Annotated in this window: 66 protein-coding genes and 2 riboswitches (2 of these 68 running past the window's edge); of the genes, 7 read left to right on the forward strand and 59 right to left on the reverse strand. The window is 41.0% G+C overall.

Annotated features, from left to right (window positions below; genetic code table 11):
• The 12 genes from ypeB to NSQ70_RS10465 form a co-directional block, all read right to left on the reverse strand.
• Nucleotides 1-441: the start of a germination protein YpeB gene (gene ypeB / locus NSQ70_RS10410; protein WP_342502148.1), read on the reverse strand. The gene continues 909 nt to the left of window position 1, outside the view; the window shows 441 of its 1,350 coding nt (coding positions 1-441); its start codon is at nt 439-441; its stop codon lies beyond the left edge, outside the window.
• A 16-nt stretch (nt 442-457) separates the two neighbouring features.
• Nucleotides 458-1,369: a spore cortex-lytic enzyme gene (gene sleB / locus NSQ70_RS10415; protein ID WP_342502149.1), complete on the reverse strand. Its 912-nt coding sequence runs from the start codon at nt 1,367-1,369 to the stop codon at nt 458-460.
• A gap of 132 nt (nt 1,370-1,501) precedes the next feature.
• Nucleotides 1,502-2,158, reverse strand: coding sequence for a glutamic-type intramembrane protease PrsW (gene prsW, locus NSQ70_RS10420; RefSeq protein ID WP_008344507.1), 657 nt, complete (start codon nt 2,156-2,158; stop codon nt 1,502-1,504).
• 155 nt (nt 2,159-2,313) lie between these two features.
• Nucleotides 2,314-3,285 carry a YpdA family putative bacillithiol disulfide reductase gene (locus tag NSQ70_RS10425; protein WP_024718498.1) on the reverse strand — a complete coding sequence of 324 codons (972 nt, stop codon included), beginning with the start codon at nt 3,283-3,285 and terminating at the stop codon, nt 2,314-2,316.
• Between the two features lie 124 nt (nt 3,286-3,409).
• Complete coding sequence (locus NSQ70_RS10430) at nt 3,410-4,684, reverse strand: Glu/Leu/Phe/Val dehydrogenase (RefSeq protein ID WP_007500982.1); 1,275 nt, start codon at nt 4,682-4,684, stop codon at nt 3,410-3,412.
• A 196-nt stretch (nt 4,685-4,880) separates the two neighbouring features.
• The gene (locus NSQ70_RS10435; protein ID WP_007500984.1) at nt 4,881-5,459 is read right to left on the reverse strand and encodes a genetic competence negative regulator; all 579 of its coding nucleotides are present in this window, start codon (nt 5,457-5,459) and stop codon (nt 4,881-4,883) included.
• A 164-nt stretch (nt 5,460-5,623) separates the two neighbouring features.
• Nucleotides 5,624-6,412 carry a metallophosphoesterase gene (locus tag NSQ70_RS10440; protein WP_335364297.1) on the reverse strand — a complete coding sequence of 263 codons (789 nt, stop codon included), beginning with the start codon at nt 6,410-6,412 and terminating at the stop codon, nt 5,624-5,626.
• An 87-nt stretch (nt 6,413-6,499) separates the two neighbouring features.
• Nucleotides 6,500-6,952, reverse strand: coding sequence for a DUF2663 family protein (locus NSQ70_RS10445; protein WP_335364298.1), 453 nt, complete (start codon nt 6,950-6,952; stop codon nt 6,500-6,502).
• A 64-nt stretch (nt 6,953-7,016) separates the two neighbouring features.
• On the reverse strand, nt 7,017-7,781 hold the full coding sequence (locus NSQ70_RS10450; protein ID WP_342502150.1) for a LysM peptidoglycan-binding domain-containing protein: 765 nt from the start codon (nt 7,779-7,781) through the stop codon (nt 7,017-7,019).
• On the reverse strand, nt 7,726-8,367 hold the full coding sequence (locus NSQ70_RS10455) for a CPBP family intramembrane glutamic endopeptidase (RefSeq protein ID WP_017359770.1): 642 nt from the start codon (nt 8,365-8,367) through the stop codon (nt 7,726-7,728). Before NSQ70_RS10455 ends, NSQ70_RS10450 begins: the two co-directional genes overlap by 56 nt.
• Nucleotides 8,364-9,872, reverse strand: coding sequence for an ATP-dependent DNA helicase RecQ (locus NSQ70_RS10460; RefSeq protein ID WP_342502151.1), 1,509 nt, complete (start codon nt 9,870-9,872; stop codon nt 8,364-8,366). The genes NSQ70_RS10455 and NSQ70_RS10460 overlap by 4 nt, the downstream gene beginning before the upstream one ends.
• Nucleotides 9,865-10,917 carry a helix-turn-helix domain-containing protein gene (locus tag NSQ70_RS10465; protein WP_096881582.1) on the reverse strand — a complete coding sequence of 351 codons (1,053 nt, stop codon included), beginning with the start codon at nt 10,915-10,917 and terminating at the stop codon, nt 9,865-9,867. The genes NSQ70_RS10460 and NSQ70_RS10465 overlap by 8 nt, the downstream gene beginning before the upstream one ends.
• Before the next feature lie 268 nt (nt 10,918-11,185).
• Here NSQ70_RS10465 and NSQ70_RS10470 point away from each other — a divergent pair, with 268 nt between their 5' ends.
• Both NSQ70_RS10470 and NSQ70_RS10475 read left to right on the forward strand, forming a co-directional pair.
• A complete protein-coding gene (locus tag NSQ70_RS10470; RefSeq protein ID WP_008344492.1) occupies nt 11,186-11,434 on the forward strand; it encodes a ferredoxin in 249 nt (82 codons plus the stop codon).
• 97 nt (nt 11,435-11,531) lie between these two features.
• Nucleotides 11,532-12,887 (forward strand): IS1182 family transposase, encoded by a 1,356-nt coding sequence (locus tag NSQ70_RS10475; RefSeq protein WP_047947312.1) that lies wholly within the window; start codon nt 11,532-11,534, stop codon nt 12,885-12,887.
• A 107-nt stretch (nt 12,888-12,994) separates the two neighbouring features.
• Here NSQ70_RS10475 and NSQ70_RS10480 read toward each other — a convergent pair whose 3' ends face one another.
• Complete coding sequence (locus tag NSQ70_RS10480) at nt 12,995-13,576, reverse strand: ECF transporter S component (RefSeq protein WP_008344490.1); 582 nt, start codon at nt 13,574-13,576, stop codon at nt 12,995-12,997.
• A 149-nt stretch (nt 13,577-13,725) separates the two neighbouring features.
• Nucleotides 13,726-13,858: riboswitch (FMN riboswitch) on the reverse strand.
• A gap of 287 nt (nt 13,859-14,145) precedes the next feature.
• Here NSQ70_RS10480 and serA point away from each other — a divergent pair.
• Nucleotides 14,146-15,720 (forward strand): phosphoglycerate dehydrogenase, encoded by a 1,575-nt coding sequence (gene serA, locus NSQ70_RS10485; RefSeq protein ID WP_017359773.1) that lies wholly within the window; start codon nt 14,146-14,148, stop codon nt 15,718-15,720.
• A gap of 33 nt (nt 15,721-15,753) precedes the next feature.
• On the opposite strand, the gene NSQ70_RS10490 is transcribed toward serA, so the two are convergent.
• The 15 genes from NSQ70_RS10490 to NSQ70_RS10560 all read right to left on the reverse strand — a co-directional run bounded on the left by NSQ70_RS10490 (nt 15,754) and on the right by NSQ70_RS10560 (nt 29,564).
• Entirely contained in the window at nt 15,754-16,401 is a 648-nt protein-coding gene (locus tag NSQ70_RS10490) for a M23 family metallopeptidase (RefSeq protein WP_024718917.1), read from the reverse strand.
• Between the two features lie 101 nt (nt 16,402-16,502).
• Complete coding sequence (locus NSQ70_RS10495; RefSeq protein WP_342502152.1) at nt 16,503-17,609, reverse strand: sigma X negative regulator; 1,107 nt, start codon at nt 17,607-17,609, stop codon at nt 16,503-16,505.
• A complete protein-coding gene (sigX, locus tag NSQ70_RS10500; RefSeq protein WP_007501006.1) occupies nt 17,569-18,129 on the reverse strand; it encodes an RNA polymerase sigma factor SigX in 561 nt (186 codons plus the stop codon). Before sigX ends, NSQ70_RS10495 begins: the two co-directional genes overlap by 41 nt.
• Before the next feature lie 202 nt (nt 18,130-18,331).
• Nucleotides 18,332-20,113 carry an ATP-binding protein gene (locus NSQ70_RS10505; RefSeq protein WP_024718919.1) on the reverse strand — a complete coding sequence of 594 codons (1,782 nt, stop codon included), beginning with the start codon at nt 20,111-20,113 and terminating at the stop codon, nt 18,332-18,334.
• A complete protein-coding gene (locus NSQ70_RS10510) occupies nt 20,110-20,832 on the reverse strand; it encodes a response regulator transcription factor (protein WP_003215596.1) in 723 nt (240 codons plus the stop codon). The genes NSQ70_RS10505 and NSQ70_RS10510 overlap by 4 nt, the downstream gene beginning before the upstream one ends.
• A gap of 86 nt (nt 20,833-20,918) precedes the next feature.
• The gene (gene ccsB / locus NSQ70_RS10515) at nt 20,919-22,097 is read right to left on the reverse strand and encodes a c-type cytochrome biogenesis protein CcsB (protein WP_144679400.1); all 1,179 of its coding nucleotides are present in this window, start codon (nt 22,095-22,097) and stop codon (nt 20,919-20,921) included.
• Complete coding sequence (locus tag NSQ70_RS10520) at nt 22,081-23,760, reverse strand: cytochrome c biogenesis protein ResB (protein ID WP_342502153.1); 1,680 nt, start codon at nt 23,758-23,760, stop codon at nt 22,081-22,083. Before NSQ70_RS10520 ends, ccsB begins: the two co-directional genes overlap by 17 nt.
• A 1-nt stretch (nt 23,761) precedes the next feature.
• Nucleotides 23,762-24,292 (reverse strand): thiol-disulfide oxidoreductase ResA, encoded by a 531-nt coding sequence (locus NSQ70_RS10525; protein ID WP_342502154.1) that lies wholly within the window; start codon nt 24,290-24,292, stop codon nt 23,762-23,764.
• Between the two features lie 90 nt (nt 24,293-24,382).
• On the reverse strand, nt 24,383-25,117 hold the full coding sequence (gene rluB / locus NSQ70_RS10530; protein WP_007501012.1) for a 23S rRNA pseudouridine(2605) synthase RluB: 735 nt from the start codon (nt 25,115-25,117) through the stop codon (nt 24,383-24,385).
• Nucleotides 25,118-25,251: 134 nt separating this feature from the next.
• Nucleotides 25,252-25,788 (reverse strand): spore maturation protein, encoded by a 537-nt coding sequence (locus NSQ70_RS10535; RefSeq protein ID WP_039165799.1) that lies wholly within the window; start codon nt 25,786-25,788, stop codon nt 25,252-25,254.
• Nucleotides 25,789-25,792: 4 nt separating this feature from the next.
• Nucleotides 25,793-26,380, reverse strand: coding sequence for a nucleoside recognition domain-containing protein (locus NSQ70_RS10540; protein ID WP_008344468.1), 588 nt, complete (start codon nt 26,378-26,380; stop codon nt 25,793-25,795).
• Nucleotides 26,368-27,519 carry a D-alanyl-D-alanine carboxypeptidase family protein gene (locus NSQ70_RS10545; protein WP_017367523.1) on the reverse strand — a complete coding sequence of 384 codons (1,152 nt, stop codon included), beginning with the start codon at nt 27,517-27,519 and terminating at the stop codon, nt 26,368-26,370. The genes NSQ70_RS10540 and NSQ70_RS10545 overlap by 13 nt, the downstream gene beginning before the upstream one ends.
• Nucleotides 27,520-27,629: 110 nt before the next feature.
• The gene (locus NSQ70_RS10550) at nt 27,630-28,109 is read right to left on the reverse strand and encodes a YpuI family protein (protein WP_024718922.1); all 480 of its coding nucleotides are present in this window, start codon (nt 28,107-28,109) and stop codon (nt 27,630-27,632) included.
• Between the two features lie 113 nt (nt 28,110-28,222).
• Nucleotides 28,223-28,816 (reverse strand): SMC-Scp complex subunit ScpB, encoded by a 594-nt coding sequence (gene scpB, locus NSQ70_RS10555; RefSeq protein ID WP_008344462.1) that lies wholly within the window; start codon nt 28,814-28,816, stop codon nt 28,223-28,225.
• The gene (locus tag NSQ70_RS10560) at nt 28,806-29,564 is read right to left on the reverse strand and encodes a segregation/condensation protein A (RefSeq protein WP_007501021.1); all 759 of its coding nucleotides are present in this window, start codon (nt 29,562-29,564) and stop codon (nt 28,806-28,808) included. The genes scpB and NSQ70_RS10560 overlap by 11 nt, the downstream gene beginning before the upstream one ends.
• 210 nt (nt 29,565-29,774) lie before the next feature.
• Between NSQ70_RS10560 and NSQ70_RS10565 the strand changes: the two genes are divergently transcribed.
• The gene (locus NSQ70_RS10565) at nt 29,775-29,867 is read left to right on the forward strand and encodes a YjcZ family sporulation protein (RefSeq protein WP_008359694.1); all 93 of its coding nucleotides are present in this window, start codon (nt 29,775-29,777) and stop codon (nt 29,865-29,867) included.
• An 88-nt stretch (nt 29,868-29,955) separates the two neighbouring features.
• A complete protein-coding gene (locus NSQ70_RS10570) occupies nt 29,956-30,480 on the forward strand; it encodes a DUF309 domain-containing protein (RefSeq protein ID WP_072367786.1) in 525 nt (174 codons plus the stop codon).
• Between the two features lie 225 nt (nt 30,481-30,705).
• Here NSQ70_RS10570 and NSQ70_RS10575 read toward each other — a convergent pair whose 3' ends face one another.
• From NSQ70_RS10575 to NSQ70_RS10605, 7 genes are all read right to left on the reverse strand, one after another.
• The gene (locus tag NSQ70_RS10575) at nt 30,706-31,059 is read right to left on the reverse strand and encodes a GNAT family N-acetyltransferase (RefSeq protein WP_017359785.1); all 354 of its coding nucleotides are present in this window, start codon (nt 31,057-31,059) and stop codon (nt 30,706-30,708) included.
• Nucleotides 31,060-31,172: 113 nt separating this feature from the next.
• Nucleotides 31,173-31,637 (reverse strand): 6,7-dimethyl-8-ribityllumazine synthase, encoded by a 465-nt coding sequence (ribE, locus tag NSQ70_RS10580; RefSeq protein ID WP_041507130.1) that lies wholly within the window; start codon nt 31,635-31,637, stop codon nt 31,173-31,175.
• 26 nt (nt 31,638-31,663) lie between these two features.
• The gene (gene ribB, locus NSQ70_RS10585; RefSeq protein WP_017359786.1) at nt 31,664-32,287 is read right to left on the reverse strand and encodes a 3,4-dihydroxy-2-butanone-4-phosphate synthase; all 624 of its coding nucleotides are present in this window, start codon (nt 32,285-32,287) and stop codon (nt 31,664-31,666) included.
• An 11-nt stretch (nt 32,288-32,298) separates the two neighbouring features.
• On the reverse strand, nt 32,299-32,949 hold the full coding sequence (gene ribE / locus NSQ70_RS10590; protein ID WP_026050106.1) for a riboflavin synthase: 651 nt from the start codon (nt 32,947-32,949) through the stop codon (nt 32,299-32,301).
• Between the two features lie 252 nt (nt 32,950-33,201).
• Nucleotides 33,202-33,343: riboswitch (FMN riboswitch) on the reverse strand.
• 112 nt (nt 33,344-33,455) lie between these two features.
• On the reverse strand, nt 33,456-33,800 hold the full coding sequence (locus NSQ70_RS10595) for a hypothetical protein (RefSeq protein ID WP_008344451.1): 345 nt from the start codon (nt 33,798-33,800) through the stop codon (nt 33,456-33,458).
• A 234-nt stretch (nt 33,801-34,034) separates the two neighbouring features.
• Nucleotides 34,035-34,271 carry a DUF2164 domain-containing protein gene (locus NSQ70_RS10600; RefSeq protein WP_017359788.1) on the reverse strand — a complete coding sequence of 79 codons (237 nt, stop codon included), beginning with the start codon at nt 34,269-34,271 and terminating at the stop codon, nt 34,035-34,037.
• 199 nt (nt 34,272-34,470) lie between these two features.
• Complete coding sequence (locus NSQ70_RS10605) at nt 34,471-35,052, reverse strand: TetR/AcrR family transcriptional regulator (protein WP_017367527.1); 582 nt, start codon at nt 35,050-35,052, stop codon at nt 34,471-34,473.
• A 250-nt stretch (nt 35,053-35,302) separates the two neighbouring features.
• Here NSQ70_RS10605 and NSQ70_RS10610 point away from each other — a divergent pair, with 250 nt between their 5' ends.
• Nucleotides 35,303-36,565 (forward strand): MFS transporter, encoded by a 1,263-nt coding sequence (locus tag NSQ70_RS10610; RefSeq protein ID WP_342502591.1) that lies wholly within the window; start codon nt 35,303-35,305, stop codon nt 36,563-36,565.
• Between the two features lie 31 nt (nt 36,566-36,596).
• Here NSQ70_RS10610 and NSQ70_RS10615 read toward each other — a convergent pair whose 3' ends face one another.
• Entirely contained in the window at nt 36,597-37,034 is a 438-nt protein-coding gene (locus NSQ70_RS10615; RefSeq protein WP_007501040.1) for a peptidylprolyl isomerase, read from the reverse strand.
• A gap of 321 nt (nt 37,035-37,355) precedes the next feature.
• Here NSQ70_RS10615 and NSQ70_RS10620 point away from each other — a divergent pair, with 321 nt between their 5' ends.
• The gene (locus tag NSQ70_RS10620; RefSeq protein ID WP_008344446.1) at nt 37,356-38,240 is read left to right on the forward strand and encodes a DUF1002 domain-containing protein; all 885 of its coding nucleotides are present in this window, start codon (nt 37,356-37,358) and stop codon (nt 38,238-38,240) included.
• Between the two features lie 40 nt (nt 38,241-38,280).
• Here NSQ70_RS10620 and lysA read toward each other — a convergent pair whose 3' ends face one another.
• The 23 genes from lysA to NSQ70_RS10735 all read right to left on the reverse strand — a co-directional run.
• Nucleotides 38,281-39,606, reverse strand: a complete 1,326-nt coding sequence (gene lysA / locus NSQ70_RS10625; RefSeq protein WP_342502592.1) for a diaminopimelate decarboxylase — start codon at nt 39,604-39,606, stop codon at nt 38,281-38,283.
• A gap of 115 nt (nt 39,607-39,721) precedes the next feature.
• The gene (locus NSQ70_RS10630; protein ID WP_342502155.1) at nt 39,722-41,194 is read right to left on the reverse strand and encodes a spore germination protein; all 1,473 of its coding nucleotides are present in this window, start codon (nt 41,192-41,194) and stop codon (nt 39,722-39,724) included.
• The gene (locus NSQ70_RS10635) at nt 41,148-41,756 is read right to left on the reverse strand and encodes a stage V sporulation protein AE (protein WP_007501044.1); all 609 of its coding nucleotides are present in this window, start codon (nt 41,754-41,756) and stop codon (nt 41,148-41,150) included. Before NSQ70_RS10635 ends, NSQ70_RS10630 begins: the two co-directional genes overlap by 47 nt.
• A 6-nt stretch (nt 41,757-41,762) precedes the next feature.
• Nucleotides 41,763-42,113, reverse strand: coding sequence for a stage V sporulation protein AE (gene spoVAE / locus NSQ70_RS10640; protein WP_007501045.1), 351 nt, complete (start codon nt 42,111-42,113; stop codon nt 41,763-41,765).
• Nucleotides 42,113-43,129: a stage V sporulation protein AD gene (gene spoVAD / locus NSQ70_RS10645; protein ID WP_008344437.1), complete on the reverse strand. Its 1,017-nt coding sequence runs from the start codon at nt 43,127-43,129 to the stop codon at nt 42,113-42,115. Before spoVAD ends, spoVAE begins: the two co-directional genes overlap by 1 nt.
• Nucleotides 43,130-43,141: 12 nt before the next feature.
• Complete coding sequence (gene spoVAC, locus NSQ70_RS10650) at nt 43,142-43,594, reverse strand: stage V sporulation protein AC (RefSeq protein ID WP_024718929.1); 453 nt, start codon at nt 43,592-43,594, stop codon at nt 43,142-43,144.
• A 21-nt stretch (nt 43,595-43,615) separates the two neighbouring features.
• Entirely contained in the window at nt 43,616-44,032 is a 417-nt protein-coding gene (locus NSQ70_RS10655; RefSeq protein ID WP_007501049.1) for a stage V sporulation protein AB, read from the reverse strand.
• Entirely contained in the window at nt 44,022-44,642 is a 621-nt protein-coding gene (locus tag NSQ70_RS10660) for a stage V sporulation protein AA (protein ID WP_342502156.1), read from the reverse strand. The genes NSQ70_RS10655 and NSQ70_RS10660 overlap by 11 nt, the downstream gene beginning before the upstream one ends.
• A gap of 114 nt (nt 44,643-44,756) precedes the next feature.
• Nucleotides 44,757-45,524, reverse strand: a complete 768-nt coding sequence (gene sigF / locus NSQ70_RS10665; protein WP_203143422.1) for an RNA polymerase sporulation sigma factor SigF — start codon at nt 45,522-45,524, stop codon at nt 44,757-44,759.
• A gap of 12 nt (nt 45,525-45,536) precedes the next feature.
• On the reverse strand, nt 45,537-45,977 hold the full coding sequence (spoIIAB, locus tag NSQ70_RS10670) for an anti-sigma F factor (RefSeq protein WP_007501052.1): 441 nt from the start codon (nt 45,975-45,977) through the stop codon (nt 45,537-45,539).
• On the reverse strand, nt 45,974-46,327 hold the full coding sequence (spoIIAA, locus tag NSQ70_RS10675) for an anti-sigma F factor antagonist (protein WP_008344431.1): 354 nt from the start codon (nt 46,325-46,327) through the stop codon (nt 45,974-45,976). Before spoIIAA ends, spoIIAB begins: the two co-directional genes overlap by 4 nt.
• A 157-nt stretch (nt 46,328-46,484) precedes the next feature.
• Complete coding sequence (locus NSQ70_RS10680) at nt 46,485-47,687, reverse strand: D-alanyl-D-alanine carboxypeptidase family protein (protein ID WP_007501054.1); 1,203 nt, start codon at nt 47,685-47,687, stop codon at nt 46,485-46,487.
• A gap of 111 nt (nt 47,688-47,798) precedes the next feature.
• Nucleotides 47,799-48,611: a purine-nucleoside phosphorylase gene (locus tag NSQ70_RS10685; protein ID WP_019743098.1), complete on the reverse strand. Its 813-nt coding sequence runs from the start codon at nt 48,609-48,611 to the stop codon at nt 47,799-47,801.
• An 11-nt stretch (nt 48,612-48,622) separates the two neighbouring features.
• On the reverse strand, nt 48,623-49,807 hold the full coding sequence (gene deoB, locus NSQ70_RS10690) for a phosphopentomutase (protein WP_025207568.1): 1,185 nt from the start codon (nt 49,805-49,807) through the stop codon (nt 48,623-48,625).
• A gap of 153 nt (nt 49,808-49,960) precedes the next feature.
• Nucleotides 49,961-50,851 carry a site-specific tyrosine recombinase XerD gene (xerD, locus tag NSQ70_RS10695; RefSeq protein ID WP_007501057.1) on the reverse strand — a complete coding sequence of 297 codons (891 nt, stop codon included), beginning with the start codon at nt 50,849-50,851 and terminating at the stop codon, nt 49,961-49,963.
• A gap of 6 nt (nt 50,852-50,857) precedes the next feature.
• Nucleotides 50,858-51,085 carry a YqzK family protein gene (locus tag NSQ70_RS10700; RefSeq protein ID WP_024718934.1) on the reverse strand — a complete coding sequence of 76 codons (228 nt, stop codon included), beginning with the start codon at nt 51,083-51,085 and terminating at the stop codon, nt 50,858-50,860.
• A 117-nt stretch (nt 51,086-51,202) separates the two neighbouring features.
• A complete protein-coding gene (gene fur, locus NSQ70_RS10705) occupies nt 51,203-51,655 on the reverse strand; it encodes a ferric iron uptake transcriptional regulator (RefSeq protein ID WP_003215577.1) in 453 nt (150 codons plus the stop codon).
• Nucleotides 51,656-51,776: 121 nt separating this feature from the next.
• Nucleotides 51,777-52,421, reverse strand: coding sequence for a stage II sporulation protein M (spoIIM, locus tag NSQ70_RS10710; RefSeq protein WP_073414845.1), 645 nt, complete (start codon nt 52,419-52,421; stop codon nt 51,777-51,779).
• A gap of 115 nt (nt 52,422-52,536) precedes the next feature.
• Entirely contained in the window at nt 52,537-53,667 is a 1,131-nt protein-coding gene (locus NSQ70_RS10715; RefSeq protein ID WP_024718936.1) for a S8 family peptidase, read from the reverse strand.
• Nucleotides 53,668-53,778: 111 nt separating this feature from the next.
• The gene (locus NSQ70_RS10720; protein ID WP_024718937.1) at nt 53,779-54,000 is read right to left on the reverse strand and encodes a hypothetical protein; all 222 of its coding nucleotides are present in this window, start codon (nt 53,998-54,000) and stop codon (nt 53,779-53,781) included.
• Between the two features lie 266 nt (nt 54,001-54,266).
• A complete protein-coding gene (locus NSQ70_RS10725; RefSeq protein WP_135009209.1) occupies nt 54,267-54,719 on the reverse strand; it encodes a GNAT family N-acetyltransferase in 453 nt (150 codons plus the stop codon).
• On the reverse strand, nt 54,706-55,887 hold the full coding sequence (locus tag NSQ70_RS10730; protein ID WP_203143424.1) for a TIGR00375 family protein: 1,182 nt from the start codon (nt 55,885-55,887) through the stop codon (nt 54,706-54,708). The genes NSQ70_RS10725 and NSQ70_RS10730 overlap by 14 nt, the downstream gene beginning before the upstream one ends.
• Nucleotides 55,884-56,394: the 3' portion of an NUDIX hydrolase gene (locus NSQ70_RS10735; RefSeq protein ID WP_203143426.1), read on the reverse strand. The gene runs 47 nt beyond the window's last position; only the last 511 of its 558 coding nucleotides appear in the window; its start codon lies off the right edge, out of view; it ends in the stop codon at nt 55,884-55,886. Before NSQ70_RS10735 ends, NSQ70_RS10730 begins: the two co-directional genes overlap by 4 nt.

Below are 56,394 nucleotides of genomic sequence, written 5' to 3' on the forward strand. Positions count from 1 at the left end.
TCTAAGTTCGTTTTGAATATCTGCCGCTTGATCATATAAAGTGGTAATGGTTTTGTGTGTATCTTTGTTTAATGGTTCATCTGATAAAGATTTAAGTGACGATTTGTAGCTAAAGTCACCGACATTCGCTAGAAACTCTTCTGTTTTGTTAAAAGGCATCAATGTGAGCGGAAGCTGACTGACATTGTTATGCGCTTCTGATGACATTCTCCATACATCTGCCAGTGCTGGAGATATAGATGTTTGGCTATTCATCGCAAGTGTTGCGCCAAGTTTATCGTGCAGCTGATCGACTTGATACGTTAAATCATGGAAGGCTCTTTGATAGTTGTTCTCTGCATGAAGCAGCACTGCATCTTTTTCTTGATGCTCTTTATAGCCCCAGTATCCTGTTGAGATGACAGCAATTCCTAAAATAGCAATCAATATTCCTCTGATCATTTATTTACACCTCTTTTTATTCACAGAAAATATGTTTCCCGATTCGTTTAATTTGTGGTCTTCCCCAAATCCATGGGCTTGTTGCTGTATCAGGATTAAAGTAATAAACGGCGCTTTCAGATGGGTCCCAGCCATTAATGGCATCAAATACTGCCTTTTTAGCGGTTTCATTTGGTGCCATATAAAATTGTCCATCTGCTACAGCAGTAAACGCAAGCGGTTCAAAAATGACACCAGCAATCGTGTTTGGAAAGGTCGGGTTGTTTAAACGGTTTAAGATGACGGCTGCGATCGCTACCTGTCCTTCATAAGGTTCACCTCTCGCTTCACTATAAACAGCTTGTGAAAGAAGCTGAATGTCATTGCTTGAAAAACCACCTGGCATGTTGGCTGCTGTTTGTTTCGGCGTTTGATTTGCTTGACCATTTCCTGACTGCTTTCCAGACGAGCTGTTTCCTCCGCTTTGACTTTTTTGATTCTCTTTTGCACCTTGTGCTGTCTTTTTTTGCGTGTTTCTTTGCGCAGGAGCCTTTGTTTGCTGATCAAGAGGTCTCCCGCCATAATGCGTAAACTGATTTCCTTTTTGCAGCTGCTGCTGCACAAACTCTTTATAGTATTTCGTCTTTTGAACTAATAGGCTTTTTGTTTTTTCCCCTACGAGTCCATCGACTTTCTTTACACCAAACTGGCTTTGAAAATTGCGCACGGCCCAGTAAGTTCCCCAGCCATACACCCCGTCTATTTTTCCATTGTAAAAACCATTGTATTGGAGCCTTGCCTGGAGCTCGACGACATCTTCTCCTGTAGCTCCTCGCTGAATCACTTGATTCGTGAAAGCTTCACTTTTTTCAGCTGTCATCAATGAAGACGCGAGCAGAACAATTGAGAAGATAAGGACGATTTGTTTCATGAAACGAGCTTTGTCCATATTTGATCCTCCTGTACTTTTGATGTTTGAATATATGTTTCTTCCGATCCCTATTTTTATACATTCATCACAGGAGGGAATTGGATGGAAAAGACAAAAAACGCCCTAAAGACGTATAGGACGTTTTCCAATTTAAATTTGTACCATCTTCACCGCACGGGCTTTTTTGGCTTTCCGCAGACCAAACCACCATAAAAAAATCATGAACGGCAACATAATATATCCCCAATTTTTCATGCCAAGAAGAATGAAATCATATAAGCCATGAAAAAGGATAGGAAGTATTAAAGAGAGAATCAGCCATTTTCGCTGCTCTTTTTTATCAGAGAAGCGAGCTTTACCTATATAAAATCCCATCACCACACCAAATAAAGCGTGGCTTGATACAGGCAGCAAGGCACGTGTAAACGCGTACTCTACCCCATGACCCACTAAGTACAGAATATTTTCAAGTGTCGCAAATCCAAGCGAGACACTTGTTCCATAGACAATCCCGTCATAGTGTTCATCAAACTGTACGTGCGCATAGACACTGACCATTAAAATAAACCACTTTAATGATTCTTCTAAAAAACCCGATGTCACAAATGAAATCACGATAGGATTCGTAGCGATATTTTCCTCTTGGAGGACATACTGAATAAACATGGTTGGAAACACAAGTATGACACCTAGCATAAAAGATCTGATGACCATATGAACCGGCTCATTGTCGTATTGATCTTTCAAATAAAAATAACTTAAAAGTGCGATGCCGGGAGCTAAACCTGCTGAAATGATTGCGATCATAATCAGACCTCTTTCCCTACATTATCCTTTATTATCGTACCACGAATCACCCCTTTTTTATATGACTCGAGCCCATTTTCCCAAAAATAATCTTCTATATAATCCCAATTTACATAAAAAAGAACTGAATCCCTTAGAAGGACCCAGTTCTTTTTTTACCCGTTGATTCTTTTGTTGATTTCTTCTGCAATTAACCCGCCATGAAATCTTCCATTTTCAATGAAAATTTCGTTGGCGTTGTTACCAGCTGCAATGACCCCTGCAATGAAAATACCTTCTACATTTGTTTCCATTGTTTGTTCATCAAATGCTGGGCGGCCTGATTCTGGATCGATTGTTACACCCATTTTTTCTAAAAATGAATGATCAGGATGATAACCTGTCATCGCAAACACATAATCACTTTTCACTCGATCCGTTTGGCCCTGCTGGTTTGTAAAGACAATATCCTGTTCTGTGATTTCCTTCACCTCTGCACCGAACTCCATTCGAATGGTGCCATTTCGAACAAGCGCTTCAAACTCTGGTAAAATCCAAGGTTTGATGCTGGATGAATATTCAGTTCCTCTATATAAAACCGTCACCCTGCTTCCGCATTTCACAAGTTCCAGGGCAGCATCAACACTAGAGTTCTTCCCGCCGATCACCGTCACATCTTTATCAAAGTAGGGGTGTCCTTCTTTAAAATAATGATACACATGAGGAAGGTCTTCCCCTTTTACATTCATATAGTTAGGATGATCATAGTAGCCAGTCGCAATCACAACATAGTCACATGTATAGTCGTCTTTTGATGTATTTACCGTAAAACGGCCATCTTTTTTCGTCACAGCGTTTACCTTTTCAAAAGCATTCACACGAAGGCTTTTTCGTCTGACCACCTCTCGGTAATAGGAAAGCGCCTGAATACGAACGGGTTTCCGATTTTCAGTGATAAAAGCGACGTCACCGATCTCAAGCTTTTCACTTGTACTGAAGAAGGTTTGGTGTGTAGGGTAATGATAAATACTGTTGACCACATTGCCCTTTTCAATCACAAGTGCATCAATCCCAATTTGCTTGAATGCAATGGCAGCTGATAGACCGCACGGGCCGCCTCCTATTATGATCGCTTTTTCTTGTTTCATTTGTTCCACTCCTGTCGTTTCACTGCAATAACAATTGCTGGGCTGTTTGATTCTTTGCATGATTCCATAAAAAAATCTCCTATTTAAGGATAGGAGATTTTAAGGCGCGATGCAAATAAGTCGCTTAAATCCAGCCTCTGAATCGAGAAGCTTCAGCCATTTTACGTACACCGACCATATATGCTGCTAGTCGCATATCAATACGGCGGTTTTGCGCCATTTCATAAATATTATTAAATGATTTCACCATCATATCTTCTAAACGAGTTTCTACTTCTTCTTCTGTCCAGTAGAACCCTTGGTTATTCTGAACCCATTCAAAGTAAGAAACAGTCACTCCACCCGCACTTGCAAGTACGTCTGGAACAAGCAGTACACCACGATCTGAAAGAATTTTTGTCCCTTCCAATGTCGTTGGTCCATTTGCTGCTTCTACGACAATTTTGGCTTTAATGTTCGCCGCATTATCTTCTGTAATTTGATTTTCAATGGCTGCAGGTACTAAGATATCACAATCTAGCTCAAGCAGCTCTTGGTTTGTAATTGTATCATTAAATAATTTAGTGACGGTTCCAAAGCTGTCACGTCGGTCAAGCAAGTAGTCAATATCGAGACCATCTTCATCATACAAACCGCCGTAAGCATCTGAAATTCCTACGATTTTCGCTCCGGCATCATACATAAATTTAGCCAAGTAACTTCCTGCATTTCCGAATCCCTGAACGACAACACGAGCCCCATTGATGTCAATTCCTTTTTTCTTCGCCGCTTCTTTGATACAGATCGTTACACCTTTTGCCGTTGCAGTATCACGTCCATGTGAGCCTCCAAGAACAATTGGTTTTCCTGTAATAAATCCTGGCGAGTTAAATTCATCAATTCTAGAATACTCATCCATCATCCATGCCATGATTTGAGAGTTTGTAAACACATCTGGTGCTGGAACATCTTTTGTTGGTCCAACGATTTGACTAATTGCGCGTACATAGCCGCGGCTTAGTTTTTCAAGCTCCCTAAATGACATTTCTCTTGGATCACAGATAATACCGCCTTTTCCTCCGCCATAAGGAAGATCCACAATACCACATTTTAAACTCATCCAAATTGAAAGCGCTTTTACTTCTTTTTCAGTAACGTTCGGGTGGAATCGAATTCCGCCTTTTGTTGGACCGACAGCATCATTATGCTGCGCACGATAACCAGTGAAAATTTTCACCGATCCATCATCCATACGTACTGGAATTTTGACCGTTAATAGGCGAATTGGCTCCTTCAGCAATTCATACACTTCTTGCGGATAGCCCAATTTATCAAGCGCTTTATGTATGACGGTTTGAGTTGACTTTAAAACATCTAGCTTATCTTCTGCGTTATGAGCGGCGTTTTGATCGGCTGCCATTAAAATAAACCCCCTAGAAATCTTTCATGATCTACTGCTCCCTTTCAAGCAATAGTATACACCTTCGTACTGGTAAAGCAAAGGTAAAAAGCGTTTTTTATCAAAATAAAATATCAGCGTTTATAAATATAAAAATGGATATAAAAAAATACTGTTGTTTCATCACAACAGTATTAAATATAATAGAAAAAAGTGATTAAAAATACAGTTGAATCGTTTTCACTGCATCTTCCTGCATGATCACTTTTCCGTATTCTTTTAACCGGTGAATGGTTAATGTCGTCGGTGAACCGAACTCCGCTAAAATAGAAATGACCGTATCTGCAGACAGTTCTTCGAAATCATCTAGGCTGAGAAAATATTGACCTTCATAATGGTAAACTGTACCCCCTAAAAGTCCAATACGACTTAAACTATGGGACAGTTGAATCACATCTTCAAACGAGGCAAATTGATAGAGCACATGCTTGCTCTCGTCGAGCTTGACTTGCATCTCAATGTAATCTTCATCAAACTCATCATCAGCATCTTCCTGCTGACTCTTTGTCACAATGACGACCATCCCCTGCGCCTGAAGAGAAAATACTTCAACAGCAATCGGTCCATTCGCTTCAAAACCGAGCTCCTGATTCGCTTCGTTCATCATGTCTTTAAACAGCTGATGAACTTTGAACGAATCTTTCCAAAGGTCTTCTTTCGTAAGACCTCGGTCTGTCAGATCATCTAGTGTGAGAAAAATTTTGATTTTATTATAATTCAGACGCTCTAGCCGCATAACGTTCCCTCCTGCCTCTTCTAACACACATCATACTGTAGTATATGAGATGATGAGTCATAGGTTCTTAATTTTGTATTCAGTTTACACTGTGTCAAGACGGAAGACAAGCATGAAGCTATGCTTACGGTGACTTTTATGGAAAATATTGATGGGGCATCAACTTAGCGCGTTTTTAGCGGCATTAAATAGATCAGATGGGTTTCTGGTTCTGCTCCAAGACGCATCGGAATCTTTGTTGTTCCGTAACCATTACTAATCAGAAAGAAAGCACCTTTGACTTGGCCTGTTCTTCCTTTTTCATACGGACCAAATTTCCCAATACGAATTTGACCCCCATGGGTATGACCGCTCAAAACGAGATCAATTCCCTCTTCTTCACTCATCAAGTGATGCACATCTGGGTTGTGTGATAAAAGGATATTCACGTCTTCTTTGACAAACTCCGGCCGTATCGCTTCATAATCTGCTTTTTCAAGCCGGATATCATCGATTCCGCCTATTTTAATGGGCTGTCCTTCAAAATCCCACACAGCCATCTCATTTTGCAATGTCGTCACCTGATAGGTATGGAGGAGGTCTTTGAGTTTTTGCTGATGCAGCTCATGGTCGTTATTCCCCCACACAAAGTACACCGGGGCAATCCTTGCTAAACGTTTCACATTTTCTTCGACTCTAGCATAAGGGACTCCCTTTTCAGCTAAGTCCCCGCCGATCATAATGACATCAGGCTGCTGCTCTTCCACTTCCGCTAATAAAGTATCACTAATTAGACGGCGATGGGTATCAGAAATAAAGAAAATGACTGCAGGTCGATCTGACTGAAGTCCTTCTATTGTAAAGTAATGCTTTTTGATGTTGTTTTGTTTTGCCGTTTTCACCATTTTCGCTGTTACACACACACCTGTTGTCACAGCCGCTATGGCAGCAGTAAATCCGATGGCATATTTCATTATGAATGACTCCCTTGTATCAGCTTTCTTTTATAGGACGCTTGAATGAAAAAAGACGTTTCAACTGTTTAAACGTCTTTTGCTCATTTATTTACTTTCATAATAGAGGTTGATGTCATATTGCGTCTGCATGAAGTGAAAAACGGCCTCGCGCTCTTTCCACTGATTTGATTGAGGCCATAAATCTGTGCTTTTCTGTATAATTTCACATCTGAGCTTATGATATTCATCCTCAGCCTTTTCTTCTTTTTTCTTATAATAATACGATGCGTAAAAAGCAAACACTTCAGCCATGATCCAAAACAGAAACACCTCACGGCCAAGCAATGTGGCAATCATCGCTTCCGGCTGCAGGGAGCCCCCGCTATTAGCTGTTATCACAAAATAAAACAGAAGAATCGCAAGTGATAAAAGGGCTGTCCATTGCCACCTTTTGCATTGTTTTGCAAATCCCTCGTATTTGCGTTTCCTTTTGATCAATGTTTCAATCATTTTCTGTGTCGGCTGATCCATATAGCGGCTGATTGCGTGCAAAGTCATCACATACACCCTTGTCCCTTTTTTCTACATATGTATGTGCTTTGCGATTCATTCATGTCAAATATTAATTTTCTAATGGGATATTCAATACTTGCCCGCTGTACACGCTATTTCCTTTTAAATGATTGTAAGCTCGAATTTTCTCTTCCCCTGATCGGTTTTGATAATACTTCATGGAAATTCGATACAAGTTTTCCTCTGGTCCAACAGTATGCTGCACGACACGAACAGGCTTTTCTTCCTGCTTCTTCTTCTCTTCTGCTTCTTTTCGCTTTTTCTCTTCCTGCTGTTTTTGAAGAGCGAGCTGTTGCTGCTCACGCTTTTTTGCAGCTTTGGCCTTTTCACGCTCAGCCTTCTCTTTAGCGGCTTGTTCTTTTTTCTTTTGCTCTGCTTTTTCTTTTGAACGCTGCTTTTCTTTATCAGCATCTTTCTTTTTCTTCTCATCATCAGACGCATCCGCTTTGTCAGCGCTTGAATCATTTTTTGTTTCAACAAGTGCTGACGGGACTGGATCTGTGTCAGCACTCGATGTTTTATCAATATAAACACCTTGATTGTTGTTATCGTTAATTTCCTTTGATGTGTAATAAATCAACAGGAAGAAAACCGTGACGACAATAATAGGAAAGATAATAGCCAGTGTCGTAAACAATGGATTACGCACCTTTTTGGTTCGCTGCTTTTTATATTCATGAAAATCTTCTCGTGTAGGAAAGTGAGAGTCATCTGAAGGATGCACTTTTTCTTCTTCAAGATTTTCCTCTACATCATCATCATGGATGTTTGTCAGCTGCTGCTTTTTTCTCTTCATTCTCGACATTTCTTCCATGTTCATCCCTCCCCCAATATTTAAAACGAATTTGACATGCAAAGACTAGGTCAATGACAAAGTGTGTCATGACAGGAACGAATAAATTCCCTGTCCACTCGTATAAAAGTCCTAAAAAAATACTAATAGAAACCACAAGGATAAACAAGAGTATTTTTGACAAATAGCGAAAGTGAAGAAGTGCAAACACAATGCTTGCAATCTCCAGTCCAAATTGCTGCTGAACGATCCCGCGAAATAAAATTTCTTCTGAAAAGGCAATGAGCAGCGTTAACCAAACAATATGCAGAATGCTGCGGTTTTTGAACATTTTTTCATTTAATCCGCCATCATCATACATATGAGCCGGAAACACCTTCATGACAATAGCGTCGACAATAATCACAAGCAAAGCGCCGCCAATTCCGTAAGTCAGGATACGCATATCTCGGATCTGCCATAAGGCTGTAAAATCAGTCCAATGATCAAACATAAACATCCCTAGTAAAAAAGAGACAATCAGCATGAGCAACTGTGTGAAATACAACTGTTCTACTACTTGTCGATCGGTTAATTTTTCAATAATACGGCGATGTTGTTCAATCAATGCTGCGCCTCTTTTGTCAGGTGAAACAGACGATCCAGCTCGGTCTTCCAGTGTTTCATTTCATTCAGCTCCAATGGTTGATCTTTTTTTTCGTAATCAGACAGGTCAAGTCCGCATGAAGAGCAGCAGTTGCCAGAGGAAGACCCCTCCGTTAGATCAAGCTGCTCATCAAAGTATGATAACAGAGATTGCCTAAAGCAGCGATGGCCAGTGATATGCTCTTTAAACTGCCACACTTTTTTTAGCTTTTCTGTTTGTCTATCCTGCAGCTTTTCTTTCAGCTTCTTCATGAGCAAACGGGGCTGTTCAGTTTGGTACATCGTGTAATAATGCGAGAGCATTCGCGCGCGCGTCTCCTGGAGCCCTGCTTCCATCAATTGTTCACGTAATTTCTTTTCATCATTTATCGGCATTTGTGATAATCGGGCTAAGAAAAAATCAATTTCTGAATCATCAAAACCTTCTGCTTGAATCAAATGACTTTGAATATCCGCATCCTCTTCTGTATATAAAAGAACGCTCACACTATTTTTCCCGTCCCGTCCAGCTCTTCCAATTTCCTGCATAAATGCTTCAATTGACTGAGGAGGACTCATATGAATCACAAAGCGTATATTTGCTTTATCAATTCCCATTCCAAAAGCACTTGTACAGCAAATGAGATCAATTTGACCACTGATAAATTGCTGCTGGATCAGCATGCGGTCTCCTGACTCCATTCCACCATGATAAAACTCTACACGTTGATGCGTTTTTTGTTTCACCAAACGTGAAATATCTTCTGTCATTTGCCGGGTCGGACAATAAATCAGCCCAGGCCCTTGAAGGGTTTCCACAAGCTCCAGTGCTCGTTTCTCTTTTGCTTCTTTCGTTTCATGCGCCTCTTTTAATAGTGCAATATTCGGCCGGTTGACTGAATGAATATGAACATCTGGATGCTCTAGCCGCAACGTTTGCACAGTATCTTTTAAGGTTTGTTTCGTCGCAGTTGCCGTTAGTGCTAAGGCGACAGGATTGCCGAGCGCTTCCCTCCATTCCCCAAGCTTGGAGTATTCCGGGCGGAAATCATGTCCCCATTCCGATATACAGTGAGCTTCATCTACAACGAATAGACCCACATGCATCGCTTTGAGCTGCTCTAACAATACCTCTGACATAAGCGCCTCAGGTGCGACAAATAAAAATTTATATGATGGCAAATGCCGAATAATATGTCTTCTTTCTTGAAAAGACAGTGTACTGTTAAGCGCAGCCACTCGCTTTTCACCGCGCATTTTCATGCGTTCCACTTGATCTTCCATGAGTGATAAAAGAGGTGAAATGATCAGCACTAACCCGTCTGTCAAATAGCCCGGAATTTGATAACAAAGTGACTTCCCGCCACCAGTAGGAAGCATGGCAACCGTATCTTTTTGTTGAAGTACACTTCGAATAATGTCCTCCTGACCTGTTTTGAAGGCATCATAACCAAAGTATCGCATCAGCGTCTGATGAAGCTTATCCACTTGCTTTCACCATCCTTGTCAATGCCAATCGTATTTGAAAATAAGTAAATGAATGCTCGAGACTTTCTTTGATCAGCTTCATCTTGTTGGTTTGGAGCTGACCGGCTACCTCATGTATCGCCTTTTGAGCTTCACTGCTGACATATGGTTCGATCGAGAAGCTCGGCTCATGTATCGAGAGCTCCACAATATGATCTTCAATTGTCGCTTTTTTTAATGAACGAATATGAGCAATTTGATCAATACTGAACCCTTTTTGTACAAGCTCAAGCGTTTTATGGGTAGAGCTGGTCAGCACACGTTTGAATTGAAGATCATCTATCATTCGCTGGATGATCGGTGCCTCACCTTTTTGTGCACATTGAATAAAATAATGGAGCACATTCCAAAAAAGCAAGTAAACATACCATACATCTTCTTTCATCCATTCCGCCATTTGCTGGTACGTCCGTCCGATTCTTTCATTGGAAGTCAATGAATAAACAAAAAGCAGTGCCTCTTGATCAGTTAAATGAGCAAGAAGTGTTTCAAGCTCATGATGGATATCTTCAGAAAGCTTTTTCTTCTGGTGATATTGAGAGAAGAAGGATTTCGTCCAGTTTTGAACCGATATATCTCTTTGAATCGGCACATAGTGTTGTGACCGCGCTGCATGATGTGAAAGGACCTGCACAAGTAAAGACAGCCTCATCCATAATATTTTTGCTTTATCATGATACTTGGCACCATCAAAATAAACTGGCATCGGTTTTTCAGCAAAACGCTGACTTAGCATACTTATTCCTTCATCTGTGGCAATGAATGTATCCTCTGTCTTTCTGATTAAGTGCTGCTCTAGCAGCCTTTTTACAGAGCGATTCAGCTGATCCCTCGTAAAAGCTGGATAGCAGCCGAAGTAGCTAGAGAGCTGAAACAAACTTGCATCCTGTATCGTTTGTGATGATTTTTTCCCTTTAAAAAGATGGTAGACAGCACTAATGGAGCGTTCGCCGTTCAATTTATGTACGCTGTCCATCAACATGACATCCAAGTAATGAATCGTCATTGACCAAAGCACCTGTCTTCCTGACAAAATTCGAATATTTTCTCCCTTTATTTTAACAGATTTCATTGAAGAAGAAATGTTTAAACTCAATTAATGGGGGAAAGTTATGAACAAACCCTTATGTGATAAGCATTCTCAATCACTTTACAGTTGAAATGTGAATTTAAAATCATTACAATAAGGTTTGAGGAAATTGGTTTTTTATCGGTGAAACTAAAAAGGTTAAACCATTTGTTCCATCGAACAATCTGGGAGGTATTTTTTTAACATGGCAAAATATACAATTGTAGACAAAGACACATGTATTGCTTGCGGCGCATGCGGTGCAGCTGCTCCAGACATTTATGATTATGATGATGAAGGCATTGCATTTGTCACGCTTGATGACAATCAGGGGACTGTAGAAGTTCCAGAAGTACTTGAAGAAGATATGCTTGATGCATTTGAAGGTTGCCCAACTGACTCAATTAAAGTTGCGGACGAAACTTTCGATGGTGATCCACTTAAGCATGAATAGGATAAAAGCCCCTTTAAAAGGGGCTTCAGCGTGTAGACAAAGTCTACACGCTTTTTTGTATAATAAGGGCAATAACACATTTCTGTGGGGGATGAACATGTTATCGAAACGTGAAGAAGAAAGAAGAAATCAATTAGAAGTCGTGGCCTTAGATGAATTAGTGCCTGAAGATCATCTTGTACGAAAAATTGATCAAGCGATCGATTTTGATTTTGTTTATGATCTTGTCAAAGATCATTATAGTTCTGATAACGGTAGACCAAGTGTGGATCCCGTTGTTCTTATTAAAATGGTTTTGATCCAATATCTATTTGGCATTCGTTCTATGCGTCAAACCATTAAAGAAATTGAAACCAATGTTGCTTATCGTTGGTTTATTGGGTATGGGTTTTCAGAGAAAATTCCGCACTTTTCTACCTTCGGTAAGAACTACGTGAGACGCTTTCATGATACAGATTTATTCGAACAAATTTTTTATCGAATCTTAAGAGAAGCGATGAAAAAAGGTCTCGTTGATCCATCTATCGCTTTCATTGACTCAACTCATGTAAAAGCGAACGCCAATAAGAAAAAACTTGAAAAGAAAATTGTTCGAGTAGAAACGAGAAGTTATCAAAATCAGCTTCATGAGGAGATCAATGTTGATCGTGAGGAACATGGAAAAAAGCCGTTACCCCTACAGAATAAAGAAGAGAAAAAAGAAATCAAGGTCAGTACAACTGACCCAGAGAGTGGCTACTATGTAAAGGATGAACGTGAAAAGTTATTTGCTTATTCATTTCATACGGCTTGTGATTCAAAAGGATTTATTTTAGGAACACTGGTCACTGGTGGAAATGTTCATGATAGTCGTATGTTAGATTCACTTGTATCAAAGGTGACAAAGAAAGTCGGAAAACCCAATGTAGTCGCAGTGGATGCTGGATATAAAACACCTTATATCGCCAAGTTTTTAATGGATCAAGAGATAAGACCTGTCATGCCTTACACTCGCCCGAAAACAAAAGCTGGTTACTTGAAAAAGAATGAATACGTATATGACGCACATGTTGATTGTTACATTTGCCCAAACGGGCAAATTCTTTCTTATCGTACAACGACTAGAGAGGGATATAAGCAATATGCGTCCGATTCAGAGGTATGTAAATCCTGCTCGTTTCTAGATAACTGTACACAAAGTCAAAATCACACCAAACAGATTCACCGACATATTTGGCAGGACTACCTAGACGAAGCAGACCATCTGAGACTCACTGAAATGAATAAGAACATCTATGCAAAACGGAAAGAAACGATTGAACGCGTTTTTGCGGATGCAAAAGAAAAGCATGGAATGCGATGGACGAAACTTCGAGGATTGAAAAAAGTTTCGATGCAGGCGATGCTTACTTTCGCTGCCATGAATCTTAAGAAATTAGCAAACTGGACATGGAAAGAGCCATGTCCAGCGTAAAGCGACTGATCAATTTTATCAAAATAAGTGAAAACCCCACTTTTACTTGAAGTAAAGGTGGGGTTTGTCTACGGTCTGAAGCCCCTTTAAAAGGGGCTTTTTTTATATTAACTATTTTGAAGTCGGCGTTTATTTTCAAACCATGGACGCATTTTGACAAAAATGAAACTAAAGACGATGGTGATGATGATTCCTTTAATTAGGTTAAAAGGCAAGATCCCTGCTGTAATGGTTGCCTTTAGCACATGATCTGACAGGACGGGTGCATTCAAAAACCATGTATAAGCAGGAAGGAACAAGAAATAGTTTAAGATGCTCATCATGACTGTCATGAGTAATGTTCCGAGAATCATGGACCACGCTAACCCTCTTGCTGATTTAATCTTTTTAAAAATAAAAGCCACCGGTAAGATGAATAGTACACCTGCTGTAAAATTCGCTACTTGATCCACAGGAACACCGGACATGCTACCATGAATGAGGTAGTGCAGTAGATTCTTTAAAGCTTCAACAGCAATCCCAGCACCTGGCCCATAAATTAAAATCGCAATAATCGCAGGAATGTCACTAAAATCAATTTTTAAATACCCAGGAAGCCCAGGGAAAGGGAAATTCAATAACATTAATACAAATGCGATACTGCTAAGCATGCTGATGACGACTAAACGTTTTACTTTACTTTGATTCAATATTCTCTCTCCTTTTCGATCAAATCTTTCGAAAAGAGGATTGTTCAATTTTAGCCACAAAAAAACCGCTCTGAATACATACACAGGAGCGGGAAATTTAGGCTACACAAATAAACGTATAAACAGACATGTTTTCAACGTTTACGAACCTCCATCTTCTCCCATCCAGACTATACTGTCGGCTTCGGAATCACACCGAATCCTGCCAAAAAAGGCTCGCGGGCTTAGAGACTATGCCTCATCACCGCCGGTAGGGAATTACACCCTGCCCCGAAGATTGATCATTATTCAATTCGACATCATTATATATGATATATGAGCATTTGTACAGATAAAAATCCTGAGCAAATTCATCAGTTTTAAGAAATCGTAAAAAACCTAAAATTTATAATGACAAATGCGTAAAAATTGGTTATCTTTTGTTTAAAGGTGTCCATTCTTGATCAAGACACTAAAAAATGTTCGTGTTTTCTTTTTCGCTTTACTGCTTTAATTTGATTGACACAGTGAAAAGGAATATGGTAAATTATCAGATATTTATGACGTTTATTTTAGGAGGAAATCTTACGATGTTTCGAGTATTAGTCTCAGATAAGATGAGCAATGATGGTCTTTTACCACTATTAGAATCAGATTTTGTTGAAATTGTTCAAAAAAATGTAACAGAAGCAGAAGATGAATTACACACGTTTGATGCCTTACTTGTCAGAAGTGCCACAAAAGTGACAAAAGAACTTTATGAAAAAATGACTTCATTAAAAATTGTTGGCCGTGCCGGTGTGGGAGTCGACAACATTGACATTGATGAAGCGACAAAACACGGTGTGATTGTCATCAATGCACCAAATGGGAATACGATTTCAACGGCAGAGCATACGTTTGCGATGATCTCATCTCTCATGCGTCATATTCCTCAAGCCAATATTTCTGTGAAATCAAAAGAATGGAACAGAGGCGCATATGTCGGTGCTGAGCTTTACGGAAAATCTCTTGGGATTGTTGGCTTAGGCAGAATTGGAAGTGAAATCGCCCAGCGTGCAAGAGCATTTGGCATGACGGTCAACGTATTTGACCCTTTCCTCACAAAAGAACGTGCCGAAAAAATTGGTGTTAATGCAAAATCACTTGATGAAGTGCTTGAAGTATCAGATATTATTACGGTACATACACCTTTAACAAAAGAAACTAGAGGACTTCTCAATAAAGAAACAATCGCAAAAACGAAAAAAGGTGTTCGTCTAGTGAACTGTGCACGCGGCGGCATCATTGACGAACGAGACCTTCTTGAAGCACTTGAAAATGGTCATGTCGCAGGGGCTGCACTCGATGTATTTGAAGTAGAACCACCTACTGAGAATCCACTTGTGGATCATCCAAACGTCATTGCCACTCCGCATCTTGGTGCATCTACAAAAGAAGCACAATTAAATGTGGCGGCACAAGTCTCTGAAGAAGTTCTTCAATTTGCAAAAGGACTCCCGGTTATGTCATCTATTAATCTACCAGCGATGACAAAAGACGAGTTCAAAAAAATCCAGCCTTATCATCAATTTGCGGGAAAACTTGGACGTCTTGTTTCTCAATCGATGAGAGAACCTGTAAAAGAAGTCAGCATTTCATATGAAGGATCTATCGCAAAACTCGAAACATCATTTATTACAAAAAGTCTGCTTTCTGGCTTTTTGAAAGAGCGCGTCGATTCGACTGTAAATGAAGTCAATGCAGGTATGGTGGCAAAAGAACGCGGCATTAGCTTTAGCGAGAAAATTTCTTCAAGCGAATCTGGCTATGAGAACAGCATTTCCATTGAAGTCAAAGGTGACCTTTCCACCTTTACATTAAAAGCAACGTATATCCCGCATCTAGGTGAACGTGTCGTTTCTATTAATGGTTTCAATATTGACTTTTACCCAGATGGACACCTTGTCTATATTCAGCATACTGACGCACCTGGTGTGATCGGTCAAGTTGGAAAGATTTTAGGCGACCACGATGTGAACATTGCGACAATGCAAGTAGGCCGTAAAGAAAAAGGCGGCGAAGCCATCATGATGCTTTCTTTTGACAAGCACCTTGAAGATGAAATTGTCCAAACGTTAACTGAAGTAAGCGATATTCTTTCTGTACGTCTGATTGACCTATAAAAAAATGGTAAACCTCATGCAAAAGCATGAGGTTTATTTTGTTGAAACGATTAAACGTTCACCTGTACGTATGAGATGCGTTGTCAGTGCATTGATTTTCTTCAATTGATCAACGGTCATTTGATGTGCTTTAGCAATGGACCAGAGCGTGTCCCCTTGTTGTATGACATATGTATGTTTCTCATATCCATCTACATGAAGGGCTGGCTCTTGGAAACGATCTCTTGCAATGATTGTGAGCGGATCTACTGCATCTTCTTTACTAACTGACCAATGACCCCTGTGCACCTCAAAATGCAAATGAGTGCCCCTAGAAGCGCCTGTGTTGCCTATGATGCCGATCGGCTGTCCTGTTTGTACATGGTCACCATTCTTCACAAAACGCGCATTTAAATGCGCATAGACGGTTTCATATCCATTTGGATGCCGAATAAATACAACTTCACCATATGTAGCAGATACATAGGAACGAGTGACCACACCTTCGCTAGCAGCTAAAATGGATTCTCCTTCCGGTGCAGCAATGTCTAACCCCTTATGCGAACCACCTCTTGTCCCAAACAAATCAGTGACTTCACCTCTGATTGGTTCCACCCACTCGGTTGTTTTCTCTGCACGGGCAAACGGTGATAAGGTCAAGAACAAGAAACAGCTAGCACATATGTAGCAATACCTTTTCATCAGTGACTTCCCTTCTTTGAAGTTCTTTTCATGACAGCTTAGTATACCTCAAGGAAGCCCTTTTCTATACATGAAAAAAAGAACGCAATAAGTTGCGTCCTTTAGCGTTCTTTGATAACAACTGGGTTTGGCAGTGCCGGTACCTCTAGCGGTTCTTTTAATTCATATGGGCCTACTTGATCTGTTCCTGCATTTTGTATCGTGACATCTGTAAAACCGAAATCTTTCGCTGTGAGCAGCAGTCCTTCAATAAGTAGAATATGATCAATTGAGTCCGTTAATTGTGCTGATGCTCCAAACGTGATGGTTGCATGTTTTCCTTTTGATGTCACCTTTTGAATAGGCTCTTCTTTAATGAGTGGATCGAGTCCTGCATCATTCGCCCGCTTCATCGCCTCTACCGCATCTTTATAAGAAGGATAATCATCTTTTGACGGCACCAAAAATGTCCCGCTCTTATTTTCTAAAACGTAGTAAGCGTGCTTTGTTTGTTTATTAATTGAAATGGTACCAAGACGGCCATTCGTCCCTAATTGAAGGTGCGAGCCATTGACAGACTTGACCTGTACTTGTTTATATTGGCTCCATTTTAACGTTTCTTTGACCATGTCTTTAAAACGGTTGGCTTCTTTTAATGTATCAAGAGACAAATCATTTTTCAGCTGAAAAATCAGTGTGTCCCCTTTTTCACTCACATCCACCATATCCATATAGGCTTGAAGAGGTTTTGTCATTTCAGGCAGCTCCAGTTTTTCATATGTATCAAGAAGCGCCTGCACATCATCATGCTTATTTTCTTTTTGAATACTGATTGGGACAACTTGAGAAGTCGATTCATCTATGTATGAAATCGTCATATACTTTTCTTTGTCAGATGCGTAAGCAACATGTGAAAGATCATTTGTGTTTTTTACTGCCTCTAATGTAGCATTCACCTGTCCTTTTTCAGCACTCGAGTCCATTTTCACTTTCTTTATATCTTGAGCAGCCGGCTGAAATAAATGAGGAGAAATCAAAAACGCCATAAATAAGACCACAACGGTTGCGACCGCTGGACCGATCCATCTGGCACTTTTCTTTTTCTTCCCGCTTGCCATCAGCATTTGCTGGTAAATCTGCTTAGATGAACGGTTGTCCTCCACCTTTGGAAGCTGACTGAGTAATACTTTAATTCGTTCTTCGCTCCAATTGGACCTGTTCGTTTTCATTCACTAGCTCCTCCTTCAAAAGCTCCATATGTTTTCGGAGCACTTTCAGGCCTCGGTGCTGCGTTGTTTTGACTTTGCTTTCCGAGAACTTTAGCGCCTTGGCCGTCTCCATGATTGAGTAGCCTTGGATAAACCTTAAAATGATGACGGCTCGTTGATCAATGGTGCAATGATCAAGCGCGGCATAAATTTCTTTGATATTTTCATCCTGTACAGCCAATTCATCTGGGAGCAGGTCTGGATCTTTTACATCCTGTTTATCCCAATCAAACGTGCCGAGTACCCGTTGTCTGATGGTTTGCTGTTTGCGAAACCAGTCAATTGCCACATGCCTTGCAATTGAAAACAGCCATGTTTTCTCGCTGCTTCTTCCTTCAAAAGTTTTATATGAGTGAAGTACCCGAATGTAAACCTCCTGCACGAGATCCTCTGCCTGATTTTTATCTTTTACCATATAAAATAAAAATTGGTACAAATCTTGATGGTACGAATCATATATTTTTTGAAAGGTTTCATGCATAGGAAACCCCTCCGTTCACTTATTTTTGTCGAGTGACTCTCGCAAAACGTTACATTACAACTTTATGACAAATATATTACAAGATCGACAATTTGGAAAGGGCTTTTAGTTTAACTTCTCCTTAAAAATATGAAAATAGAAAAAACACTTCATTTTCTTTCGAAAAGAAGTGTTTCTCATGTAACAAGATTCTTCGTCAAGATTAGACGAGTTCCTGCTTTTTTTTCGGAATATAGAAAGTGAAGTGAGTACCTGTTCCAGCTTTACTATGTGCATGAATGGAGCCTTGATGCGCTTCTACGATGTTCTTCACAATCGCAAGGCCCAGCCCCGTACCGGAACGTCCTCTTGTTCTTGCTTTATCTGCTTTATAGAACCGTTCAAAAATAAACGGGAGATCCTCTTCAGGAATGCCGCTTCCCGAATCTTTCACATCCATCTTGAGCCCATTTTCCACCGATTGAACTGAGAAGTGAACTTCTCCGCCTTCTGGTGTATGACGAATGGCATTATCGATGAGATTTGTAAAAACCTGTTCTATTTTATCTGGATCAAATACAAAATACGGTTCTTCTACTTGAATTTCATACGTCAGGTTGATTTGTTTTTCTTTCGCAATTCCAAGGAATTTACGGTAGATTTTTTCAGTCAGCTCTTCTGTATCAGTTGATTCAAGATTCAGTGTAATATGACCAGCTTCCATACGTGCGAGATCGAGAAGATCATTCACAAGACGACCCATTCGAAGTGATTCATCATAGATAATTTGGGCAATCTCTTTCTTTTCCTCTTCTGATCCGGCAATGTCATCGACAATCGCTTCACTATAGCCCTGAAGCATAGCAATAGGTGTACGGAGTTCATGACTGACATTTGCAATGAAGTCTTTTCTTAGCTTATCCAGTCTTCTCTCTTCTGTCATATCGCGAAGTACCGCTACCGCCCCTCTGACATCTTGCTGGTTATAAAGCGGAGACATGAGAAGAACCCAAGTACGCCCTTGCAGCGTGACTTCGATCATTTGCTCTTTTTCCGTACTGACGGCAGTATGAAACAATTCACGCGCTTCTGGCGGCAGTTCATCCCCATCTTTGATCTTCATATTTTGCTCGTAATACCAAGCCTGCAAGAATCTTTCTGCAGGAGGGTTTGTCATGAGGATCGTTCCATCAATATTGATCGTGATGACACCGTCTGCCATACTGCTGAGAATGTTGGACAAATGTTCTTTTTCTTGATTTAAAGCGGTTATATGAAATTTAAGCTGCTTACCCATTTGATTAAAGGCGATCGCCAGTTCCCCAATTTCATCTTGCGTTAAAATAGGAATCTTTGTATCAAATTTCCCTTTCGCCAAATCTTGTGCTCCCTCTCTCATCTTTCTGAGAGGATAGGTGACACGAGTGGATAAGAAGAAAGCGAAAATCGTGGTGAGCACAATCGCAATTCCGGCTGCGAGGAAGATATAACGCGTCGTATGTTTTGTTGTCTGCTCTACTGCGAGGAGGGATTGAGAAAGAAAGACCATCCCTTTCTTTCCGTTCGCCTCGTAAGGAACACCTACTACAATGCGCTCATCCTTCTGATTGCCTGTATCAGATTCAGCTCGTTTACTGATTTTTTTTCGTTCTGTCAGTGCCCTGTTCAAATCTTTGTCTGCTTCAATTTGTTCTTTTGTGATCGCAGGAAGCTTCCCGCCTTTTTCAGACGAATACCATTCTAGTCCATCCTCTTGAACAATCGCGATACTTGTCAATTTATCAGCTAGTTCTGATGTAATCGATCTTGCAAGTGATTGATCCTCATGGCTTTCTAAAATGACTGCTACTTTGTTGGCCATTTGTGTTAAATCAGACTTTGCTTCTTCCACATGGTAATTCTCAATGAACTCTAAAAGAAGCACAGTTAAAATCGATAAAACAATGAGCACGAGGAAAAGAATGGTTAACCATAGCTTTCCTACGACACTTTTCCACAGCTTCATTCAGCGCCGACCTCAAATTTGTACCCGACACCCCATACTGTCACGATTTTTTTCGCTGCTTCTGGTGACACTTTATTCAGTTTTTCGCGAAGCCTTTTGACGTGGGTATCCACTGTTCTCAGATCCCCAAAGAATTCATACTGCCACACTTCTTTGAGAAGCTTTTCCCTGTCATAGACCTTATCCGGCGTTTTTGCCAAGAAATACAAAAGTTCGTATTCTTTCGGCGTGAGGCTGACTTCTTTTCCATCTGCTGTGACCCGGTGTGCATCATGATCAATGGATAGATGAGAAAACACGAGAACATCTTTTGTGGTTGTTCCAGTATTAAGGTATGACGTTTGAGACGATCTTCTTAGCAGTGCTTTCACACGAAGAACCACTTCACGCGGGCTGAAAGGTTTGACGATATAATCATCCGTTCCTGCCTCAAAGCCTTGCACACGGTTAGCTTCCTCACCTTTTGCTGTCAGCATAATAATTGGGGTGGCTTTTTTATCTCGGATTTGATTACACACTTCAATCCCATCTGTCCCAGGCATCATTAAATCAAGCAAAATGAGGTCATAATCGGTTTGAAGTCCTTTTTGAATGGCTTCATCCCCATTTTCCGCTTCATCAATTTCATAATTTTCCCGTTCTAAATACATTTTTAAAAGGCGACGAATTCTTGCCTCATCATCGACGACTAATATTTTCGTTTGAGTTGTGTGTTCCATTAGACAATCCTCCTGCTTTCTCCGTTGTTACATACATTTTAACAAAAAGCCGAATCGAATCATAAAAGTTGGCCTTTTTCATGCGATTACGCGTAAGAATGAAGCCCCGCAATCACTAGGTTGACAAAGATGAGGTTAAACATAATGATCGCAAATCCGATTACAGCAAGCCAAGCGGACTTTTCACCATGCCAGCCTCGTGATAACCGAAGGTGGAGATAGGCGGCGTAAAATAAAAATGTAATTAAAGCCCATACTTCCTTCGGGTCCCATCCCCAGAATCTCGTCCATGCAATTTGTGCCCAGATCATCGCAAAAATAAGACCGCCTAACGCAAATACAGGGAATCCTATGGAAACAGCCCTGTACCCAATTTCATCGACTAAATCGAGATTCACCTGTCTTACGAGCGGCTGAAGCAGCGCACTTAGTCGTTTGCGAATGATCAATCTTAGCAGTCCATAAATAATCAGCCCAACGCCAAATGACCACAGCACTGTATTCACCTTTCTACCTGAAAAAACAGGCGGCAGATCAACCGCAGGCTCTAAACGATCTTTTGTGATAAGTTCTCCTTTATGAGGTCCTACTAAAGCAGGCAGCTCATAGACCATGACGCTCTCTTCTTTATTTTTATCTACCCAATTAAATTTCGCTTCATACCCTGTCATTCTAAAAATGGACGTGACTGCGATAAATGCAAGGGTGACCACAATCATAAACATGACCAGCTCTAAGCCAAAGGTTTTCTTCCCCGGTTTTGTTTGATCGACATGCTTCAAAAGAAAAATCACACCTGCCACAAAACTGATCGCCAAAATGGCTTGACCAAGCGCTGCTGTCGTGACGTGAATATATAGCCAATTACTTTGAAGTGAAGGAATCAGCGGTGAAATATCCGATGGAAACATGCTTGCATAAGCAATGATTAATAAAGCGATTGGAAGTGTGAATAAACCTAGCACAGACACTTGATAGACAAAATATAAAATAATAAATGCGAGCACCAGCATCATGCCAAAGGCTGTGGTGAATTCAAACAGATTACTGACTGGTGCGTGACCAGACGCGATCCATCTTGAAATAAAATAGCCAAATTGACTCAAAAAACCGATGATGGTGAGCGTTATGCCGATAAGTGCCGCCTTGTTTTTGCGCGGACCCTCTTCTTTCTTTTTTCCTTTAATGGCTCCTCCAAAAAAAGGAACTGCCGCTAAATACAATAGAAAAGCTGCAAATAACAGGTTTTCACTGACTGCCGCCATCTAATCCTTCCCCCTTGCTTTTGCTGATACTTGTTGTATCAGGCAGTTCTTTTTGATCCACTGGCTGTTTGATGCCACTGCCGTGCAGTAACACCTTGAGATCAGACTTTAAGCCGAACCAGTTTTTGTTTGTATGTCCTGCCACAAACACTTTTCCATCCTTTGTCGACAGCCAGATTCTTCTATGCTGCCAGTACATCCCTTGTACGACACCAATCATAAAGATCATTCCGCCAACAATAAGTACCCAGAGTGTTAAGTCTTTTCGAACCGTTAACCCTGTCACGTTTTTTGTTTCAACCCGGTCAAATTTCATTTTATAAAGATTGTTATCAGAACCCTCTACTGTCTCTTGAATCGCGACAAAACTTTTTTCACCTTTTGGTTTTTCAGGAGAGATCATTTCAAATACGAACGCAGGATTATTCGGATTCCTCGTTTTCGTACTAGGTGTGCCATCTTCGTCAAAATAAAAATCAGGCAAATAACTCATCACCTTGACTTTGTAACCGCTACCAAGATCATATTCTGACTTAGGCTCCAGCAGATTAATCTTCACTGTTCCGAAAGATTTCTCAGTATCTTTTCGAATCAGCTGAAAGACCATTTGATCGAGTTCATTTTGTTTAAAATCCACTTGATATAATGAGAAATTGTCAAACTTAAGCGGTTCATTCACTTTAATATCGTGTTCTGTTACCTGCTTCAGCTTTGGCTTTTCACCAAAAACAACTTCCCCTTCACGTTTGTATAAAACGGCATCGGTTTTATAACTTTTGACGACTTGACCATCGCCAGCCTTTTCAATAGCATTTTCAAAGACTTCTTTTTCTTTTTCAGATTCATAGCGGTCAATTGAAAACGCATTATTCTTTAAGAAGTATTGGCCTCCCGTCCCTGGGATTGGTGCCGTTTCGCCTTCTCTTACCCATAATGTTTCATCCACGTACATTCCCGGGACAAACCGAAGCATGGATCCAATGAGAAATATAATTAATCCAATATGATTGACGTAAGGTCCCCAGCGGGAAAAGCGGCCTTTTTCAGCTAAAATATGTCCATCTTCTTCTCTTACGCGGTAACGCTTTTGTTTCATCTTACTAACGATGCCTTCATATGTATGTTGATCTAATGTTTGATTTGTTTCGCTGAAAAGACGCTGCCTTCTCATAAAGCCTTCTTTTTTGACAACCCCTTGATTTTTGAGTGCACGATAAAGTGGAATCACTCGATCAAGGCTGCAAATCACAAGGGAAATTCCGATAGATGCGACAAGGGCTAAAAACCACCAAGAATTATAAAGATCATGGAATCCAAGGATGTAATATAACTTGCCAAACGACCCATATTGCTCCTCATAATAAGTGGAAGCTGATGCACCTGGCGGAATAAACCGCTCCTGCGGAAAAATAGTTCCTAGCGAAGAAGCTAACAGTGTGATGACAATGAGCCACACACCCACTTTTACGGAAGAAAAAAAGTTCCATACTTTATCAACAATCGTTTTGTTGTATGTTTGCGAGCGTCTTGCACTGCCGTCATATCTCATATCAAGCAGTTTTGATGAATTTTTCTCTTTTACTGAAATGGGATTCCCGCATGATTCACATAGAACAGTACCGATTGGATTAATATGTCCACACTCGCACTTTACCTCTTTCATTCTATGACCCCTTTGGTTTAATCAAATTCATATATTCATAGACATTACGTTCTGTCATCGTCCCCTTTATGACTTTGATTACTTTGCCTTCAGGATTAATTAAAAATGTGGTTGGCAGCGGCGTAATATCATATGCCTCTGTCACTTGACGATCTTTGTCCATGGCAACAGGAAAATTCACGCCATAAGCATCCATAAAATTCTTCACAGCAATATTGGATTCCCCCACATTCACGGCAACAATTTCGACACCGCGACCCTTGAACACTTCATACTGATTTGCCATATAAGGGAATTCCTGCTTACATGGACCGCACCATGTACCCCAAAAATTGAGAAAGACGCCTTTGCCTTTTAAGTCCTTTAATTCAATCCGTTCCCCATCTACCGATTGAAGGACAAAGTTCGGCGCAATAGATCCTTCTTTGATTTGATCCTGTTTGGCAAATACTGAGTTATACATCGTATAACACAGTGCAGCAAGCATCACGAGGAGAATGCCCGTCCGTATGAAAAATCGTCTTTTCTTCATCTGAAGTACCCCTTCCCCATAGACATTCAGGTAAATTATAGCATTCTCCTTCTTTTGATGCTTCTTCATTTTTTGAAGTTTATGTGAAAATTAAAAAGCGCTTTTCCCATGATCCGCAATCGCTCTTAGGCGTTTTACTTCATGCGGCGTCAATTCTCTGCGATCTCCTGGTCTCATGCCTTCAATATGAAGGAAAGCATATTGCTCTCTTTTGAGTTTTAAAACGTCGTGACCGATTGCTTCAAACATACGGCGAACCTGTCTATTTCTGCCTTCATGAATGGTTAATTGCACAATACATGTTTGCTTTCGTTTATCAATCGAGAGCATTTTGGCACGGGCAGGTGCTGTTTTTTTATGGTCTAACATGATTCCTTTTTCTAACTTTCTAAGCAATTCTTTTGAAGGGATGCCTTTTAGTTTCGCTGCATACGTTTTATCAATTTCATATTTCGGATGCATGAGCTTATGGGCAAATTCGCCATCATTTGTAATCAAAATTAAACCGCTCGTATCATAATCCAACCGGCCGATTGGATACAGACGCTGCGGAACATCATCAAAGAAGTCTGTCACGACTTTGCGTCCTTTATCATCCTCGGCAGCTGAAATGACGCCGCGCGGTTTATAAAGCATAAAGTAAACCGGTTCTTCTCTTTCAAGCTTTAAGCCATTGACTTCAATTTTATCTGAAGAGCCCACCTTTACTCCGAGCTCTGTCACTGTTTCACCATTAACGGTAACTCGTCCTTCTTTAATTAATTCTTCAGCCTTTCGTCTAGAAGCGACGCCGGCATGGGCAATTACTTTCTGTAAACGTTCCATTTGTCTTTCACCTCATGTACTATCTTACTTGCTTGGCTTGAAACAAACAAGCATTCGTGGAAAAATAAGCGTTTCATCTGTCTAATTTCAACAAAAAAGCTGTTTTCCATCCACGAAATAAAAAAAGCGCCTGATTAGGCGCCGCTAAATAACAAACTGACGATAATAATCGATGCAATGATCCCAATCAGGTCTGCAAGCAGCCCCACTTTCAGTGCATCTCCCATTTTTTTAATACCAACTGCTCCGAAATAGACGGTTAAAACATAAAGGGTCGTATCCGTTGACCCTTGCATAACGGCGGCAAGCTTGCCGATAAAAGAGTCTGGACCATAAGTCGCAATTAAGTCTGATGTCATACCAAGCGCCGCTGTTCCTGATATAGGACGAATAAGCGCAAGCGGCACCACTTCTGTAGGAACACCAATCGCTGTAAACACAGGTTTTAATAACTCCATGACAAAGTCAAGTGCCCCTGATGCACGGAAAATCGTAATGGCGACAAGCATACCGACTAAATATGGAATGATTGAAAAGGCAATTTGAATGCCTTCTTTCCCGCCTTCTACAAATGTTTCGTACGTCGGTACTTTTTTAATCGTCCCTGCAATCAATATTCCTGCGATGATCAGTGGAATCAAAGCAAGTGACAGCCAGTTAATAAATGCCACAAGATCACCCCCGCCTGCTTCTGCGATAGTGGAAATAGCGATCAATCATAATCGCACCGATACCTGAAATAAGTGTCGCCAAAATGGTTGGGCCTACAATATCTGTTGGCTGATCTGCGCCATAGGTCATACGAATGGCAATGACAGTCGTTGGCACAAGTGTGATAGAAGATGTATTGACTGCTAAAAAAGTGATCATAGATCGGCTCGCCTCATTTTTTCCGCCATTTAATACTTTCATCTGCTCCATCGCCTTAATCCCAAGTGGTGTAGCGGCGTTCCCAAGGCCAAAGAAATTTGCCATGAGATTGGACAGAATATACCCCATCGCTGGATGATTCGCAGGAATCTCAGGAAATAGTTTTGAGATAAAGGGCCGGCATAATTTACTAAAGAAATGTAACAACCCCGCTTCTTCTGCGATCTTCATCAATCCTAGCCAGAATACAAGAACACTAATCAACCCAATTGAAATGGTGACCGCTTCTTTTGATCCTTTAAAGACCGCTTCATTCACTTCATGCATCGTTCCGTTAAACATTGCATAGACAAGACCGATGACCGTGAGGAATACCCAAATCAGATTGACCATGAAGATCCGCCTATCGATGTCTGAAAGACAGACTTAAACATTTCTTGAAAGCTTTTTTGGGGCATTCGGTTGCGTTTGTTTTCATAAAAAATGGGGACTTGCTCAATTACCTGACCATCCAGTAAGAACGTCATTTTCCCTACTACATCTGGGATCGCTTCTTTGTTTTTCTCCCATTTCTTTTCAGGCGTCAGCATTTCCGTTTCGATTTCCACTAGTTTTTTCTCATCCTCATTTAGTAAATAGTCCACATCCCGCTTAATAAACGCTTTTTTTTCGTAAAAAGTCCCTTTTAACGAAGCGAGCCTGCCTTTTTCAGCAAGTACATACGTTTTATAGTGATCAAATGCATACTCAAACATTGAGATATGATCCTTCCAGTCATCCGGTGCATTAATCGTCACAGCAATGAGCGCAGCATCTCCTTTTGCAGCTGTGGAGACAAGTGTGCGTTTTGCAAGTTTTGTATATCCTGTCTTCCCTCCAGTCGAATATTGATACAAACCCGTGAGCAGCTTGTTTTTATTTTTCCAATAACCCTCGATTGTTTTTGCTTTATAAAAGGTGGTACCGGCAATTTTTTGATATTGCTGATGTTTCATGGCGTACTTCGTTAAGATCGCCATATCATAAGCTGATGAATAATGGTTTTTATGATCATCGAGTCCATGCGGATTTTGAAAATTCGTATTCTCCATTCCTAGTTCAGAGGCCTTTTGGTTCATCATAAAAATAAAGCCTTCTAAGCTGCCGCCAACATGTTCTGCAATGGCAACAGCTGCATCATTTCCAGAGCGCAGCATGAGCCCGTATGTCAAGTCTTCTAAACTCACCTTCTGTCCTTCCTTTAAATAAATCGAAGAACCTTCCGCTTGAATCGCACGTTTTGACACTTTGACCATGTCGTTCATTTTTCCTGATTCAATGGCTAATACAGCCGTCATAATTTTTGTGATACTGGCGATTCTTCTTTTTTCGTGCTCGTCCTTTCCAAATAGGACTCTGCCTGACTGTCCATCTATTAAAATGGCGCTTCTCGCACTCACCGATAATGAGACGTCTGCTTGAGCGTGTGAGGAAAAAGGCAGTAAGAGTGTCAATAGAAGAAGGACTGCTGTTCCAATTTTTAAATAGGGCATGTTCATTCACGTCCTTGTCCGTTTTGTACAAGTGTATGCGCGGCTGAAAAAGTTATGATGCCTCGTCCATAAAAAAAAGCAACTCTCATATGAGAGTTGCCTTGTCTTCTTTATACCATTTTCATTTGCTGATGAGATGTTGTATATTCCAGCTCTTCTCTCATCGTTAAAAAATCCTTTTCTAATGAAGAAAACAAACGTTTGACCTCAGCCGATACTTCATGATGGAAAACAATGCAGCTTTTTCCTGTGTAGGCTGAACGGCTATTTTCATACCATGTATCCTTTTTTGGTGTAAAAAATTCTTCAATACATTGATGATAAATACGATGAAGCGTCTGCTGTGCGGCTTGCTGCGGGAATGTCTGTTGCTGCCTGATTTTCCTACAAACCGCCGCGGCATCCTCGCTATAAACTGCAAGCTTCCGCAATGTACTTAATATGTCACAATAATAGGCTTCCGCTTCCGGGTTTAATCGTTTCAAGCTTGATAAGGTGGCTTCGTTCAGAAAATCATTCACTTCAACTGCAACCTTTGATAAAAAAACGCCTGCTTGATCAACTTGAGCCTTTACATTCATATGTGCCATTTGTTTCGTGTTTACCTTCCCCTCATGGCTTTGTCACCATTTTATCTTTCAAATGAAGATTTTAGACCTAAAATCTTTTTTATATTTTATCATACATTTTTCCTTATTTTGAACTATTTTATCTCTTCAAATGTTTGATTGAAGTTTTCAAAAAAGAGATCAGCCTCTTCTTGTACCCCATCTGCTTCCACATTCTCTGGAAGTGGCGGTAATTCATCTAAGGCTTTTAAACCAAATTGCTCTAAAAAGGTAGGTGTTGTCCCATAAAGGATCGCTCGTCCCGGTCCATCGGCACGTCCTACTTCACAGAGCAGTGCTTTGGCAACTAAACTATGCAGCACTCGTTCTGATTTCACGCCTCTGATCTCCTCGACTTCGCTGCGTGTAATCGGTTGTTTATACGAGACAATGGCGAGCACTTCTAGCGCTGCCTGTGACAAACCTTTCGATGGTGTCTCTACTAATTTTTTTAAATATACGCTGTATTCTTTTTTCGTCAGCAGCATGTATGAATCTGCATATTCAATGAGCTCAATTCCTCGTTCTTGTTTTTGATATTCTTCCTTTACGGCAGACATAATATCAAGCAACGCTGCCTCATCAACTTCAAGAACAGACATGAGCTGTTTTCTTGTTAAGCCTTCGTCACCTGCTGCATATAGCAGCGCTTCTAAGATGGCTTTCCAATTCACGATATCAAGCGTCATGAATCGTTTCACTCCCTATGATATAAATATCTTCAAAGTTTCCTTCCTGCTCCAGCATGATTTGATGGCTCTTCATCAATTCGAGAACAGCAAGAAACGTCACGACAAGGTGTTCCTTTTGATCATGTTGAAATAAAGTCATGAAATTGGTTCGCTTTTTTGTTTTTCTTAAATGGTTCATAATCTCATTCATTTTGTCTTCAATCGGGATTTCTTGTCTTGTAATCTTTGATGGTGCTGGTTTTGTTATTTTTTTGCGGTTCAATACCTTTTGGAACGCACCTAACATATCATACACCGTGACGTGTAAGTTTGTGTCCTTCGCTTCTGCTTCTTTTGCAAATTCACTTAAATCACTTGGTGGTTTTGTGAAGGCGTTTTGCCGCTCTTCTTCACGTTCCTTCAGTTCTTGCGCTGCATTTTTATACTTGCGGTATTCAATTAATTTGCCAATCAGCTCATCACGAGGGTCCTCTTCTTCTTCCATCAGGTCTTCATCAAACAGCTCTTCCTCTTGTTTTGGAAGAAGCATTCTGCTTTTAATGCTGAGGAGAGTTGCAGCCATCACCAAATACTCACTTGCAACATCCAGTTCAAGCTCCCTCATCGTGTGGACATATAATAAATACTGCTCCGTAATTTTAGCGACGGGAATATCATAAATATCAATTTCCAAACGGTTAATTAAATGTAAAAGCAAGTCCAAAGGACCCTCAAACGAATCTATTTTCACCTGATATTCCAGCATTCTTTTCTCACCATTTCTACTGTCTTCTAAGTACCGTTTTCATCGGCTAACCTTTAGTATAAGACACGATAAAGCTCTCGTCCAATATAATTTCGACCATGAGGCAGCAGGCAAAAAAAGAAAAACAGTGGATTCGCCCATACCAATGAGGGCATTTATACATAGAATACCATTGTAATCAGAACTGATGAAAAAGGAGGCCGTAACATTATGGGAGATGGTTATTACTTCGGCGGAGGATTTGCGCTTATTGTTGTGCTGTTCATCTTGCTGATCATCGTTGGCGCGGCTTGGGTTTATTAAAGAAACAGAGCGTCCTTTCATAAAGGGGCGCTCTTTCTTCTTTTCTTTTCGGTATGTTAGACTGATAGTGGAAAAGGAGATGACCGCTGTGTATCCTAAAGCGTACGTGGCTTTTTTACATGAATTTCATACGACAAGAGATTATTTTGAGTGTCATGAAATTCTTGAAGAATTTTGGAAAGAAGATCCTCCTCATCAGCGCAAAAAGTACTGGGTGGGTCTCATTCAGCTTGCTGTTGCTTTGTATCATCAAAGACGAGGAAATGGAAAAGGAGCAAAACGGCTGATTTCAAACAGCCTTCATATATTAGATTCGGACCGGAACGTACTAACAGAATTAGGTCTTGATGAAGAGGCATTTCTTTTGCTGCTGAGAACACTGAAAAAGAAAATCGATGAAGACATGCCCTACGAAAGTGTGATGCTGCCAATCCGAGATGAAACGCTTCTTTCTTTATGCCAAGAGATGGCGGAAAAAGAAGGCTTAACCTTCGGACAGGAGAGCAACTTATCCCATACATTCTTAATTGAAAAGCATAGACTGCGTGATCGGACGGACGTATTGCTTGAACGTGAAAAGCAGATGGAACGTAAAAAAAGCAGAGGCATATAACCTCTGCTCTAGCGTGTAGACAAACCCTCGCATTCGGTGTCAGTCCTGCGTGCCGGTGCTCACGAATATCGAATTCGCTCCGCTCCAGTACTCGTCCTTCCTAGACTGCAAAGGTTTTCTATCACGCTGAAAAGGAAGACAAAGGGCTAAAATAAAGTTCATTTTAGCCCTTTGTCAACAATCTAAAGCAGAGGCATATAACCTCTGCTTTTACATGTGTGATATTTAGTTTGTTTCATTGTGACACTTATGAAAGAAGCCTTGCGTTAATTCATTTGGAATGAGTGTTTTCGTTTTGAATACTTCTTCCACGGCTAATACCATTTCCTTGCCGATGCCTTGGTCACGATGGGACGGATTGACACTAATATGTTCGATTTGTACTTGGTCGTCTGTTTTCAGCACACCAATCGCACCGACGATATCCTCGCCATCTTTCCAAAGGAACAGCTGCCGATCTTCATCCATTTCATACGACTTTATCGTCTGCTGAAGCTGTTTGACGTCTTTCTCACCCGGCATAAAGGACAGGAGTCCCATGGCAATTTTTTCAAAAGACCTCTTGTAACGAATTAACATATATACCCCTCAATATTAAAATTATCCTATTTTACAGCAAATGTCTTATGAATCACTTGCTCATCACACATTATAAACACTTTTAGGTTGTTTTTAAACTCTTTTTCATCAAATTAACGAAACGTTCGATTTAGGTTGGCCATTTCAATAGCAGCTGCAGCCGATTCACTGCCTTTATTTCCAGCCTTTGTACCGGCTCTTTCAATGGCTTGTTCAATAGATTCTGTTGTCAGTACACCAAAGATAATCGGCACCCCTGTCGAGATGGCACTTTGTGCGATTCCTTTAGCCGCTTCATTACAAACATAATCGTAATGTGATGTTGCCCCGCGAATCACGGTTCCAAGTGTAATGATTGCATCATATTTTTTTGTTTCTGCTAGTTTTTTTGCCATATACGGAATTTCAAAAGCCCCTGGCACCCACACGACATCAATATCGTCACCGTTTGCTCCGTGTCTGAGCAATGTATCTTCTGCCCCATCTAGCAGTTTGCTTGTAATAAAATCATTAAATCTAGCGACGACGATTCCAAACTTTAATCCTTCTGCTACTACATTACCTTGTATTGTATTCATATGTTCATCATCCTTTTTTGTGATTTTTATTTTGTTTTCATTGTCGTTGTTTGCTTGTTTATATATGCCTGCAATGCTTCAATCGTCAGCATCTTTAAATCGTGTTCTTTTTGAATTTTTTGTAGTTCGGGTACGCGGGCCATGGTTCCATCTGCATTCATAATTTCACATATGACACCCGCTGGCACTGAACCCGCAAGTTTAGCAAGATCAACGGCCGCTTCTGTATGACCTGGTCTTTCTACTACGCCTCCCTCTTTTGCAATAAGAGGGAAAACATGACCTGGGCGGGCAAAATCTTCTGGTTTTGACTCTTTATTTAACATGGCCAAAATGGTCGTTGAGCGCTCAAAAGCACTTATACCAGTTGTCGTTGACGTATGGTCGATGCTCACTGTAAATGCTGTATGATGTGCATCCGTATTTCGCTCGACCATGGGATGCAGATCCAAGTGTTTCGCAATCGAGGCATGAACTGGTGTGCAAATAAGACCTCTTCCATGTAAAGCCATGAAGTTAATGACTTCCGGCGTTGCATGCTCAGCAAGTGCCACAAAGTCTCCTTCATTTTCTCTGTCTTCATCATCTACTACGATAATGATTTCTCCTCGTTTCAGGGCATTTACTGCCTCATCAACTGAATGATACATACAATCGCCTCCTAGAATCCGTGCTCTTTTAAAAATGATGGGGTTAATCGTGATGGCTGCTTTTCGTTTTGCTCTTTTGTTAAAAAGCGATAAATGTATTTACCGATCATGTCACATTCAATATTTACTACATCCCCCATAGATTTAGTCGGGAAAATAGTTCCTTCAAGCGTATGTGGAATGATAGAAACTGTCACATGAGCATCTCGCAAATCGAAAATAGTCAAGCTGACGCCGTCTATTGCGATCGATCCCTTTTTTGTGAGCATATCTGTGAGGGTCTTGTCCATTTTCAAATCATAGTAAATGGCATTACTCTTCTTTTCTACACGGGTAATCACAGCCGTTCCATCAACATGACCTGAAACAAAATGACCGCCGAATCGTCCATTTGATGACATCGCTCGCTCTAAATTCACTTGGCTACCTGGCGCAAGCTGATCAAGTGATGTCGCTTTGACCGTCTCAGGCATCACATCTGCCGCAAACTGTTCTTTTGTGAAGCTTGTGACAGTGAGACAAACGCCATTGATGGCGATACTATCGCCTAGGTGAACATCTTCTAGTACACGACTGCACTTGATGATAATTTCCATGGCATCTGCGGATCTTTTGCTTAATGACTGGACTGTACCCACTTCTTCAATAATCCCCGTAAACATGTGATCCTCCCTTTCTCTTTCTTTTGTATTTCTCACTTTTTGAAAAAGCGATGTTTGGGACATGTGATCGATTGAACACCTTCGTCGCTTTTTATGGTCCATACAAGGTAAATGAGGGATCACCTAATAAACACTGCATGTGATGACTATATTGACATACAGAAAGCCCCGGAAAAATTCCGGGGCTGTGGTTTTTTTGCATTAGAAATAAAACTATGATCAACACATATTTTTTGTTCATACATAGCTTTCGTTATCCTTCTCCCATCCAGACTTTCACTGTCGGCTTCAGCTTCTCACTGAATCAACCGTTAATAAATTAACGGGTCACGGGCTGTAAAGCATTTGCTTTATTACCGTCGGTCGGGATTTTCACCCTGCCCCGAAGGATACAATCGATATTTAGCTGTCCTTAGGGGCTATTATAGCGATCCTTGTGGTCAAATGCAACAATCAAGATTTATCACCTGTTCATAAAAAAGCCTCCCTATAGGAAAGGAGACTTGTTAATTGACGACTTTTACCACTTTTATAAGACCGTCTATTCTTTTTTCATTACTAAAGTACGCTTTAATACGATCGCCTTTTTTCAGATCGGCCACATCATCTTCAAATTTCTTTCCGTTAAAAATGATTTTCGTGCCATTTTTGGCTTGACCGTAATACTCATCACCATCAATTTTTGTAATGGTATATTCATAGATGGTGTAATCTTTATCATTATTCGTTAAACTTTCGCCAATGGCTGTTGGCACATCTTCAATTTTCATGCCATTCATGTATAAATAACCTGCGCCTAAACAAAGCAGTAAAACAAATAAGATTGCGATTTTCAATTTGATTTTCCCCATATTTAGAACCTCCATCATCTGCACTTCGCCTATTTGTATGTTCTATTCCTTCTTTTGATGAAATAAAACCAAAAAAGCTGATTTTCATTAATGGTTACTTATATAACGATTCAAGTGGACTTTTGGTTCCACCTTTTCATCATTACATATGATACGAATATGCGTTCTTTATTAAGGGGGTCTTTTTTCCTCTTTATCTGTTAGCAGGGTAAACAAGAAAGACGAGCTTTTTGATTATATTCTTTTCTCTAATGCGAATAGATCTTCCTCTAACAATTGAGATCTTTGAACAGCGATATTTCGGCTGTCACGAACCCCTTGATTATAATAGTAGCTTCCAAGATGTTTTGTGATAAATTCTAATATATTGATGGCTGCTAATTCACCAATCTCCTCTTCTCGTTCTTCGGCAAAGTAACGCTGAATGGCAATCATCATCTGGTTTTTTTCTTCTTTTGTTAATGGTTTCAAAGTATCTCCTGCTTTCTTTCAGCATGATCACACGCTTTTTAGATGTGCACTTTTACTTATTTTTAGAGCTTCTATGGTGACACTTACGAATACGAATGTTTGTTCTCTTATCATATCACAAAAACGTGTCCATAACACCCTAAAAGAAAAAGCGTGCTTTAATCAATTGATCAAAATACGCTTTCTTTATATAGACTATTTATTTCAATATGGATAGGATCGTCGCTACAGAATGATCTACAAATGAACGCTCTGGGCGAGATTTCATGAGGACTGTAAGTCCAATAAAAGAAACAACCAGCGCCTGTGCTAAGGCTTTGGCATTCAGACTGCTTTCGAGCTCACCCGAGCGAATACCTTGTACAATTTTTTCTTCAAAAATGACCGAAAGATACATCTGATGCTCTCTTGTGAGAATTTCAAATTTCTCTTCGTGTGGGGCAAGCTCGACTATTGTATTGATGCAGAAGCACCCTTTACTCGGCCCATGTCCATATTCCTCTTCTACTAATTCAGCAAATAATGTATGAAATGCTTCCTTTGCAGATAGATTGTTTTGAAGTTTGGTTCGAATGTGGGCAGCATGCTGAGTTGTATATTTGCGTAATGCCGCTTCAAACAATTCCTCTTTATCACCGAACGCTGAGTATAAGCTTGGCCGCTGTATTCCCATTTTTGCAGTTAAGTCGCTTAATGTAGTCGCTCTGTACCCCTTCTCCCAAAAAAGCAACAAGGCCTCATCCAACGCTTTTTCTTCATCAAATTCCCGTTGTCGAACCATTATCAACCCTCATTTCTATCATAAAAATCTCTTCACTAAATCAATCATCTATTTCTTATAAGGATTTTTTACTAACCGGTATATTATCATTCTATTTTATTGACGTATCATTGTCAAACCGACTGCCCCTCTCAAGATCTTCACTACATCATCTTGACTTTAAAACGTTTCTCTGGTTATCCTTAACAGGAATCATTTTATACCAAACAGTATATTATACTATTTAGTACAAAAGGAGAGGATGACATGCATGAAAAAAGAAAAAATGAATGCCGTTGAACATTCTAATCTGGAAACGACTCATTTACAAATAAACACCCGATCAACGATGACTCGCAATATGGCTCTACTGTTTTCGACAGCCTCAGGGATGGCAGTTGCAAACATATACTTTGCACAGCCATTATTAGACTCCCTCGCATCCGAGTTTGGTATCAGCTATTCATCCGTTGGTATGGTCATTACGATTACTCAGCTTTGTTATGCGCTAGGACTGCTACTGATCGTACCACTTGGTGATCTGTTCAACCAACGGCGGCTCATCGTAGCTCAAATGCTAGTATCCGTGTTATCTCTCATTCTAGTCGGTATCGCCCCTACCGCCACCGTCCTGTTCATAGGACTAGCTGCGGTGGGACTGCTCGCTGTAGTCACTCAGGTACTCGTAGCATTCGCAGCGACATGGGCCGCTCCTGAAGAACGTGGCCGCATAGTGGGCTTGGTTCAAAGTGGAATTGTGATTGGTATTCTTCTCGCACGAACGTTTGCTGGTGTACTAACCGATCTCGCCGGCTGGAGATCAGTCTATCTCGTTTCCGGCGTGATGATGCTGATCATAACTGGCGTGTTGTACCGGTATCTTCCGCGTGCTGACAGCAAGAGAGCCTCCATATCCTATGTGAACTTGCTCGCTTCAATGTTTATATTGTTCAGACAAGAACGAATTCTACGTATTCGTGGCGTACTGGGTTTTCTGATCTTTGTTGTGTTTGGCACGCTGTGGACTTCACTTGTGCTGCCTCTCAGCACTACGCCATACAATCTGTCACATACGGCAATTGGTGCATTTGGCCTTGCTGGAGTTGCCGGAGCATTAGGTGCCGCTCGAGCTGGAAGCCTTGCTGATCGAGGCTTAGGACAGTTAACAACGTGCATCGCCCTTGTCCTATTACTCTTTTCATGGTGTTTTATTTTTTTCAATGAATATTCCCTCATTTTATTAATCGTTGGTATAGTCATTCTTGACCTATCTGTGCAGGCCGTTCATGTGACCAATCAAAGTATGATTTTCATGGTCCGGCCTGAGGCGAGAAGCCGGCTGACTGCTGCTTATATGATTTTTTATTCACTTGGCAGTGCGCTCGGTTCTATTGTATCAACTAACATATACGCAAACGCTGGCTGGAATGGGGTATGTCTATTTGGAGCCTCTATCAGCGCCTTAGCCCTTTTATATTGGATGATCACCTACCGCTTCACGGCACAGATCACAGGAACATCAGATGTAAAATAAAAAAAACACCGCAATTAAGCGGTGTTTTGGATTAAGCATCGATCACTTCGACTTTTTCCATGCCTTGTCCTTGTTCCATATCAAGAACAGCTTCGATACCAGATGTTACTTTGCCAAAAACAGTGTGAACACCGTTTAAGTGCGGCTGTGGGTCATGTACGATAAAGAATTGGCTGCCGCCAGTGTCTTTACCAGCGTGTGCCATTGATAATGAACCTCTCTCGTGCTGATGAGGGTTTCCTTCTGTTTCACATTTAATTGTGTAACCAGGTCCTCCAGTTCCATTACCGTTTGGATCGCCGCCTTGGCTTACGAACCCTGGGATCACGCGGTGGAATTTCAATCCATCGTAGAAGCCTTCATTCGCTAATTTTTCAAAGTTTGCTACTGTACCTGGAGCAGCCTCTGGGTAAAGTTCAAACTCAATTTTCTTTCCATTCGTTAATTGTATGTATCCTTTTTTCGCCATTTTTCACATTCTCCTTTCAGGTTAAACAACGCTCATTATAGCACATTTTCGGTGATGTTAAACATCCCCTGCTTGTCGAATGTGATTTACCTCTTTTGCCATCATTGATAAAATAAAAGAGCTTGATCCTTTTCTCCTAAGGAAATGATCACAGACTGAGCAAATCACTTCATCATATTGGAGGTTTCAAACATCTTTAAAAGAAAATTGAAACGTCAGACTGATTTGTTACGTCTATATGATGGAGTACGATTCAAATCATGTACTCAAAAGATGAGTTTCTCACCATCGAGAAACGCTTTCGACTTGAAGGAGGTCAACATGTTTAAAAAAACAATGCTTGGTATGATGGCAGCGCTCCTTTTACTGATTGGTGCGCCAAAAGTCAGCTTAGCGGATGCAGCTGTCGGCGATGTCATCGTCACACTCGGGCAAGACTTAACACCGGCTGATCGCCAGAAGGTGCTTGACGAGTTGAATCCACCTGAAAATGCGACAAAAATTGAAGTAACCAATAAAGAAGAGCACGAATATTTAGGAAAGTATATCCCTCGTTCTTCTATCGGGACGAGAGCATTATCATCTTCATCCATCACCATTGAAAAATCAGGTACGGGTCTGACCGTGGATACACATAACATTAAGACCATTACAGATGAGATGTATTTAAATGCTTTAATGACCGCAGGCGTGAAAGATGCAAAGGTTGTCGTGACGGCGCCGTTTGAAGTATCTGGTACAGCAGCACTGACAGGTCTATTAAAAGCCTATGAAGTGTCAAGCGACAAAGCCATTCCTGAAGATGTGAAACAGGTGGCAAACGAAGAGCTTGTAACAACATCTAAACTGGGAGACTCTATTGGAAAAGACAATGCTTCTGCCCTGATTGCAAAAATCAAAGATGACATTGCCAAAAATGGAGTTCCTAAAACAACAAAAGAAGTGGAAGAAAAAGTAGATCAAGCCGCTTCTGATTTGAACTTAAATCTAACGCAAGACCAAAAAGATCAACTTGTCTCTCTCTTTGATAAGATGAAAAATATCAATATCGATTGGAAACAAGTCGGATCTCAAATTGATAAAGCAAAAGACAAGATTACAAAATTCATAGAATCAGATGAAGGGAAAAACCTTCTACAGAAGATTTGGGATTTCTTTGTCTCTATTTGGAACGCGATCGTCTCTGTATTTACTGGTGGAAAATAAATGTCATAGAAAAAGCTGCCTGATGATCAGGCAGCTTTTTTTAAGTCGATGATTTCACTTTTGATTGATAAGGTAAATCCAATTTGACAATGTCCTCATATGTCTCACGCTCAACGACAAGCTGCGCTTCCCCATCTTCTACAAATACTACAGCCGGGCGCGGGATGCGGTTATAGTTGTTTGACATGCTGTAGCCATAAGCTCCTGTACAAAAGACAGCTAACAAGTCTCCCTGTGATAACTCTGGCAGATCAATATCCCAAATGAGCATATCTCCACTTTCACAGCATTTGCCTGCAATGGACACAGTTTGATCATGCGTTTGACTCATTTTATTGGCGCTCGCTGCTTCATATTTTGCTTGATATAAAGCAGGTCGAATGTTATCACTCATTCCGCCGTCAATGGCTACATAATCGCGAATGCCAGGTACATGTTTTGATGAGCCGATCGTATAAAGAGTGGTTCCAGCATCTCCAACAAGGGAGCGGCCTGGCTCAATCCAAATTTCAGGCATCTCAAATTCATAGCGGGCTACATTTTCTTTCACCGCTTGAATAATTTTCTCCACGTATTCAGTTGCTGGAAGTGGTTCGTCCTCTTCTGTATAACGGATGCCAAAGCCTCCGCCTAAGTTTAGCACTGTGGAAATAAATCCAAATGATTCTCTCCATTCATCTAGCTTCAAGAAAATCTTATCTGCCGCAAGGACAAAACCAGCTGTATCAAAGATTTGAGAGCCGATATGACAGTGGACACCTAAAAGCTCGATCACTTCTGATTCAAGTACTTGTTTGACCGCTTCGTCTGCTTGTCCATTATGAAGATCAAAACCGAATTTTGAATCTTCTTGACCTGTTGTAATATAGTCATGCGTATGTGCTTCAACGCCCGGCGTGATGCGGAGGAGTACTTTCACCTGTTTTGATAGCTCTTGCCCAAGCTGTTCAATGAGGTTGATTTCATAGAAATTATCAACAACAATACAGCCGATTCCATACGCTAATGCCATCTTTAATTCTTCTCTGCTTTTGTTGTTACCATGGAAATGAATTTTTTCTACTGGAAACCCGGCACAAATGGCTGTGTGCAGCTCCCCGCCTGAAACGACATCAAGTGATAAGCCTTCTTCTTTTGCCAGCTGGAACATGGCAATAGAAGAAAACGCCTTACTCGCATATGCCACCTGAGCCTTTAGTTCTTCTTCAATAAATGCTTTCTGAAAGCTTTTTGCACGCTCCCGTATTAAAGCCACATCATATACATAAAGTGGTGTCCCATACGTTTCAGCTAAAGAAACGGCATCAACACCACCAATTTCTAAATGTCCGAGTTCATTTTGTCTGCAAGTGCCGTGTAAATACAATGTCATTCCCTCTTTCTCCGCCTCGGCTGAAAAAAGACAGCTGCACAAGCTGCCTTTTGCCGTTTCTCAAAGTTAAAAATACAATATCACAATCTTCAGCCACTTTCAACGAGCGTTAAGAATTTGGCGGAATTTTTGATCTGTTCTGAGGGTGAACGATGCTTGGCCTTACTTTTGAGCCAGGAACAGACGTCCGAATGAGCACTTGCCATAAAGCCTTTCCATTAAAAGGAATGAACGGCCACATATAAGGCGTCTGTAAGGAACGAATGGATGTTAAGTAAATAAGTAACAGCGTAAAACCGATGATCAGTCCATTCAGCTTAAAGATCGCTACTAGTGCTAATATGATCAGTCGGATGATTTTATTAGCGACACTCAGTTCATAACTTGGAGTGGTGAATGTACCGATGGCTGCTAGCGAGACGTATAATATGACCTCTGGTGTAAATAAACCGACATCAATTGCAATTTGTCCAATTAATACGGCTGCAATCAAACCCATAGCAGTCGACAAGGCGGTCGGCGTATGAATCGCCGCCATTCGTAAAAATTCCACCCCAAAATCAGCAAGGAATACTTGGAGAATGACAGGGATATGAGAAGGTTTGTTAAATCCAATATAGCTTAGATTGTCTGGCAGAAGATTCGGTTCTAGAATAAAAAGAAACCAGATCGGCAAAAGAAAAGTAGAACATAAGATGCCTAAAAAACGCACCCATCTTAAAAAAGTCCCAACTGCTGGCGCCTGGCGGTATTCTTCAGCATGTTGAACGTGATGAAAAATAGTGGTTGGTGTAATGATGACACTAGGAGATGTATCCGTAATGATGATGACATGCCCTTCTAATATATGGTTAGCGGCTACATCTGGGCGCTCGGTGTATCGCACAAGCGGGAAGGGATTATATCCTTGCTTAATGATAAATTCTTCTATTGTTTTATCAGACATCGTCAGTCCGTCAACTTTAATCCCAGACACTTCTTTTTCGATAATATCAACAAGATCAGGGTCAGCTATGTCTTCAATATAACAAACACAGACGTCCGCTTTAGAACGCTCGCCTACTTTAAGCATTTTGTATCGCAGTTTTTCATCCCGCACTCTTCTGCGAATGAGTGCTGTGTTCACAATGATGTTTTCAACAAAGCCGTCTCTTGCACCTCTGACAACCTTTTCTGTATCCGGTTCCTCCGGCATTCTGCCAGGGTAACTCCTGACGTCAATAATAAATGAGTAATTTTCACCTTCGACAACGACTGCCACAAGTCCAGACAACACTTGATCCACTGCTTCATCAAGCGTTTCAACTTTTGAGACTTGCTGATTGACAAGACGGTTTTCTACCACACGTGCAAGATCATCTGATTCAGGTTCGTTGTCATTGATTTCAATCAATTCTTTTAATAAATAGATCACATATTGTGTATCACATAATCCATTTACATAGTAAAGCTGGATTTCCTGATCATGGACATAAATTTTCCGAACGCCAAGGTCAAAGCTGAGACCCATCCCGACATTGTCTTTGAAAAAATCTTCATTTTTCTTCGGATCTCGGTACACGTGCACCTTGTCTTTCTTCATGGAAACCGCTCCTTTCTAAAATTAATTCGACTGCCTTCATTGTGATGGGGGACCCTTTGCTTAGATCATCTTTCCGTCCCATCTTGCCAATATCTCCAATGCCGACAACAATCGGAAGCTGTAGTGAATCGAGACAATACACTGTATCTCCACTCATTTTGTGTGGTTCCATTTCTGGAAGTCCATGTTTGTCAACGCCGTATTCTGTCAGTTCACCTTCCCGGTCAATGGAGACATGTACCTTTGTCCATTCCGCTTGATGGGTTTTAGATGCCACTGCAATGGCGCCAATCACTTCAATTTCAGGGTGACGTGCTACGTGCTTCATAGCCGTCTCCCCTGTTCCTTCACCTGTTAAGCCAGAATCATCAAACATGACAAACACTGGGTCATACGGCGTTTTTAAAATCATCTGGACCAGTTCTGGTCCTGTTCGTTTGCTCGGATTCCCTTTTGAGCTGGAAATACATCTTCCGCCGACTTTCTTTGCGACAAGCTCAATCGTTTTGGCAGCATATATATCTCCGTCTGTCACTAAAATGACTTTGCGTCTTTGCCCCATATTAGGTTATCCTTTCGGTTTAAAGATAAGTGCAATGATAAATGAAAATAAAATTGCAGCTGATATTCCAGCAGAGGTTAACTCAAAAATCCCAATTCCGATTCCAATAAATCCGTGGACATCGGCCTGATGCATCGCCCCATGAAGCAAGCTATGACCAAAGCTTACGATAGGAACGGTAGCACCCGCTCCTGCAAATTCAATAAATTTATCATAAATACCAAACCCGTCTAAAATCGTCCCCGCCACAACAAAGGTCGTCATGACATGTGCCGGTGTGAGTTTCAGTACATCAAGTAAAAGCTGGCCGATCACGCAAATCAGTCCGCCTGCAACAAAAGCAATCAAATAATCCATTAGCTTTCTCCTCCTGCACGCTCAAATACCACTCCGTGCGCAATGGTTGGAATGGTCTCTTTTTGCTGAACCATCATTGGGCTGAGAAGCGCCCCGGTTGCTACAACCAATACTCTTTGCAAATTCCCTGCTTTCATTTCTTGAAAGATGTGACTGAATGTCACGACAGCTGAGCAGGCACAGCCGCTGCCTCCAGCGAATACATTTTGATCAGGTGTGTATATGATTAATCCGCAATCATCATGCTTCCGCCCAAGCTGAATGCCATCTTCTTTCAGAAGATCCTTTAAAATAGGCGATCCAATTCCAGATAGATCTCCTGTTAAGATAAGATCATAATCATCTACTGTTCTTCCTAAGTCTTCTAAATGTTGTTTGATTGTGTCTGCCGCTGCAGGCGCCATAGCCGAACCCATATCAAATGGATCTGTAATCCCAAGATCCATCACCCGTCCGACGGTAGCACTTGTAATTTGAATTTGGGAAGGTTCTTGGCTGATGACGACAGCACCGCTCCCTGTCACTGTACTTGTGGCTGTATCTGGTTTTTGCCCGCCATATTCTGTTGGATTACGAAATTGCCGCTCTGCCGTCGCATTGTGACTGCTTGTCGCAGCAAGTGCTCTATTGGCAAACCCTCCATCTACTAACGCTGAGGCAATGGCGACTGATTCCATAGATGTGGAGCAGGCACCAAATAAACAAAGAAACGGGATTTTGAGTTCTCTTGCCACATAGTTGGCTGTCACGTTTTGGTTTAGTAAATCTCCTGCCAGCAAAAGGTCAATATCACTTTTTTGCAAATTCGCTTTTGATAAGGCCATTGATATGGCATCATCCATGAGCTGCCTTTCAGCCATTTCCCAGTTCTTTTGATAACAGTGCATTTCATCATAGGTTTTATCAATGAGATGACCGATTGGGCCTTCTTTTTCTTTCGGTCCTGCAGCTGTTCCTTCCGCATTCACATAAAGCTTGTGTTCAAATACCCAAGATTGCTTACCTGTTAGTTTCACGTTTTATTCCTCCTACGAAAACATCTTTTCCAAGACGTATCGAATAATCCCTACGACATATGCCGAGACGACACCAAACACAATGACGTTCCCAGCCAGTTTAAACATGTTGGTCGCTACACCTAACACAAGCCCTTCACTTTTATGCTCAAGAGCCGCACTTGTCATGCTGTTTGCAAATCCTGTCACCGGGACAGCTGATCCCGCTCCAGCAAACTGGCCGATTTTATCGTAAATACCAATACCAGTTAAAATAGAAGAAATTAAAATAAGGGTCGCCACCGTTGGATTCCCTGCTGTCTTCTCATTAAAATCAAAAAAAGTAATATAGAAATTTTGCAATCCCTCGCCTATCGCACAAATCAAACCGCCGACAAGAAAAGCCTTGATGCAGTTCAGTACATAAGGAGGTTTCGGCTGATACGTTTTCACTTTAGATGGATAATTCTCTTTTAAACTTGACACGTGTTGTTCCCTCCACATTTTTTAAATATAAATAAGCCAATGAAATAGCGAGCCAAACACCTTTCCTAAGACGATGGCCATGAGCAGCAGCACAATTTTCCCGTCCATTCCAATTCTTTTCGTTAAGATAGGAAGTACATTTAACACTTCAGTGAGTGCGGCAGCAAGCATGCCGACAAAAATGCCAGATAAAAGACCGATCGGTAGCGCCAGCCATTTGGATAAATGCAAATGGACTTGACTTAAAGTAGCCCAGCCGCCAACGACCGCTCCACTTATCACGGCAGCCTCATATCCTTGAATAAAACGCTGCGTTTTCGTTAATTGCATTAATCGAGGGATAATACCAAGCACTGTGAGAAACGCCACAAATCCTGCCCCTACCGTTAAACCGCCGCCGAGCCCAACAAGCACCACAAAAAGCCATTTACCGATCATGGATATCTTTCAATGTTTCTTTGTTTTCATTGAGTGCGACATAATGATCAAGATCGAGCTGATATTTAAACATTTCCACTTCAAGCGGGCTTGGCTCTTCGTTTAAACGCTTTTTAAACACATGATTGAAAAATAAAATCATGCCAAAACCGAGTCCAAAGCTATATGGAATTTGTAATAAATACGGATGCTCAACCGTGTTTCCAGTAATCATCTCGTAAAGGCGGATATGAACAAGCCGCATACTAACATCCTCATGGAAATTCATGATGGCAAGGGCCGCTCCGACAAATAAGAGGAGCCATACAAACACGAATAATACGGGGGACAGTTGGCGTTTGCCTGTTTCAATTTCAACAATGGCCTCTGACCCTCCAACCGTTTGAATGTCGATGTCAGGCCATGTTTTTTTGATCGTTTTGACCACATGCATGATATCTAACACAACGATGTGACGATCCTTTTTGCTGACATGGTATATCGGCATTTTGCTCAGCTTTTGCACAGCACTGTCATCTCCAGTGATTTGGGCGATATCCTCTAAATAAATAAGCTGATCATTACCAGTCTTAATCCGATGACGCAGCCGAATAAAGATTTGTCCGTCCATCCAAGTCACTTCCTATACGATGGGTTAAAAATAGTATGTGGTGAAAAATGGTTCTCATACTGAAAGAACTTGATTTACCGGTAATTACCACACAAAAAAAGCCAGCCGAATTGGCTAGCTGTCTTTTTGATCCATTTGCATTTGGATTTGTTTTAAAATCTTCTTTTCAAGCCGTGAGACTTGCACTTGGGAAATTCCGAGTCTTTCTGCTACTTCTGATTGTGTTTGGTCTTTATAATACCTTAAATAGACAATCAGTTTCTCACGCTCTTCTAATTCTTTAATCGCCTCTTTTAGCGCAATTTTATCAAACCATCTTTCTTCGGAATGATCGGCAATTTGATCGAGCAACGTAATCGGATCGCCGTCATTTTCATACACGGTTTCATGAATAGATGATGGTGAGCGGACCGCTTCTTGAGCAAGGACGACATCCTCAGGTGTGATGTCCAGATATTCAGCGATTTCCTGAACAGTCGGCATTCTGCCATGAGATTTAGACAATTCGTCCCTTGCCCGCCTGATTTTATTTCCAATTTCCTTTAAAGACCTGCTGACTTTGACGGTTCCATCATCACGAATGAAACGCTGAATTTCACCAATGATCATTGGAACGGCATACGTCGAAAACTTCACATCATAAGACAAATCAAATTTATCAACAGATTTCAGCAGGCCAATACAGCCTATTTGGAACAGATCATCTGGTTCATATCCTCTATTTAAAAAGCGCTGAACAACGGACCAAACAAGACGCATGTTTTTTTCTACGAGGAGGTCTCTTGCTTGTTGATCTCCGTCTTGGCTTTTTTTGATGAGCTGTTTCACTTCATCATTAGACAGCTGTGCTTTTTTTGCTTGCTTTTTTACCTCCACATCCATATGAGCAGCTCCTTAATTACAAAGCGCTTTGCTTTTTGATAGATGCTTTGTTAAGCGGATTGTTGTGCCCATTTCTGGAGATGAGTCCACCATGACATCATCCATAAAGTTCTCCATGATCGTAAAACCCATCCCGGAGCGCTCTAAGTCTGGTTTCGTCGTAAAAAGCGGCTGTCTTGCTTCCTCAAGATCTGAAATGCCCATACCTTCGTCTCGAATCGTCAGATACACAATATGGTCATCCAGCGTGACGCTAATGTGCACCTTGCCGTCTGGATTCCCGTCATACCCGTGAATGATCGAGTTCGTGACCGCCTCTGATACAACGGTTTTGATTTCTGTTAGCTCATCTAATGTTGGATCAAGCTGAGCAATGAATGCTGCCACCGTTACTCTCGCAAAGGATTCGTTTTGACTTAAAGCAGAAAAAGTCAGATTCATTTCATTTGTCATGATGCCACCCCCAATGTTTGCAGCGCAGTTTGCTCTGAAGGCTCCATACGAATAATTTTAAACAAGCCGGACATATCAAATAAACGGTTCACCGCTGGCGAGATCGCACAGACGACCATTTCACCGCCAAGCTGTTTAATTTCTTTGTATCTTCCTAAAATCACTCCGAGCCCAGAGCTGTCCATAAACGATAAATCAGCTAAATTCAGCACGATGTGGCGAATGTCCTCTGTTTCCAAATAATTCGTCACCTTTTGTCTCAATGTCTCTGCGGAGTGATGATCAAGCTCCCCTGTCAACCGAATGCAAAGTACGCTCTCTTTTATTTGAAAATCAATACCAAGGCTCATCTTTTCTTCCTCCTTGCTCTATTTTCGGATAAAGAATGTTTCTCTTTCTTCACATGCAAATCCTTCACCATGACAAAACTAGTGATCATTCGTCACATTTAGATGTTCTTTTCGTTCATAGCAAAAAAGACTGCCAGTTGCAGCAGTCTTTCACCTTTTACTTCCATTTAACAAATTCGGCCATAGCCCGTTTGAAGAACGTCCAAACACCGGCTTTTTCCATATCTTCTTTCGCTTCAACAGGACTTTCATGAAGCACTTTTCCATCTTTTTTCAAGATGATGGTGCCAAGTTTCGTTCCTTTTGAAAATGGGGCTGTGACATCTTGAGTTAATTTAATTTCTTTTTTGATCTGATCGACATTTTCGCCTTTTTTCGTTAGCAGAGAAATCGGTTCAGACGTGACAAGCTGAATTTTTTTCTTTTTCCCTTTGCTCACTTTGATCTCTGCTACATCTTGACCACGCTTGTACAGAGGATGCGTTGTATATTGACTAAAGGCGTAATCCAGCATTTTGACGACTTGAGCATTTCTGTCTTTTGGTGTGCTTGCGCCGAATACAACAGCAATCACGCGCATGTTGCCTTTTTTAGCAGATGCAGTTAGACAGTATTTCGCCTCGCCTGTAAACCCTGTTTTCACCCCATCCACACCTGGATAAAATTTAATGAGACGGTTTGTATTCACAAGCCAGAATTTTTTATCCGTGTTCTGACGAAGATAATCTTCGTATACACCTGTGAACTTGGTGATCTCTTCATATTTCAACAGCTCTTTCGCCATTTTTGCCATATCATGAGCCGTGCTGTAATGATCTTTTTCAGGAAGTCCTGTTGGATTTTGAAAGACCGTTGAGGTGAGCCCAAGCTCTTTCGCCTTTTTGTTCATTTGCTCAACAAACTGTTCTTCAGATCCAGCAATATGTTCTGCCATGGCAACTGAAGCATCGTTTCCTGACGCAATCGCAATGCCTTTTAGCATGTCTTTAACCGTCATTTCTTCTCCCGGTTCAAGGAAAATTTGTGAGCCTCCCATAGATGCTGCATGATCGCTCGTTCTTACTTTATCAGTCATTTTTAATTTCCCTTGATCCATCGCTTCCATGATGAGAAGCATCGTCATGATTTTGGTCATACTTGCAGGGGCAAGCTTTTCATCACTGTTTTTGTTGTAAAGCACTTTTCCCGTGTCACGTTCCATTAAAATTGCTGATTTGGCTTCATGCGCCAATTCTGATGTTTGTTTTTCTCCTGGCTTTTCAATCTTTTCTTTTGCCATCGCTGATGGTGAAACCATTGAAATAAGGATCATTAAAGTAAACAATGCACATATATGACGTTTCAAGTGGCAGACCTCCATTATCGTAATCCTTTCTATTTTTTCCTCATAAAGGCTGTTTTATTCAGAGATCGTTTGATTGCCATAAAAAAAAGCCCTCTGTTTCATGAACAGAAGGCTCTTTCACACGATCTATGAGAGTTGTTTGACAACTTCTTTCACTAAATCAAGGAAACTTGCTTTCACTTTTTCCGTCACTTCGATCACTTCATCATGAGAAAGCGGCTGATCTAAAATACCTGAAGCCGCATTAGAGATGCATGAAATACCAAGTACTTTTATGCCTGCATGACGTGCCACAATCACTTCTGGCACAGTCGACATACCGACTGCATCAGCGCCAAGCGTTCTGAGGAAACGAACCTCTGCCGGTGTTTCATATGAAGGGCCTGTCATTCCTGCATAAACCCCTTGCTGCACAGATATGCCTAAATGTTTAGCCGTTTTCTCTGCAAGTGCCAACAAATCTTTATCATACGGTGCAGACATATCAGGGAAACGAACCCCTTGACTGTCGTTTGGTCCAATTAACGGATTGGTTCCCATCATATTGATATGATCTGTAATCAACATAAGATCGCCAGGATGGAAGGACGTATTCACACCGCCCGCTGCATTTGTCACAATACATGTCTCAATGCCGATTTCTTTCATCACACGGACAGGAAATGTCACCTGCTTCATATCATACCCTTCATAGTAATGGAAACGTCCTTGCATGGCACAAACGACCGTGCCTTTCAGCGTTCCAATGACGAGCTGGCCTGCATGCCCTTCTACTGTTGAAACAGGGAATCCAGGAATATCTTCATATTTCAATTTGATTGGATTTTCAATCTCATCTGCTAAAATGCCAAGACCTGAACCTAAAATCAATCCAACTGTTGGTACATATGTCGATGCTTGTTTAATATATGCCGCCGCTTCTGAAAACTGTGCTCCCACGTGATTTCCCCCTATTTGAGTTTAGATAAAAAGCTTGTTCCGTATTTTGGCAGCGTTGATTTGAAATTATCTGCTACCGTTGCCCCAAGATCAGCAAATGTTTTCGCTGTTGGCAGCTCATTCGCTTCTTGATGCTTTTTGCTGTAAGCAATAAGCGGAACGTATTCTCTTGTATGATCTGTTCCGTGATGAACCGGGTCATTTCCGTGATCTGCTGTGATCACAAGCAGATCATCCTCTTTTAATAGATCAAACACTTCAGGTAGACGTGCGTCAAATTCCTCTAGTGCCTTACCGTAGCCTTCTGGATCTCTTCTATGTCCATAAAGCGCATCAAAGTCGACAAGATTTAAGAAGCTCAGCCCAGTAAAGTCTGTTTTCAGCGTCTCCACTAGCTTGTCCATTCCATCCATGTTGGATTTCGTTCTGAGTGAAGAGGTGATTCCTTCACCATCATAAATATCAGAGATTTTTCCGATCGCAATGACATCAAGTCCATCATCTTTCAATTCATTCATGACGGTACGGTCGAATGGTTTTAATGCATAGTCATGACGATTTGGTGTTCTAACAAATGCCCCCGGCTCCCCGACAAATGGACGAGCGATGATGCGCCCTACCATATATTTTTCATCTAAAGTCAGTTCACGTGCGATTTCGCAAATGCGGTAAAGTTCGTCTAATGGCACAACTTCTTCGTGTGCAGCAATTTGCAGCACAGAATCTGCTGAAGTATAAACGATTAAATCGCCTGTTTTCATATGCTCTTCGCCAAGCTCATCCAGAATTTCTGTACCAGACGCTGGTTTATTTCCAATGATGCCGCGCCCTGTTTTTTCTTTTAATTCATTTAACAGTTCATCTGGAAAGCCGTCTGGAAAGACTTTAAATGGTGTGTCGATGTAAAGACCCATGATTTCCCAATGCCCTGTCATTGTGTCTTTCCCGTTGGATGCTTCTTGCATTTTCCCATAATACGCAAGCGGTTTTTCGTCCGCTGGAATTCCTTTAATTTCTTTAATATGACTTAGCCCAAGCTTCGCCATATTCGGCATATGAAGCCCGTTCATTTTTTCAGCAATATGTCCAAGTGTATCTGCACCTACATCATTAAAATCAGCAGCATCAGGTGCTTCCCCGATTCCTACTGAATCCATCACAATGAGGAAAATACGTTTATACTGATAATCAGGCATAAAAAAGCGCCTCCTTCAATATTCTTGTCCTTTCACCTTTCACAACTGGAGAGGTCAGACATCTCAAGTATAAACCGTTTTCAAGTCAATTGACAACCATAAACGGTCCAAACATAAAAAAGCATGATACACGTTCACCGTGCCATGCTTTACTTATGCCCTTGGATGGAATTTGTGATACACGTCTTTTAATCTTGTTTTTGTGACATGTGTGTAAATTTGTGTAGTAGAAATATCGGCATGTCCGAGCATTTCCTGTACGGCTCTAAGATCCGCACCGTTTTCAAGCAAATGTGTCGCAAATGAATGTCTGAGCGTATGAGGCGTCAGTTCTTTTTGAATACCTGCTTCTATGGCTCGTTTCTTTAAGTTCTTCCAAAAGCCCTGCCGCGACATTTTTTTTCCGTGATGATTCAGAAATAAAGCATCGGCCGGCTGTTTTTTGAGCAGCTTGTTTCTGCCTTTTTCTATATACACTTCAATCGCACTTGCAGCAGCTTCACCAATAGGCACGATTCGCTCTTTTCTTCCTTTTCCAAAACAGCGGATAAACCCCATGGTCAGATGCACATCTGCAAGAGTCAGATCAAGCATTTCACTTACGCGAATACCTGTTGCATATAAAAGTTCGAGCATGGCTTTGTCACGGTAGTCAAATGGTGTTTGCTGCTTAGGTGTATCGAGCAGCTTTTCTACCTCATCTAATGATAGAACTTTCGGTAATTTCCGCTCTGTTTTTTGTGATTCAATGTTCCATGACGGGTCATCTGTTGTCACTTTTTCACGGAGCAAAAATTGATGAAAGGAGCGTATCGATGATAGATGACGGACGGACGTTTTACTCGATTTCCCCTCGTCTTTTAACTGTTTTAAATAATGAATAATATGAAGGCGTGTGACGTCTTTTACATCTGTCAATTGTTCATGCGTCATTAAAAAAGACAAATAGTTCTGTAAATCTCTTTTATAAGAGACAATGGTATTTTCAGAGAGTCCTCTCTCTACTGTCATAAAATGAATAAAGTCGGATAATTGATCCTTCAATAGTTTCTACTCCCCGTTTTGATAAAAATAAATCAATCGATCCTGCCACCTGTCTTGTTTCGGCTGATCCATTTCCATCACTTTTATCGCTGCACCTTCTGGTTTATCATAACGATGATAGCTTTCATATTCTGAATTTATCCATATCATAGCATAATAGAACAGGACGGTAAAACCAGTGAACAAGATAAATACTTTCATTACTTCACCTGTTGTTTTGAGCCATTTTCGCATGTTCTTCATGTCCTTTCTCGTGTTCTCATTACTTCAGCATATGCCAGGTGGGACAAGGAATATACAGCGAACATGCAAAAAACCTTTTCATTTTGAATGAAAAGGTTCCAATTCGGATTATTTGCCGGATTCATCATCATGACACCGGTGGCAAATACCATGGAATGTCAATCTATGATCCTTAATTTTAAATTTCCAGTCGCGTTCAATAATTTCTTCAACATCTTCTAATAAATCATCTTCTATCTCATCGACTGTTCCGCATTCCATACAGACAAGATGGTGATGGAAGTGAGCGGCTCCTTCTTTGCGAAGATCATATCGCGAAACGCCGTCTCCAAAGTTAATTTTATCAACAACTTTCAGTTCAGTAAGCAATTCTAACGTCCGATAAACAGTAGCAAGACCAATTTCAGGAGACTTCTCTTTTACGAGGAGGTATACATCTTCTGCACTTAAATGGTCTTCTTCATTCTCAAGCAGTACTCTTACTGTTGCTTCACGCTGTGGCGTGAGCTTATAGCTGGAAGAATGAAGCTGTTTCTTAATTCGATCAATCCGATTTTCCATTGACTTTCCCTCCTACGCCACATTACTTGATCATTATATCAAATGATGTGCAGAGAGCCAACTATAATCATTTTAAATTGATAAATAAATTGATTATTATTTAATAACGATTATAAAATCATCAAAACAGAACACCTGCCAGCTTTTTCATCAACATGAATGATAAGTATGATTCAAAGAAGGACGAAAGAGCAGCGAGGGTTAAAATCATCAGTAGAACAGAAGCATACCGGCCAAACCAATGGATTGGCGCTTGACTGATGGTTTTTTTCATAAAAAGCTGACCAATTAAACGAATGGAGAACGCAATCGCACAAGTTCCGATCACTAAATACGCAGGAATGAGCAAGATATTTTGAGGAAGCACCGAGACAAAAGATAGAAAAAAACCGCTAAGCCCCATTTGATTGACCAAAAAACCGACAGTAAACCCAACTACAATCCCTTTTAAAAAGATCATCAGAAAAATAAGCGGCAGGCCAATGATGGAAATTCCGAGTATCCACATGAGGCCCAAATATTTCATATGATGCAAAAAGCTTTGCAAAAACATTTCTTTTGATTCTGCTGCTTTCTCATTCGTCAGTTGACCAAAAAATTGATTTAAATAGTAGAATAAATCCTCTTTCTGACTCATTGTCATACTATTGACGATAATGGCTCCAAAAATGACGCCCATTAAAAATAGTACAGAAACAAACAAATAAATTGATAAATGATCTTTCACGTGCTGAAGAAGATATTCTTTCCAAGACTTTTTCCGCATGCGCCTTCCTCCCAAATAGTAAAGGTTACTAGATTCTATGAGAGAGCAGACGAAACATGACAGTTTTATGAAAAGAAAAACGAGAAAGCAGCTGCACACTGCTTTCTCGTTTCCTTTATCGTGCAGCTTTTTGTACGTTCACAAGCCCAGCCCCATAATAAAAAGGTTCGCCAAGTTTTGTGGCCGTTTTTGTCAGCCTTTCACGCAATTCATCATTTGTGAGATTCGGATGTTTTGATAGAATGACTGCCGCAGCACCAGCTACATGAGGTGATGCCATAGACGTTCCACTCTTATATCCATATTCGTTATGAGGAATGGTACTTAATGTTGAAACGCCTGGTGCTGATACTTCCACTTCTTCCCCAACAGAGGAATCAAAGGCTCTTTGCTTTCGTTGATCCACAGATGCGACTGCCATGACAGAGCTGTATTTGGCCGGGTAATCTATCGTATTAAGTGACCCGTAGCTTCCAGCATTTCCTGCAGATGCGACAATGAGAATCCCGTTGTCATATGCTCGATCGACCGCTTCTTTCAGCGCCTCCGATTCACTTGCTCCCCCCATACTAATATTGATGACATCCATCTCATTCTCAATCGCCCATTCAATGCCTTTAATGATCCAGCTATAGTAGCCGTCACCATTTTCATCTGCCACTTTCACCGCATAGATCGAAGCTTTTGGTGCCACACCAACGACGCCTACCTTATTATCTAATGCTGCGATCGTGCCTGCAACGTGGGTTCCGTGTTCATGCGGGTCAACGAGCGGATCGGACTCTGTTGGAACAAAGCTGACACCACCAGTTACATGTAAATCTTCATGCTTGCCGTCGATTCCACTGTCAAGAACAGCTACTTTGACATTCTGTCCGGCATATCCTCGTTTATGTACCTTTTGTGCTTTAATGCTTTTGATACCATAAGGGACGCTTTGACCGCTTGTTTTTGCTTTTTGGTCTTCCTCAATAAAAGTAACTTCTTTTGCTTGATGTAGTTTTTCTTTTGATGCTTCGTTCAACGAAACTTTCATCATATCTATTTTATCTATTGATTCTTTCACATGACCGCCAGCTTTTTCAACAAGCTGTTTTTGTGTTTTGTCTTGAACGGAAGAAGAAAAACCGATCATATACTCTTTTTTTGCTTGATCCTTTGCAGATACATCTGATGCGCCGAATGTCATCGATGCCAGCAGCATACTTGCCATACAAAGCCCTGCTCCAAATGATTTGACCTTCACGATACCCACTCTCCCTTTCATTTCTTTTTGTCATTTAACTACATTTTTAGACAAAAAGAAACGACCGTTTGTCCTATTTTTTAAAATTTTTCCAATTATTTGATCTACTTGTCACAAAAAAGCAAAATAAAAATGCTTATGATCCTGTTCATAGCGATCATAAGCATTCCTACCTTTATGTTTTTTCATCATATGCTGCAAGGCTTCTTGTTTTGTTTTTGTCTTTCTTTCGTGTGTACTAAAATGCGGTATATTTCCTCTCGATTGTTCTGGATTTCGACTGTGCTGCCTTTGAAGGTGTTCTCTCTTTTTCTTTGCTTTGCTTTTTCCCATTTCGCAAAACCCCTTTCGTTGTCGTTATGATACATGAAAGCACCTAAAAAAGATAGACGTATACACGTCTATCTCAAATTGTTGACAAAAGGCTAAAATGTACTTGATTTTAGCCTTTTGTCTTCTTTCAGCGTGATAGAAAACCTTTGCAGTCTAGGAAGAACGAGCACTGGCGCGGAGCGAATTTGACATTCGTGAGCACCGGAGCGCAGGACTGACAAAGAATGCGAGGGTTTGTCTACACGCTGAGATAGACGTATACACGCCTATCTTTCTATTCTCACCATATCAAGATGCGGAATTCCATCCTCATCATAACAATCTGAGACAGCTTCGAAGCCAAACGATTCGTAGAACGATTTCAAATAAGCCTGTGCTTGGATTTTAATCTTTGTTTCGCCTAATTCACTGAGCTTTTTTATCGCCTGATCGAGCAGGATCTTCCCGTAACCCTTTTTTCGGCCGGTCTTCGTCACAAGGACACGGCCAATGGATGCCTCTTTGTACATGATCCCGCTTTGGAAAATGCGGCAATAAGCCACAATTGTGCCGTTCTCTTTGGCGATTACATGCAGCGCCTCTTGATCACGATGATCAATTTCAGGATAAGGACATGTTTGTTCTACAACAAACACATTCACTCTTTCCATTAAAATCAGGTAAAGGTCTTCTTTAGACAGTTGTTCAAATGTGTGACATGTCCATTTAAGTTGATTCATGATTGATATCCACCTTACCGTAGACCCCGCCTCCGCCAGCGATCAGTCCAACTTCACCTCTTCTTGCTTTGATGATGTAATCGGCTGTTTTCTCAGGCAGGACCGCTTTTAATTCTTGTTCTGTTGCTTGATGAAGAATATTCATCTCTGTATGAAAGACAGCTTTTAACTTTTCTAACGTTTTGGCTCCAACACCTGGAATAAATTGAAGGGGAAGCTGGTGAACATAAGGAGGTCTTATTCCTTTGTCACTTTCTTGGTCAGCAAGCTCCTTTAACCGCTCACTCACCCCTTTTGTCATTCGGGTATGGCCGCATGCTTCGCACTGTTCTTGCTCCTGACTGTCAGGTCTTACTCCGCATTTCTCACAAGTCGTATGATAATACTTTCCGAGCCGCGGAGCGAGCCCATAATTTCCAGTGATGTTTCTGCCATCTTTTCCTTGAAGCGCTAGCTCGAATTCAGCAAAGGAGGCATGATCCATTCGGGTCTTAGTATATTCCCGCGCAATTTTCCCTAAAGAATGGGCATCTGAATTTGTTAAAAAAGGATAGCGGTTTAGCTCACTTAGCTGGGAGGCCATAGACGTATCACAGCTAAGGCCAAGCTCAACAGCATCAATGAGTTCTGGATCGAATACTTCGGTTAAAGACGTATTGACCCCTTTGCCGTATAAACTTTTATGCGGCGTAAAAATATGGGCAGGAATAAATAATCCCCCTAGTTCCTTCACCTTATGCTGAAGCGTTCTCCCATCCACATATAACCGCTGTGAACTCAAATGCACATTTTTCATATGAAGAGAAAGCCATGCGGAAAACTCAGACATTTTACGAAGCGTGGGCATAAAGGCAAGCACATGAATAGGACCTTTTGATTGGTCATCATTGATTTCTAGCTCACTGCCTAAAAGCAAAACGGTCTTTCCAAATGATAAACCGCCATCGCTTAGTTCAGTGTACGTGCCTTCCTCTACACCTTCTATCAATTCTTCTAGTACTTCAGGAGATTGTGCATCAATGACACCAATCATCCCCATCCCTTTACTTTGAGACGCTTCAATGAGAATTTGGTCAATAGTCAGTGACCTTGCACCTGTAATTTTGACAGCCCTGCCTGTTCTTGTTCGACCAATATGAATATGGATATCTGCAAAGAATTCCCTCATTTTGTAGACTTAAGTACCTCTTGTAATTGTAAGTATTGAATGGCATAGGCTGTTTTTGCATCATAAATATGCTGTTTTTCGATGAGGTGCAGCGCTTCTTCTAATGAAACTTCCATCACTTCGACAAATTCATCCTCATCCAGCTCTCGTTTCTCTTCAAGCGGGACCAGCTGATCGGCAAGGTAGATATGAACAATTTCATCCGCAAACCCTGGTGATGTATAAAAGGCGGTCAGCTTTTGGAGCTCCTGAGTTGTATAGCCTGTCTCCTCTTCCAATTCTCTCAGCGCTGTATGTGCTGGCTCTTCTCCTTTTTCTAATTTTCCAGCCGGAATCTCAACGATGGCTCTCTCCAGTGCTTTACGGTATTGTTTGACCAAAATGATTTTATTTTCGTTTGTACGTGCAATGACGGCTACTGCACCTGGATGTTTAATAATTTCGCGTTTGCCTGGTTTTCCGTTCGGCAATTCTACATCTTCAAGAACCAAGTCAATGATTTTTCCG

Source organism: Bacillus sp. FSL R5-0397, from assembly GCF_038593395.1.
Taxonomy (GTDB): domain Bacteria; phylum Bacillota; class Bacilli; order Bacillales; family Bacillaceae; genus Bacillus; species Bacillus altitudinis.

Excerpts from the sequence above, each read along its gene's own strand:
- NSQ70_RS10605 (WP_017367527.1), bottom strand. The coding sequence starts at position 35,052 with ATGGTTCGACAACGGGAATTTGATGAAGAAAAAGCGTTGGATGAGGCC.
- ribE (WP_041507130.1), bottom strand. The coding sequence starts at position 31,637 with ATGAATACAATACAAGGTAATGTAGTAGCAGAAGGATTAAAGTTTGGA.
- ccsB (WP_144679400.1), bottom strand. The coding sequence starts at position 22,097 with ATGGCGGCAGTCAGTGAAAACCTGTTATTTGCAGCTTTTCTATTGTAT.
- NSQ70_RS10655 (WP_007501049.1), bottom strand. The coding sequence starts at position 44,032 with ATGATCGGTAAATGGCTTTTTGTGGTGCTTGTTGGGCTCGGCGGCGGT.
- NSQ70_RS10495 (WP_342502152.1), bottom strand. The coding sequence starts at position 17,609 with ATGAAAACGAACAGGTCCAATTGGAGCGAAGAACGAATTAAAGTATTA.
- NSQ70_RS10615 (WP_007501040.1), bottom strand. The coding sequence starts at position 37,034 with ATGGCGAAAAAAGGATACATACAATTAACGAATGGAAAGAAAATTGAG.
- ribB (WP_017359786.1), bottom strand. The coding sequence starts at position 32,287 with ATGTATCATTCAGTTGATGAGGCAGTAAATGCCCTGAAACGAGGAGAA.
- sleB (WP_342502149.1), bottom strand. The coding sequence starts at position 1,369 with ATGGACAAAGCTCGTTTCATGAAACAAATCGTCCTTATCTTCTCAATT.
- NSQ70_RS10430 (WP_007500982.1), bottom strand. The coding sequence starts at position 4,684 with ATGGCAGCCGATCAAAACGCCGCTCATAACGCAGAAGATAAGCTAGAT.
- NSQ70_RS10440 (WP_335364297.1), bottom strand. The coding sequence starts at position 6,412 with ATGAAATATGCCATCGGATTTACTGCTGCCATAGCGGCTGTGACAACA.
- NSQ70_RS10435 (WP_007500984.1), bottom strand. The coding sequence starts at position 5,459 with ATGCGGCTAGAGCGTCTGAATTATAATAAAATCAAAATTTTTCTCACA.
- fur (WP_003215577.1), bottom strand. The coding sequence starts at position 51,655 with ATGGAAAATCGGATTGATCGAATTAAGAAACAGCTTCATTCTTCCAGC.
- NSQ70_RS10425 (WP_024718498.1), bottom strand. The coding sequence starts at position 3,285 with ATGAAACAAGAAAAAGCGATCATAATAGGAGGCGGCCCGTGCGGTCTA.
- NSQ70_RS10630 (WP_342502155.1), bottom strand. The coding sequence starts at position 41,194 with ATGAAGAAAGACAAGGTGCACGTGTACCGAGATCCGAAGAAAAATGAA.
- NSQ70_RS10550 (WP_024718922.1), bottom strand. The coding sequence starts at position 28,109 with ATGGCACATATGAATGTAAAGGCTCAAGTTGATCAAGCAGGCGTTTTT.
- NSQ70_RS10680 (WP_007501054.1), bottom strand. The coding sequence starts at position 47,687 with ATGGAGGTCTGCCACTTGAAACGTCATATATGTGCATTGTTTACTTTA.
- NSQ70_RS10505 (WP_024718919.1), bottom strand. The coding sequence starts at position 20,113 with ATGAAGCTGTGGAAAAGTGTCGTAGGAAAGCTATGGTTAACCATTCTT.
- NSQ70_RS10450 (WP_342502150.1), bottom strand. The coding sequence starts at position 7,781 with ATGGAAGAAATGTCGAGAATGAAGAGAAAAAAGCAGCAGCTGACAAAC.
- rluB (WP_007501012.1), bottom strand. The coding sequence starts at position 25,117 with ATGGAACGTTTACAGAAAGTAATTGCCCATGCCGGCGTCGCTTCTAGA.
- NSQ70_RS10700 (WP_024718934.1), bottom strand. The coding sequence starts at position 51,085 with ATGCGAAAATGGCTCAAAACAACAGGTGAAGTAATGAAAGTATTTATC.
- NSQ70_RS10545 (WP_017367523.1), bottom strand. The coding sequence starts at position 27,519 with ATGCCCTATTTAAAAATTGGAACAGCAGTCCTTCTTCTATTGACACTC.
- NSQ70_RS10575 (WP_017359785.1), bottom strand. The coding sequence starts at position 31,059 with ATGTTAATTCGTTACAAGAGGTCTTTTGAAAAAATTGCCATGGGACTC.
- prsW (WP_008344507.1), bottom strand. The coding sequence starts at position 2,158 with ATGATCGCAATCATTTCAGCAGGTTTAGCTCCCGGCATCGCACTTTTA.
- NSQ70_RS10475 (WP_047947312.1), top strand. The coding sequence starts at position 11,532 with ATGTTATCGAAACGTGAAGAAGAAAGAAGAAATCAATTAGAAGTCGTG.
- NSQ70_RS10730 (WP_203143424.1), bottom strand. The coding sequence starts at position 55,887 with ATGAGGGAATTCTTTGCAGATATCCATATTCATATTGGTCGAACAAGA.
- NSQ70_RS10445 (WP_335364298.1), bottom strand. The coding sequence starts at position 6,952 with ATGACTTTGCACGCAATCAGCCGCTATATGGATCAGCCGACACAGAAA.
- spoIIAA (WP_008344431.1), bottom strand. The coding sequence starts at position 46,327 with ATGAGCCTTGGTATTGATTTTCAAATAAAAGAGAGCGTACTTTGCATT.
- serA (WP_017359773.1), top strand. The coding sequence starts at position 14,146 with ATGTTTCGAGTATTAGTCTCAGATAAGATGAGCAATGATGGTCTTTTA.
- NSQ70_RS10525 (WP_342502154.1), bottom strand. The coding sequence starts at position 24,292 with ATGAAGAAAAGACGATTTTTCATACGGACGGGCATTCTCCTCGTGATG.
- NSQ70_RS10470 (WP_008344492.1), top strand. The coding sequence starts at position 11,186 with ATGGCAAAATATACAATTGTAGACAAAGACACATGTATTGCTTGCGGC.
- NSQ70_RS10725 (WP_135009209.1), bottom strand. The coding sequence starts at position 54,719 with ATGAATCAACTTAAATGGACATGTCACACATTTGAACAACTGTCTAAA.
- NSQ70_RS10620 (WP_008344446.1), top strand. The coding sequence starts at position 37,356 with ATGTTTAAAAAAACAATGCTTGGTATGATGGCAGCGCTCCTTTTACTG.
- scpB (WP_008344462.1), bottom strand. The coding sequence starts at position 28,816 with ATGACGCTTGATATCGTGAATTGGAAAGCCATCTTAGAAGCGCTGCTA.
- NSQ70_RS10465 (WP_096881582.1), bottom strand. The coding sequence starts at position 10,917 with ATGACGATTCATTACTTGGATGTCATGTTGATGGACAGCGTACATAAA.
- deoB (WP_025207568.1), bottom strand. The coding sequence starts at position 49,807 with ATGCCTGATTATCAGTATAAACGTATTTTCCTCATTGTGATGGATTCA.
- NSQ70_RS10595 (WP_008344451.1), bottom strand. The coding sequence starts at position 33,800 with ATGGGGAAAATCAAATTGAAAATCGCAATCTTATTTGTTTTACTGCTT.
- NSQ70_RS10520 (WP_342502153.1), bottom strand. The coding sequence starts at position 23,760 with ATGAAAGAGGTAAAGTGCGAGTGTGGACATATTAATCCAATCGGTACT.
- NSQ70_RS10720 (WP_024718937.1), bottom strand. The coding sequence starts at position 54,000 with ATGGGAAAAAGCAAAGCAAAGAAAAAGAGAGAACACCTTCAAAGGCAG.
- ribE (WP_026050106.1), bottom strand. The coding sequence starts at position 32,949 with ATGTTTACGGGGATTATTGAAGAAGTGGGTACAGTCCAGTCATTAAGC.
- NSQ70_RS10660 (WP_342502156.1), bottom strand. The coding sequence starts at position 44,642 with ATGGACGGACAAATCTTTATTCGGCTGCGTCATCGGATTAAGACTGGT.
- spoIIAB (WP_007501052.1), bottom strand. The coding sequence starts at position 45,977 with ATGACAAATGAAATGAATCTGACTTTTTCTGCTTTAAGTCAAAACGAA.
- NSQ70_RS10490 (WP_024718917.1), bottom strand. The coding sequence starts at position 16,401 with ATGAAAAGGTATTGCTACATATGTGCTAGCTGTTTCTTGTTCTTGACC.
- sigF (WP_203143422.1), bottom strand. The coding sequence starts at position 45,524 with ATGGATGTGGAGGTAAAAAAGCAAGCAAAAAAAGCACAGCTGTCTAAT.
- spoIIM (WP_073414845.1), bottom strand. The coding sequence starts at position 52,421 with ATGCGGAAAAAGTCTTGGAAAGAATATCTTCTTCAGCACGTGAAAGAT.
- sigX (WP_007501006.1), bottom strand. The coding sequence starts at position 18,129 with ATGCATGAAACCTTTCAAAAAATATATGATTCGTACCATCAAGATTTG.
- spoVAE (WP_007501045.1), bottom strand. The coding sequence starts at position 42,113 with ATGGATTATTTGATTGCTTTTGTTGCAGGCGGACTGATTTGCGTGATC.
- NSQ70_RS10560 (WP_007501021.1), bottom strand. The coding sequence starts at position 29,564 with ATGCTGGAATATCAGGTGAAAATAGATTCGTTTGAGGGTCCTTTGGAC.
- NSQ70_RS10565 (WP_008359694.1), top strand. The coding sequence starts at position 29,775 with ATGGGAGATGGTTATTACTTCGGCGGAGGATTTGCGCTTATTGTTGTG.
- NSQ70_RS10540 (WP_008344468.1), bottom strand. The coding sequence starts at position 26,380 with ATGGTCAATCTGATTTGGGTATTCCTCACGGTCATCGGTCTTGTCTAT.
- NSQ70_RS10510 (WP_003215596.1), bottom strand. The coding sequence starts at position 20,832 with ATGGAACACACAACTCAAACGAAAATATTAGTCGTCGATGATGAGGCA.
- NSQ70_RS10610 (WP_342502591.1), top strand. The coding sequence starts at position 35,303 with ATGAAAAAAGAAAAAATGAATGCCGTTGAACATTCTAATCTGGAAACG.
- NSQ70_RS10635 (WP_007501044.1), bottom strand. The coding sequence starts at position 41,756 with ATGGGGCAAAGACGCAAAGTCATTTTAGTGACAGACGGAGATATATAT.